The organism is Maribacter sp. 4U21 (genome assembly GCF_002742365.1).
Classification (GTDB): domain Bacteria; phylum Bacteroidota; class Bacteroidia; order Flavobacteriales; family Flavobacteriaceae; genus Maribacter.
The window spans coordinates 1-57,671 of sequence record NZ_MDGN01000034.1 but is presented as its reverse complement, the minus strand read 5'-3'; the positions used below and the strand labels follow the sequence as shown (position 1 = coordinate 57,671).

Below are 57,671 nucleotides of genomic sequence, written 5' to 3'. Positions count from 1 at the left end.
AACATTTCTTGATGGTGAGCAGGGTATTCTGAGATATAGAGGGTATGCCATAGAAGAACTTGCTGAGAAAGCAGATTTTCTTGAGGTGGCCTACCTATTAATTTTTGGAGAATTACCTAACAAAGAGCAGTTAGAAGCTTTTCACATAGACATAAAGAATGAGTCTCACGTAGATGAAGAAATGAAAAAGATTTTGGACGCTTTTCCAAAATCAGCTCACCCAATGGGCGTTCTTTCTTCCTTGACAAGTGCACTAATCGCTTTTAATCCAATTTCGGTAAATGTAACTTCAAAAGACGAAATGTACGGTGCTATTGTAAGGATACTGGCCAAATTTCCGGTTCTGGTAGCATGGACACTTCGTAAGAAAAAAGGATTACCATTGGATTATGGTGATGACACCTTGGGTTATGTAGAGAACATTCATAAAATGATGTTCAAAAAACCTTCTCAGGAGTATAAGAGAAATAAAATCGTAATCGATGCGCTTGATCAATTATTAATATTACATGCCGATCACGAACAGAACTGTTCTACATCTACCGTGCGTATTGTTGGGTCTTCGCATGCAGGCTTGTTTGCTTCCTTATCCGCAGGTATTTCCGCCTTATGGGGCCCATTGCACGGTGGTGCTAACCAAGCGGTTCTGGAGATGTTGGAAGCTATTGAGGCAGATGGCGGCGATACTAGAAAGTATATGGCCAAGGCGAAGGACAAGAGTGATCCTTTCAGACTAATGGGCTTTGGACATAGGGTATATAAAAACTTTGACCCAAGGGCTAAGATCATCAAAAAAGCAGCTGAAGAAGTGCTTAACGACTTAGGTATTGATGATCCAATTCTTGAGATAGCCAAAGGACTTGCGAAAGAAGCCTTGGAAGATCCGTATTTCGTTGACAGAAAATTGTATCCTAACGTAGATTTCTATTCAGGAATTATCTATAGGGCCTTGGGTATCCCAACAGAAATGTTCACCGTAATGTTCGCTTTGGGAAGATTACCAGGTTGGATAGCGCAATGGAGAGAAATGAGGTTACGTAATGAACCTATCGGCAGACCAAGACAAATTTATATCGGAGAAACCGAGCGTCCGTTCGTTGAACTTGATGCCAGGTAGATTGCTACCTTTTAATAAAAACAATGAAAGCTCTTTTATTTATAAAGGAGCTTTTTTTTGGTTTAAAATCGAAATTAATTTTATTCTAAACTTATCATGCTCAGATTAAATATCAACGACGAGATTTCACCTTTGAAGGCCGTTGTTTTGGGAACTGCTAAAAGTAGTGGACCAACACCAAAACCCGAAGAGGCCTACGACCCCAAGTCTTTGGAACATATACTTGCTGGGACTTATCCCAAAGAAGCCGATATGATACAAGAAATGGAAGCGTTTGCCGCAGTATTTGAAAAATATGGTGTAAAAGTGTACAGACCTGAAGTTTTAGAGCAGTGTAATCAAATCTTTTCAAGGGATATCGCCTTTGTTATCGAGGATAAACTTGTAGTAGCCAATATTTTACCGGAAAGAGAAAAAGAAGTAGAGGCTATTCTACACGTACTAGATAAGATAGATGAAGGTCATATTCTGCATCCACCGGAAGAGGTACATGTAGAGGGCGGAGATGTCATGCCCTGGAAGGATTATATTTTTGTAGGTGCCTATACAGCAGATGACTACGCTGAATGGATAACGGCCAGAACCAACTCACATGCAGTAGACTACTTGAGAAATCAGTTTCCCAGAAAAACCGTAAAATCGTTCGAGCTTAGAAAGTCCAGTAACGCAAGGGAAAATGCATTACATTTAGATTGTTGTTTTCAACCACTGGGAAAAGGAAAAGCTATCTTGCATAAAAACGGTTTCTTGGTTGAAGAAGAATACCAATGGTTGGTGGATTTCTTCGGTAGGGAAAACATCTTTGAAATAACTGCTGACGAAATGTACCACATGTTCAGTAATGTGTTTTCAATCTCTCCAGACACCGTGGTCTCGGAAAAAGGCTTTACCAGATTAAATAATTGGCTAAGAAGTGAAGGTTTTACCGTTGAGGAAATACCGTATGCCGAAATAGCAAAACAAGAAGGACTATTAAGATGTAGTACATTACCCTTAATAAGGGAGTAATTAAAATGAATATGCAGATTACCAATACTATTTTAATGATACGCCCGGTTGCCTTTAGAATGAACGAGCAAACCGCGGTGAATAATTATTTTCAAGAAGATCTTAATTTAAAGAACCACACGATAAACGAGCGAGCCCAAAAGGAGTTCGATGATTTTGTAACCGTCTTACGAAAAAATGGGGTTAACGTTATCGTGGTAGATGATAAAGAGGAAAATGACACTCCGGATTCTATTTTCCCTAACAACTGGGTCTCTTTTCACGCTAGTGGCACCGTTGCCGTGTATCCCATGTTTGCAGAAAACCGCAGAAAGGAAAGAAGAGAAGATATTTTTGATATTTTAGAAGAGGCCGGTTTTCATATTAATAATATTGTTGATTATACCTCAGCAGAAGAAGAAGGTGTTTTCTTGGAGGGCACGGGAAGCATCTTAAAGGATAGGGTGCATCAAAAGGCCTATTGTGCACTTTCAGAAAGGGCGGACGAGCATCTCTTTATTGAGTTCTGTGAAGATTTTGATTGTTTTCCGGTCATTTTTACGGCCAATCAGTCTGTGGATGGTAAACGTATGCCAATATATCACACCAATGTTATGATGGCCATGGCAGAGACTTTTGCCGTCATTTGCTTGGATACCATAGACGACAAAAAAGAACGTAAAAATGTGGTAGCGCATTTAAAGAAGGACAACAAGGAAATTATACGAATTACAGAAGAACAAATGCACCATTTTGCTGGAAATATGTTGCAGGTCATTGGTGCGGACGAAAAACGTTTTATGGTAATGAGTTCCGCTGCCTATAATACTTTGGAGCAAGAACAGCTCAAGGCCATTACAAAACATTGTGAGATAATACATAGTTCTCTGGATACCATAGAAACCTGTGGAGGTGGAAGTGCACGTTGTATGATGGCAGAGGTTTTTTTGCCCAGGGCATAGTATAATAACAAGTGAAGGAGTTTATTAAACGGTTTTTTTCATGCGTTCTTGTTGAAGATTGCTTAACTTTTAAGAAAATTAATCTTTAAATATAGAATCCTGCGTCCCCATGAAAACCCAAAGAATACTCATCCTTGGATTTATTTTATTGGTAGGTATACTTTTGGCTTCCAACGGGGGTCCATCCACTTCTGTATATGAAATAACCACAGCTGAAAAAACGAAAGACGAAGCGGACACCTCTTTTGATACCATGATGCGCGTTCTAACGCATCAGCGGTGTGTCAATTGCCATCCTAATGATAATATACCCAAACAGGGAGATGATAGTCACCCTCACTATTTCGGAATTAGAAGGGGAATGGATAAGGAAAGCTCCGCTGCTACCCAATGTATTACTTGCCATCAATCCGAAAATAATTCATACTCGGGAGTGCCCGGTGCGCCGGAATGGGCCCTGGCACCGGCTTCCATGTATTGGGAGGGGTTGAGTAAAATTGAAATTGCCGAGTCCATGATGGACCCCGAAAGAAATGGAGGTAGGACGCCAGAAGAAACTATGCATCATTTAACGGAACACGAACTTGTCCTGTGGGCTTGGGCACCTGGGGTAAATGCTAACGGCGTGCCTAGAGAAGTACCGCCCGTTCCCAAAGAAGAATATATAGCCGCGGTTAAAAAGTGGTTTAAGGAAGGACATAGTATTCCATCTAAATAAAAGTGATTATGAAAATATCCTTGACGGTAAATGGCAATTCTCATACGATTGATATTGTTGATACCGATACTCCTTTATTATGGGTCATTCGAGACATCTTAAATCTGAAAGGCACTAAATTCGGTTGCGGTAAAGCGGCTTGTGGTGCATGTACCTTACATGTTGAAGGGGAGGCGGTGCGTTCCTGTTCTTATGCTGTCAAATTTGCCGACGGAAAAGAGATTACTACTATAGAAGGATTAGGAACAAAGGCCAACCCTCACCCAGTACAGCGCGCTTGGATTGAGGAGGTCGTGCCACAGTGTGGCTATTGTCAGCCTGGTTTTATGATGGCCACTGCGGCCTTGTTGAAGAAAAATCCAAATCCTACCGATAAGGATATCGATGTTAATATCATTAATGTTTGCCGATGTGCTACCTATTACCGTATGAGGAAAGCGATACATAGGGCAGCTGAGCTTAGTGCATCTCCCGAGGAATCAGAAAACTTAAACGCATAGCTTATGGCAGGTAAGAAAAAATTATCAAGACGAGCTTTTCTGGTGAGAGGAGGTCTGGGCACAGTGGGCGTTTTAGCAGTAGGGACGTACTTGTTCAGAAACCCGATACGTAGGGAAATAGCGGGGATGGTGAATACGGCCGATGCTCCCTATCAAGGAAATACGGAAACTCCGATTATTTGGTTTGAGATAACCAAGGATAACAACGTTGTACTTCATAGTCCTAAAGTTGAAATGGGGCAAGGAACTTTTACAGGGTTAGCGCAAATAGCTGCGGATGAACTTGGAGTTGCTATGGAGCAAATGCAAGTAGTACATGCAGATTCCGCTTCGGGCAATATTGATGCTTTCGCTACAGGCGGCAGCACTTCAATTTCGTCGTTATGGATGCCGCTGCGTGAATTGGCGGCTACCATGCGCGTTATGATTGTAGAGGAGGCTGCGAAAAAAATGCAAGTTGATGTCTCAACCGTTTCTATTGATAAGGGGATGATTACAGCTGCGGATAAGACCATGTCTTATGCACAGGCTGTTAAAGGGGTCAGTGAATGGCAAATCCCCGAAACCCCAACATTAAAACCGGTATCGGATTACAAATTTGTGGGCAAACCTATTGCCCGTGTAGATTTAGAGGATAAGGTTTTTGGGTCGCCCATTTTTGGGATGGATGCTACGATGCCAGATATGCTTTACGGAGCTGTAGTGCGTCCTTCTAGGATAGGTTCGGTGTATTTGGGAGCTGATACTTCCAAAGCCGAAGCCATGCCTGGAGTGGTGAAAATAGTAAAGCAGGCCGATTTCGTAGGAGTAGTAGCCAATTCCTTAATTGAGGCTGAAAATGCCAAGACTGCAATACAAGCGGAATGGAAAAGTAACCAAACGCTTCAAACCGCAGATATAAAAGCAATGGTTACCGTTGGAAAGGGAAAACCTTTCGTCATCCAAAAAGAGGGGAATGCTCAAGCTGTTTTAGAAGAGGGAGAAAATATTATCGTTGCCGATTACTGGAGCCCAATCGGTGCGCATGCCCAATTAGAACCTAACGGGGCACTAGCCTTTGTTACCGAGGATAGTGCAACTATCATGATGTCTACCCAGGTCGTTAATTTTACCCGGAAAGAAATCGCGGATCGTTTGGGTTTTGAAGTGGAGCAAGTAAATATTGTGCCTACTTTCCTAGGAGGTGGTTTTGGAAGAAGGCTTCACACTCCAAATGGCATACAGGCAGCCGTTTTGTCCAAGGCTGTGGGCAGACCCGTTAAATGTTTCTTTACCCGAAAGGAAGAATTTCAAAACGATACGTTTAGGCCGCCCACCCACCATATCATGAAAGCGAAGTTATTACCGGACGGACTGGTTGAAGCTCTAGAGCACAATGTGTCTAGTGGCGACGTAGCCTTTGGGTCCCCAATAGTCCCTAGTATAGCTGAACCTGTACTTGGTGCCGATTTAGGAGCTTGGCGGGGTGGATTGATACAGTATGGGGCCATACCAAATTATCGGGCTATTTCTTGGCGTGTTAAACTGCCTTTTGCTACTAGTTGGTGGCGTAGTTTAGGATTGCTGGCAAATACATTTGCAATAGAAAGTTTTATGGATGAACTGGCTATCAAGGCAGGCAGAAATCCTGCCGAATTCCGTTTGGAGCAGATACAGAACGATGAACGAGGAGACCGTCTGAAATCCGTTATTGAAGCCGTTGTAGAAAATGCTGGCTATACTGATGATGTAATCGATGGCAAAGCTATGGGACTTGCTGTTTCAACCGACACCAACACGCCATGTGCACAAGTGGTAGAAGTGTCCATTTTGGAAAATGAAATTGAAGTTCATAAGGTTACCTGTGCCATGGACCCCGGACTTGTAGTGAATCCGGACCAAGTGCGAGCACAGTGCGAAGGAGCTATTATCATGGGTATGAGCGCAGCCCTATTTGAGAAAATGGAAGTTGAAGATGGTGCCTTGACACCTACCATTTACGGACCTTATGAAATGGCGCTAATGAAACATGCCCCTAAAGAGATTGAAGTTGTGCTGCTTCAAGGTACAGATACTCCCGGTGCGGTAGGAGAACCTCCTCTAGGGCCCATTGGTGCAGCGATTGCCAATGCGGTATTCCGACTTACGGGACAGCGGTTGAGAGAAATGCCACTAAAATTAGCATAGCTTTTCTTTGGGACGAACCTTGGTTTATTAAGATGTTTTAAAGCTGAAATTACTAATGTACCGGGTAACTCCGATAAACTAGTTTTCCCCTTTTTTGGTCTTCGCTAGGTTCCGTATCATACCTCCAAAGATAAAATAGTGGAGCGGTACTATACTGTACCAATATAACCTACCTCGTAAACCTCGCGGTCTAAAGGTTGCCGTTTGATGTAAAACGTTGTTTTCATCAATTTTGAATTCTAACCATGCTTCTCCCGGCAGTTTCATTTCGGCGAAGAGTAAGAGTCGTTTACCTTTTTTATCGGCTAAAAGCACTCTCCAAAAGTCCAGTGCATCACCCGCAAAGATTTTATCAGGATGGGTTCTACCTCTTCTAAGACCAACACCACCTATCAATTTATCTAAAAATCCTCGGATTTTCCATAACCAATTACCATAATACCATCCATTGGTGCCACCAATTTTCCAAATGTTTTTCAAGACTTGTTTGGGGTTGTTTATCTTCACGGTCTGTACATCCTTAAGTACCCCAAATTTGGGTACCTGAATATACTTTTCAAGATTTTTATTAAAACGGCCACTTATCAGACTATCTTTCCAACTACTGACTACTAGATTCTGTTCTATTTTCACAAATGCCATGTCTATGGCCTCACGGTAGGTATGTGGGGTAATCCCTAAAAGATTGGCTAAGCGATTGTCTTTGGCAACCACCTCAATTTTCATGCTATCCACTAAGTTCAAGGCCAAGGTATAAGAAGTAGAAGTCACGAAATATAACCAATAGGAAGAAAGCTTCGGTGTCATGACCGGGACGGTATAAATCCAATTTTTAAACCCTCTAGCATTGGCATATTGATGCAACATTTCTTTATAAGTAAGAATATCAGGGCCGGCAATATCAAAAGAATCGTTGTAAGTTTCTGTATTCCCCAATACTCCCGTTAAAAAGCTAATGACATCTCTTATGGCTATAGGTTGTGTTTTGGTCAATACCCACTTTGGGGTAATCATAAAGGGTAATTTTTCGCATAGATCACGAATAATCTCGAAAGAAGAACTTCCGGAACCTACTATGATGCCCGCCCTTAAAACCGTGAGACTAAAATTGCCTTGGTAAAGTATTTCCTCTACATTTTTGCGTGACCTTAAATGCTTGGAAAGATTGGCATCATTTACAATTCCACTGAGATAGATGACTTGTTTTATACTGGTTTCTCGGACATAGGTATTAAAGTTTTCAGCGGTCTTGGCCTCCATTTCATCAAAATCCGTTGTTGAGGTGCTCATGGAATGAATTAAAAAGTACGCCGCATCCAAATCCGTAGGAAGTAGTCTAGGTTGTACTTCTTTTAAAAAATCGATCTCGACTATTTCTATTTGACCCCGAGTTTCAGCATCTACGGACAAGCGTTCTGCATCCCTTACGGCACAGACCACCTCATGCCCTTGTTTTAGTAGTTGGGGAAGTAGTCGCATGCCTATATAGCCATTGGCTCCTGTCAAAAGTATTTTCATTACTTGGGGATTTTAAACATTTTATAAATCATCAACAGAAGTCGGGGCATTGTCCGCCTTATAACCCAAAAGCTTCTTAAAGAACTTTTGTACCGCTTTGGTGTCGCTTTCCACTTTAATAAAATAGTTGTCACGATATATGGAATAAACCGATGCTTGACCCTTGTAAATGGTAAGCTTATAGTAAGGTATGACCAATGCAAAAGTTTCCAATAAAGACCTGAACCGCACTATAATTCCTTTTGGTCGTATTTCAATATTACAAGTATCTCTATTGTTGTCCAAAATCAGGAGGTTTCTAATTTCGACACTTGTTTCTGTAATAATTAGTTTTGGAGAACCAATGCCACCCATTGTAAAGCGCTCTTTTAAGGTAAAAGGTTTACCTACGGCTTCATCAATTTTTTTGGTTATCGCTTTATTATTGTAAGATACGTTTACTAACATTTTGCATTTTTCCTTAAAGTTAATAAAAGGGAAATCGATACCTAAGGGAATAGCGCAATAAGTGCAAAAATGATTAGTTTTGCAGCCTTAATTACCTGTTTTATGACTATTCAAGAAGTACTTAGTGCCAACGTAAAGAAAGGGATATCCGAGCTTTATGAAATAACGTTGCCCTCGGTAGAATTTCAGCCTACACGTAAAGACTTTGAGGGTGATATTACCATCGTGGTTTTTCCCATGTTAAGGCATATCAAAGGAAATCCTGTTCAAATAGGGGAGCAGATAGGTGCTTTTTTGAAAGAAAATGTGACCGCTGTTTCAGATTATAACGTCATTAAGGGTTTTTTGAATATTGTTATTTCCGATTCGTTTTACGTATCCTACTTTGATACCATTAGAGCGGAAAGAGATTTTGGTCTGGTTACGGCGTCGGACGATGCGGTCATGGTCGAGTATTCTTCTCCCAATACCAACAAACCTTTACATTTGGGACATATCCGAAATAATTTATTAGGGTATTCAGTGGCCGAAATTTTGAAGGCTTCAGGTAAAAAAGTATACAAGACACAAATTATAAATGACCGAGGAATTCATATTTGTAAGAGTATGCTAGCATGGCAACGGTTCGGTAATGGAGAAACACCGGAGACCACAGGCATCAAGGGTGATAAGCTAGTTGGTAATTATTATGTTGCTTTTGATAAAGCGTATAAGGAGGAGATAGCGACTATGGTTGCCGAGGGAATTGATAAAAAGGTGGCCGAAAAAGAGGCTCCCATACTTCTTTCGGCGCAGGAAATGCTATTAAAATGGGAAGCTGGTGATGAGGAGGTCGTGTCCCTATGGAAGACAATGAACGGTTGGGTCTATAAAGGATTTGATATTACCTATAAAAACCTGGGCGTAGATTTTGATACGCTTTATTATGAGAGTGATACCTATTTACTGGGTAAGGATGTTGTAGCGGATGGACTCGACAAAGGAGTTTTCTTTAAAAAAGAGGACGGTAGTGTTTGGATTGACCTTACGGATGAAGGTCTGGACGAAAAAATTGTACTGCGTTCGGATGGTACGGCCGTTTATATGACTCAAGATATTGGTACCGCCATACAAAGAGTAAAGGACCATCCGGATATCAATGGCATGGTATATACGGTCGGGAACGAGCAGGATTACCATTTTAAAGTACTGTTTCTAATCTTAAAGAAGCTTGGGTTCTCATGGTCTGAGAAGTTACATCATTTAAGTTATGGAATGGTGGATTTGCCTAGCGGTAAGATGAAGAGTAGGGAAGGTACCGTAGTTGACGCAGATGACCTTATGGAGGACATGACCAAAACTGCAGGGGCTATCTCAAAGGAACTGGGTAAGCTAGAGGATTACTCCGAAAAAGAGAAAGAGGAGCTGTATAAAATGATTGGTCTAGGCGCCTTGAAATATTATATTTTAAAGGTAGATCCTAAAAAGCGCATTTTGTTCGACCCGGAAGAGTCGGTAGATTTTCAAGGAAACACAGGACCTTTTATTCAGTATACCTATGCCAGAATCCAATCCATACTAAGAAAAGCCAATGAGACAGGTGTAGACCTAACAATGGTACCTGATGCCGCACTGATCTTGCATCCAAAGGAAAAGGAATTGATCAAACAATTACAGCAGTTCCCTGATACCATTCAATTAGCGGCAGAGAATTACAGTCCGGCCTTAGTGGCCAATTACACCTATGATTTGGTCAAGGAATTCAATTCCTTTTACCAACAGGTTTCCATTTTAGGTGAAACAGATTCCGCGAAAAAAGTGCTTCGGGTTCAACTTTCCCATAAGGTCGGGGAAACGATAAAAACGGCATTTAGCTTATTGGGGATAGCAGTTCCTGATAGAATGTAAAATAAAACGCCACTCTAAAGAAGAGTGGCGTTTCACTAACCAACCATAAAATGAACGCAGGTACGTCCATACTCTTATGAAGCTTACGCCTCCAAAGTCTTTTCGCTTTGTGATACCGCTAAACCATATATAACTAGACCAAAGCCGATTTTATTTATTGCGTCTCCAATGTTATATACTACATTCAGATCTAGACCTCCAAAAAGCCCTTCATACCAACCTGGAGTTCCTGCCATATAGCCTATTGGATAAATTGCCCAGCCCACAAGTACAAACCAACATAAAGTTTTGTGAGCCTTCAATACGGATCCACCAGCTTCCACTGCCAATTTTTTCGCCTTTCCTAACCAGATATCGTATACAATTACAAAATAGGCTATTCCAGAAATTAAGCCCCATAACCAAGCTTGGTCCCTGTATACGGCTTCTCCTAAATATCCGGTGACCAACATAATAACCGATAATGCGATTAGTCTCCACATTAAGGAAGTTTTTGCGCCTGCCACTCGTAGAATAAGGAAAAATTCAACACACATTAACGGTACCGTTAAAATCCAGTCTACATATCTAAAAAAGGTTGGGGATTCTGCGAAACCAGACCAGTAATCCCTCATATACCAATAGTGAACGGCTGCAATAAAGGTAATTAAACCAGAAACCAATATTGAAGTACGCCATTTCCTATCAAAACTGTTCATTGAAAGAAAGAAGAAAGCAGAAGCGGCCATCATGGCCATGCAGCCCACGAAGAATGTGAACCCAACATAATCATCTGTAGCCAGTTTGGCCACTAGAGAAAAAGAACTCATTAAATTTTCCATAATTTTTAATTTTTTTTATTTTGTTTAGGTAAATTTATAAAAAGTTAAACACTTATTGTTTAATTAAAATGTTAAATGTTTAAACAAAAGTTTAAATAATTATGATATATGAAAAAAGAGAGCACTGAAAATATCAATTTGAGCAGTTTTATAATAGTAGCTACTTTTTTCGCTCTTTGGGTGGCCGTATTTTTTGAACCTGCTATAGAGGATGTTTTAGCTTATTTTTTGATTTTAACTTTTGGTATCCTTCATGGAGCCAATGATATAAAGTTGCTTCAAAAAACGAACGTGGCCATCAATACCAAAATCGGTTTTGTGACCACTTTGGTTTATTATATACTTTTTGTAGGCACAAGTATTTTGTTCTTCTTTTACCTTCCTTCTATTGCTTTGTTACTTTTCATTATTTTTAGCGGATACCATTTTGGAGAGCAGCATTGGGTTTCAAAAATAACCGGACAATCTTTTTTCAATTCGGTGCTATTTCTGGTGTATGGTCTGTTCGTCCTGTTCTTGATTTTTAATGCGCACGCTATCGAGGTTTCCGCAATTATCACTGAGATTTCTGGAAGGAACATACCTCTGGGTTACTATGGTTATGCACTAAAGTTTTTTGGAACGGTAACCATATTAATTGTTGCTTTTGGTTACTTTAGAAAAACGTTGTTGTTCAATTTTCCTAAGCAGGCTTTTTACTTATTGGTCTTGTACATCGTATTTCATACGGCTTCTCTCTTATGGGCATTTGCTATATATTTTATTTTATGGCACTCCATACCATCTATGGTTGATCAAATCAAATACTTATATGGTAATTTGAGATTGACCAACGTTAGACGTTATGTGCTGTCATCGTTACCTTACTGGACGATATCAGTCCTTGGAATAGGTATTATACTCTTTCTGTTTAGGGCAGAGGTGAATACGTCCTTGGCTCTATTTTTCTCTTTTTTGGCAGCTATTACTTTTCCTCACGTGTTGGTTATAACAAGACTGAATAGAAAGTAATGTTCAGGTTCAGCTAGAAATACACCCTAAAACTGGCATTTGGGGTTACCCCTAAAGAAACCCGCTGAATTTGCTCTATCTCATTAGCATCGCTCAAGCGATAGTAGGTGTTCAATGTATTTCTTCTATTGGTAAGGTTTAGAATAGATGCGCCAAATGAGGCTTTAATTCGCTTATTTAAATTAAAATCATAAATAGCGGAGGCATCCATCCTAAAATATTCGGATATACGACTACTATTGGGCTCCCTGTAATTAATCTCATTGGGAAAAACAGTCGTATCGATAGGATTGTCTTCGTCCGGTTCCGTAAAAGGTCGCCCGGAGCGGTAGTTCAATCCAAAGCCTATCTTAAGATTGCCGTAGGTGTAATTTCCGGCAAGGGTTATGGCGTGTCTTATGTCTAAATTGTTGGGGAAACTTGGTGGTTCCAAAGTTTCAAAAGTATAGTTGTTCAAGTTATAGGTATAACTTAACCATGCGCTATAATAATTGTTTTTTTTATTGATCAGTACCTCAACACCCTTATTGGTATATGCGCCTATTTCACCGTTGAACTGACCCTGATTCTGAAATCCTTGTGTATTTACGTTGATTCCTTGTACTTCTTTAAAAAAACCTTCTATACCAAAGTAAAAGCTATTCTCGTCATAGTTAATACCAAGCGAGGCCTGTTTGCTTGTAGTGACCGGTAATGTAGATTCATCTGCTAAAACCCAACGGCGTTTTTCTATGCCTAAGAAATTCTGTTCTAAATCTATGATTTGGTTGGTGCTCTGACTCTTAAATTCGCCTAACAACTCCGTCTTAAAATGAGGTGCCAATTCATAACTTATATTTAACCTAGGCTCCAAACGAAGCTTTTGAAACGTATTTACGTTTTCTATATAATTTAGCCTAGCACCCGCCCTAGCTACCAGTTTTTGGTTCGCAGAATTGTAGTTCATTTCAGAGTAAAGCGAGTGCGTGTAAACCACTCCTTTAATATCACTTATGAATGTTGGTTCGTTTAATTCGGTTGTATTTTGAATACCTGTTTCAACTACTTGATAGCCGTTTGTCCATTGCAGACTTTCATTAAACTTGTACTTTGTGCTTAGTTTGGCACTCTTTTCTACTACACGATTATTCTGAACGAGACGCTGTCTGGCCTCGTTAGAAATACTCAGGGCATTTAGACGGTATCTAGTGTAATAAAGATTTAGGTTTGATGAAAACCTATCCGTCCAGTCGCTCTCTAGCGTTCCTCCAAAAGAGAGATTGGTCTGATCTAAATTACTTTCTATAGAACGGTTACAGGTTTCATTGCTCTCTAAGTAATCCAATCTATTATCAATACTTATTAGACTTAGACGCACTCTTTGGTATGGATTAATATCGTAGAGCACTTTTCCTGTAAAATCATAAAAGTAGAAATCACTATCGGTCTCTATTTCACTGTCTTGGAATGCTTTTTCCGAAAAGTTATTGTATGTTGGTGTATTCAAAAAGTCCGTGTAGGAACGTCTGCCAGAAAACTGGACGGCTAAATTTTCCTTAATCGGAATTTGGGCATAGGCATCTCCACTGATCAAATTAAAACCGGCTCCTCCAAAAATGGTAGTTTCAATCTTGTTTTTTGTTCTCATGTCCAAAACGCCGCTGACTCCATCACCGTATGTTGCACTAGTTCCATTTTTTATTACCGATATTTTATCGGTCAGATAGGGGTTAAACGCTGATATTAATCCAAAAAAGTGACCGGATTGATACATTTTTATCCCATCCCACAGAATAAGGTTTTGGTCATTTGTACCTCCTCTGATATTAATGTCGGATACCGTTTCGTCAACACTTCTAATACCGGGAAGTGCCTGTATAGTTTGGAGAATATCAGGTACAATAAGTCCAGGTAAGATTCCAAATTCTTCAGTGTTCAGTTGCACGCTTCCATCTTTTAGTTTGGCCAAACCGTCCGTTAGGAATTTATAGACGATAACCTCGTCCAATTCTTGATAATTCTGCGCAAGAGCTAATATTTTGCATGGTTGGGCTTGCACAAGTTCCTCTGCCGTAATAAATAAGGTTTTAAACCCCAGATGCTTCACTTGTATTATGGACTTCCTAGGAATATTCGTAAAAGAGAAGGAACCTTCTGAATTGGTCACTGTAGCAACGGTACTCCCTAAGACCTGTACAGAAGCTCCGGGAATGGTATTACTTTCATAGTTGTCCAGCACCTGAGCACAAATATCTACGGTGGTGCTTTTGGAAATGGAATAGTATCTACTATTTAGTTTTTCAATCTTTAATTGGGTTTGCTTTCTAATGTCATTTAATATGACCTCTAGGTTGGAATCGTTCGGAAAGGAAACACTTATTTCTTTTAAGTCCTCGTCTACGTAAGAAAACTTAATGCCATAGGTAGACTCTAATTCCTGTATTAGCGTGGTGACCGCAATTTTAGAACTGGCCGTATCTTGGGCTTTACTATTGCCCCAGAAGAGTAATAATAGAAGAGAGAGTAAATAGGATGTGAGCGTATTAAGGTGCGCTTTCCCCATAGAACAGCACTTTATTCCCCTCTAATTTAAACTTTATCTGAAGAGGAACACTGATACTTCTAAGGGCAAGCTCCTTATCCGTATTACTAAAGGTTCCGGTGAACAGCTGTGCTGTATCTATATTTTTTGTTTCAATGGTGGTATTGTGCTGACGTTCAAATTCATTAAAAACATATGAAAGCGGAATACTTTTAAAAGTACTTTCATTGTTTAACCAAGAAGGTGTAGTATTTACAGCAACTTTGGACTGGGTAATTTTCCCGTTTACGGATAGGAAGGAGTTGCCTGCAGGTAATATTATTTCTTTACCGTTATAAGTAACGCTTACTATGCCCTCGTAACAGGTGGCCTCAAAGAAGCCCTTTCTGTTTTCAACATTAAATTGAGTTCCGAGAACGCTAACCGCTCCTTGGTCTGTGCTTACCGTGAATTTTTTTCCTTTGGCCACTTTAAAAAATGCCTCTCCCTTTAAGGAGATATTTCTTTCTTCATCCCAGTTCTTTTCACTATATGATAAGTGCGAATCTGAATTTAGGATAACCTCAGAGCTATCGGGAAGCATAATTTCTTTACTTTCCGCATATTGGGTAGTTATAGTCCCGTCCAAAGTATTCAGATAAAAGTAAGAACCTGCTAATAGCACAGCAACTGCGGCCGCAATGCGTAAAAAGCTTTTGAAAGGAGTTATGCTAACCACCTTAGGCCGCTTTTGAGCACGACGCTCTCCAAGTTGGGCCCAAGCTTCCTCTACATTATAATCAGGTGCCTCTATCCTTTCAGAGGAATCCATAATTTTCTTGTAAGTAGCATACGCTTCAGATTGCTTAAACTCTTTGAATTCTGCATCTGTAAGCTCATTATTCAGCCATTTTGCTAAGTAATTTTCTTGCATTAATTCTAGCTTTATACTTTAATAACAACTTAATTTTAAAAAACCCTACTTTCTTTTGGAAAAATTATTTTTATCAACCATCAACCATCAACCATCAACCATCAACCATCAACCATCAACCATCAACCATCAACCATCAACCATCAACCATCAACCATCAACCCTTGTCCTGAGCGTAGTCGAAGGAATCAACCATCAAATCCCATCAATCTTTTCTCGTAAACTTTTTAAGGCCAGGTGCATTCTTTTTTCGATTGCTTTGACACTTACTCCTTCTAGCTCCGCAATTTGGGCGTATTTCATTCCATCAATTCTATTCAATAAAAAAGTGGAACGTTGATTTTCCGGTAGACTGTTTAACGCCATTTCCAGTTTTTCTTCAAACTCGCGCTCCTCTAATAAAAATTCTGGGGTCTCGTTTGTGGTTTTTAGGGTTTTATTCGCATACTTTAAACGAACTTTTTCTGCCTTGATAACATTCAAGTATAGATTGTTCGCTACAGTGTATAGATATGATTTTGCTTTTTGCGGAGGAACCTTAGTGCAATTTTCCCATAGTTTTACAAAGGCTTCCTGAACCGCATCGTGGGCTTTTTCTTCATTTCCGTACTTATAAAAAATATGATTGAAAATAGTTTTGGCGTTTTCTTGGAATATAGTGCTGTATATTCTCTCTTCGCATACGTCCTTGTTGAGGTCTACTTCCAAAAGTTGGGTTTTTTTCAAAGATATTTGAAAAAAATTAAAAAAACGGGTAGGGTTTTTTTAGAGTAGGTTGTTTTAGGGTGGTACGAACTAATAATACCAAATCGTTATGAAAAAGTTTTTGAATTATGCAGCGTATATAAGCTTATTTGTCGTTGCACTGAATTTTACGTCTTGCCAAGATGAATTTGAAGAGATAAACACAGGAGAGGAGCCACAAGCCATAATGGCAAATTCCTCAACAGCTACCCTCGTGAAGAACACATCCACTAATGACGGCTCTTTTGATAATATAGTAGACGGAGCCAGTTGTTTTGATATTAAGTTTCCCTATACCGTCACGGTAAACGGAATTGAACTGACCATAGATACTAGGGAAGACCTTCATATAATAGAGGAAATTTTTGACGCTATCGATAATGATGAAGACTTTTTAGAAATTCTCTTCCCCATTACGATTACTACCGGAGATTTCACGGAAATTACTATAAACGGTATTGAAGACCTGAGGGAACTTGCTGCGCAGTGTAAGGAAGGTGGAGAGGATGATGATATTGAATGTATAGACTTTGTTTACCCAATGACCTTGTTCACTTTCGATATTAATCTGCAGCAAACGGGAAGTGTCTTAGTGGAGAGTGATAGGGATTTAAGAAGGTTCTTTGGAGGTCTTGACGACAATGACCTTGTAAGTTTTGACTTTCCTATTTCTTTGAAATTGTATGATGGTACTACGTTAGAGGTCAATAGCAATGAAGAACTGGTTAGGGCCATAGAGAATGCGAAAGATGCTTGTGACGAAGATGATGATGATGATTACAATGATGATGATTTTGATGAAGAGCGTTTGGATTTCTGCTTAACGGAGTGTCCATGGTATGTTAAGGAGATAAGACGTAACGATGTAAAGCAAACTGCGCAGTATATAGACTATATCTTCGATTTTATGGAAGATGGTACCGTAAATGTAAAGGATAGGGCAGGTATGAATGTTACAGGTACTTGGGAGTCTAGAGTAGGTGATAACGGAGCCGTCCTAGTGATGGAATTTGAAACCTTGGTAGATTTTACCTTAGAGTGGCAAGTTTACGAAATAGATGACCATAGAATAAAGCTCTTTAACGGCGAAAGCAATAGAATCGTAATGAAGCAAATTTGCGAGGAAGATGTAGTGCCTGCAAATCCGGATACATTGCGAGAAATCCTTAGGGAGTGCGAATGGATCATCAAAAAGGTGAAGAACCAAGGTGAGGAAATTGATAGGCTATTAGGTTATGAGTTTAAGTTCATGTCGGAAGGGGTGCTAACCCTTAGTAACGGAATGAATACTTCCGAAGGTACGTGGGAAATAGGTTTTAACGAAGAGCAAAAATTAGTTATGGCCATTACCATGGGAGATGAACCTGGAGTTAGCTTTGAATGGCCCGTCCGCGATTTAGCGAACAAGAGACTAAAGTTTGAAGTTGAAGAAATAGGTTATGAATTAGTACTCGAACGTAATTGCGATGATAACGAGGATGACCGCATTGTTCCCCAAATAAGGGAGGTTTTGATCAATGGTGATTGGAGCGTAACTACTTATATAGAAGGGGATATTAATAAAACCGAGATTTATGGAGGTTATAGCATTCAATTGATGGAGGACCACCAAATTTCTATCAAAGAGGGTGGAGAAGCTTTTGGCGAGGGACTATGGAGAGTATTCAGGAATAGTGAAGAACGATTAAAAGTGTATTTGAATTTTGGAGCTAACATGCCTTTTGACGAATTAACCGATGATTGGTTATTTGTCTCAATGACCAGCGTTAGCCTTGAACTAATACGCTTAAACGAAGATGGTACAACAGACATCTTGATTATGGAAAGATAAGAACATCCAAAAATACACCGCCAGCAGTAAAGAGTTGGGCCTCGTTGGTGGTGTTGATGGAGGTTTATAAAAACTGGGAATTTTCATGAAAATGTAACACCTTTTTTGCCCCACATCCCAGAGAAAGAGCACCCTTATAGCGGGTGCTCTTTTGTTTTTCAGATTTTAGCCTACTTCTTAGAGACTTACAACTGATATTCTTAAATTTGTTCTCCTTGTAAAATCTCAAAAAAAGATGTTTGATAATTTAAGCGAAAAGCTAGATAAAGCCCTTCATGTACTCAAAGGACATGGGCAGATTACGGAGATTAACGTAGCAGAGACCACTAAAGAAGTACGACGCGCTTTATTGGATGCCGATGTTAATTTTAAAATAGCCAAGGAATTTACCAACAGGGTTAAGGAGAAGGCACTTGGTCAAAATGTCCTAACGACCTTACAGCCGGGCCAGTTAATGGTTAAAATCGTAAAGGACGAACTGACCCAACTCATGGGTGGGGATTCTGAAGGGATTAATCTATCAGGAAACCCTTCGGTGATTTTAATGTCCGGACTCCAGGGTTCTGGTAAAACCACATTTTCCGGAAAACTCGCCAACTTCCTTAAAACTAAGAAATCTAAAAATCCATTATTGGTTGCCTGTGACGTTTATCGTCCTGCGGCAATAGACCAGTTGCACGTAGTCGGGGAGCAGATAGGGGTTGCCGTGTATTCGGACCGCGATAACAACGATCCTGTGGCAATTGCAAAGGCCGGGATAGCAAAAGCCAAATCAGACGGACATAATGTGGTCATCGTGGATACAGCAGGTCGTTTAGCTGTTGATGAAAAGATGATGGATGAGATTTCCAATATCCATAAGGCCATTAGTCCTCAAGAAACACTGTTTGTCGTAGATTCTATGACAGGTCAAGATGCCGTAAATACGGCCAAGGCCTTCAACGATATTCTGAATTTTGATGGTGTTATCCTGACCAAGTTAGATGGTGATACGAGAGGTGGAGCGGCTATTTCCATTAAATCCGTTGTAGATAAACCCATTAAATTCATTGGTACAGGAGAAAAGATGGAGGCGATTGACGTGTTCTATCCCTCACGTATGGCCGACCGTATTCTGGGTATGGGAGACGTAATTTCTTTGGTGGAAAGAGCGCAGGAACAATTTGATGAAGAAGAAGCGCGTAAGATTCAAAAGAAGATCGCCAAAAATAAATTTGGTTTTGATGACTTCTTAAGTCAAATACAGCAAATTAAGAAAATGGGGAATATGAAGGACCTTATGGGTATGATACCCGGTGCCGGAAAGGCCCTAAAAGGTCTGGATATTGATGATGATGCTTTTAAACATATTGAAGCAATAATACATTCCATGACCCCGGATGAGCGGTCCACACCTTCTAAGTTAGATGCAAGCCGTAAAAAACGCATAGCCAAGGGAAGTGGTAGAGATGTAAAGGAAGTGAATCAGTTGCTTAAACAATTTGATCAGATGAGTAAGATGATGAAAATGATGCAAGGCGGTGGCGGCAAGAAGATGATGCAGATGATGCAGAATATGCGTTGATTTGTTAATAGTTAGGAAAAACTTTAAAAAATAAAATGGAAATTCTTGACGGTAAAAAAGTATCTAACGATATTAAATCAGAAATTGCTGCCGAAGTCGCAAAAATGAAAGAACGGGGAGAGAAAGTACCCCATTTGGCAGCCATCATCGTGGGTAATGATGGTGCTAGCCTTACTTACGTGGGCAGTAAAGTGCGTTCTTGTGAGCGTGTAGGCTTTGAATCTACTTTAGTCAAAATGCCAAGTACTACCTCGGAACAGGAACTTCTGAAGAAAATTAACGAACTGAACGATGATGCCAATATTGATGGTTTTATCGTTCAACTTCCCTTACCGGAACAGATAGATACCCAAAAGGTGATTATGGCCGTTCACCCAGATAAGGATGTAGATGGTTTTCATCCTACGAACTTTGGTAAAATGGCTTTGGATATGAGTACGTTCATTCCTGCAACACCTTTCGGTATTTTAGAACTATTGGAACGCTATAATGTAGATACCAAAGGAAAACATACGGTTGTTATTGGTAGAAGTCACATTGTAGGTAGGCCTATGAGTATTCTTATGGGGCGTAAGGGATGGCCAGGGAATTCTACAGTAACGCTTACACACAGCCACACCAAAAACATAACACAGATTATATCCCAAGCGGATATTGTTATTTCTGCACTAGGAGTCCCTAATTTCCTAAAAGCGGAAATGGTGAAGGATGATGCCGTTGTTATTGATGTGGGCATCACCAGAGTTCCGGATGATAGCAGGGAAAGAGGATACTATATAACAGGAGATGTAGATTTTGAAAATGTAAGTAAAAAAGCATCTTACATAACCCCGGTGCCCGGAGGTGTAGGACCTATGACGATTGCTATGCTCCTAAAAAACACCTTGCTTGCAAGAGAAAGACACAGAAATAGAGAATAAAGCCCGAAAGGGCTTTTTTCATACCCCTTTTTAACATTTAAAAGTGTAACGTACAGTTTATTATATAGTCTAACGCGTAACTAAAATCAAACAATACCTTATGAATGGAAAATCAAGAATTTTAAGCGTAACTGGTGTAGCTGCTCTTTTTCTAGCTATTGGCTGCAAATCAGAAGTAAAAGAGGCTCCCGAGAAGGAACTGACATCCGGTATTCTCAAGGAATATATGGACACCTCAGTTGAACCTGGCAACGACTTTACGGGCTATGTAAACGGCACCTGGGTAAAGAATACGGAAATCCCGGCAGACAAATCGTCCTATGGAGTAGGCTATATTGTCCATGAAGAGTCAGAAGAGAATGTAAAGAAGATTATTGAAGAATCTGCATCCGGCGATTTTGAAAAAGGTTCTGATGAACAAAAGGTAGGAGATTTATTTCAGTCCTACATGGATATGGAGAAAAGAAACGAACTTGGCGTTACTCCATTAAAAGCTGAATTCGATAAGGTAGATGCCATAGGTAATTATGACGAATTGGCCACCTATTTTGCATACGCCAATAAGTACGGTATAAATGCCCCTTTGAGTTTGTTTGTTTATCAAGACCTTAAGGACCCCACCATATATACGGTCTATACTTGGCAGGCAGGTCTAGGTCTGCCAGATCGCGAGTATTATCTAAAAGATGACGAACGCTCAAAGGAAATACAAACAAAATATGTTGAGCATATAGAAAAAATGTTCGATTTGGCTGGTCTTCCAAATGGTTCAAAGGCAGCAAAAACGGTCATGGACCTAGAGACCAGTATTGCTTCTAAACATCTTGAAAAGGAAAAAACGAGGGACTTAGTGGGATTATATAATATGTTTCCGGTAGATACTTTAGCTAATATTATGCCCAAGTTTAACTGGACAAACTATCTTACCGAAGCTGGTCTTGCAGACCAAAAGAAGTTAGGAGTTCTTATGTTGGATTACACAAAGGCGTTGGATAAAATCATTACTTCAACCAATTTGGAAACTTGGAAAACCTATTTAAAGTGGAGTGTTCTAGATGCGAACGCCTCTCGTTTAAACGAAGCGCTGGACAAACAGAACTGGGAGTTTTATAGCAAGGAGCTTCGGGGCACAAAGGAACAACGGCCTATGTGGAGACGTGGTGTATCTACGGTAAACGGCACTTTAGGGGAAGTTGTGGGTAAAGTGTACGTAAAAAGACATTTCCCGCCAGAGGCAAAAGAAGATATGGAAACTCTAGTGGAAAACTTGCTTAAGGCCTATGAGGTCAGTATTAAAGATTTGGATTGGATGAGCGAGGCTACCAAAAAAGAGGCCTTGGATAAATTGAGCAAGTTCACACCTAAGATTGGTTATCCCGATGAATGGAAATCTTACGATATCGATATCAATCCAGATGATCTGTTCGGAAATCTTAGACGTTCTAGCTTAATGGAATATAACAGGGAATTGGCTAAGTTAGGTCAACCCATTGATAAAGACGAATGGGGAATGACACCACAGACCGTCAATGCGTATTACAATCCTACCATGAACGAAATTGTCTTTCCAGCAGCTATTCTTCAACCTCCGTTTTTTGATTTAGATGCAGAGGATGCGGTTAATTATGGAGCTATCGGTGCTGTAATAGGTCATGAGATAGGTCACGGTTTTGATGATATGGGTAGCACTTTTGACGGCGATGGGGCTATGCGTAATTGGTGGACAGATGCCGATAAGGAAGAGTTCAAGAAGAGAACGGGTGCTCTGGTAGAACAGTATAACGGTTATGAGGTTTTGCCGGACCTTAATGTGAACGGTGAGTTTACACTTGGCGAAAATATTGGCGATTTAGGTGGCCTGAGCATAGCACTTAAAGCTTATAAGATGTCCTTAGGTGAGAATGAGGCACCGGTTATGGACGGTTTTACAGGAGAACAACGCGTATTTATCGGTTATGCTCAGGCGTGGAGGAATAAAGCAAGAGATGAGGCCATACGTGTGCAGATCAGTACCGACCCGCATTCCCCAGCTGCTCTAAGGGTTAATGGTATTGTAAGAAACGTACCGGAATTCTATACGGCCTTTGATATTAAGGAAACGGATTCTCTTTACTTAGCTCCGGAAGAACGCGTTAAAATTTGGTAGTCCGTAACTAATAAATGATAAGTTTAAGCCTTCAGTCTTTGGATTGGAGGCTTTTTAGTTAGCCAAGTCTGGAGTGGTTATTCCTGTGGCCGTAGAATCTACAGGTTTCAGGATGTCTATATCATTACTGTCATCGTAATCACAACTTAAAAGCACAAACGCACAAAGCAAACTCAGGACAAATACTGTTTTTTTCATGTGGTGTTTTTTAGATTTAAATAGATAGACCTATTTACTTAAAACGCTTTAATCCTTAATTTCTTATTTGACGGTGAAAAAGAATACCGTACCTTTTAGGTAATGTTATCCAGTGTTGAACCAACGAAATTATTACCATGAAAAAATTATTGTTTAGTGTGCTAGCAGGATGTATTCTGTTAGTGAGTTGTGAAGAGAACAAAAAAGACCCTGCTATTTCCATTAATATTTCCTTTGATAATACAGCTAGTGAGACCCCTAAAGATGGTCGCCTGCTCTTAATGCTATCTAATAATGATGAGAAAGAGCCCCGTTTTCAAATTAATGATGGCCTAAATGGGCAATTGATTTTTGGGATGAACGTCGACGAGATGAAACCAGGGGATGTAATCACTTTTGATGAGACGGTTTTTGGTTATCCCTATTCAAGTCTAAGTGATGTGCCACCGGGAGAGTATAACGTACAGGCCCTGCTACATGTGTATGAAACCTTTAATTTGATTACCGGGCATACGGTCAAGCTTCCAATGGATAATGGTGAAGGTCAACAATGGAAGAGTTCGCCAGGGAATCTATACAGTAAACCCTTTAAGATACGAGTGGTGGATAAAGGCATTGAGAATGTTGCTGTGGTAATGGACCAGGTCATACCTCCAATTGAAGAGCCAGAGGATACGGAGTGGATAAAACACATTAAAATAAAATCCGAAAAACTTTCAGAATTCTGGGGAAGGGATATGTACTTGGGAGCCCATGTTCTTTTACCTAAGGGTTTTAACGAACACCCGGAGGCCGAGTATCCCTTGATGGTTTTTCACGGTCATTTTCCGGATGATTTTGGAGGTTTTAGAACAACGCCACCAGACCCTGAAATGAAGCCGGAGTATTCGGAGCGTTTTAATTTAGAGGGCTATAACGTTATACAGCAGCAGGAGGCCTATGATTTCTATAAGCGTTGGAACGAGCCAGATTTTCCAAGAATGATAATCATAGAAATACAGCATCCAACCCCATACTATGATGATTCCTATGCCGTTAATTCGGCAAGTCAGGGCCCCTATGGTGATGCCATTACCTACGAACTAATTCCACATATCGAAAAAGAGTTTCGTGGTTTGGGAGAAGGTTGGTCCCGCTTTCTTTATGGAGGCTCAACCGGTGGATGGGAAGCCCTGGCCGTACAGGTGAAATATCCAGAAGAATATAATGGATGCTTTGCTGCGTGTCCGGACCCAATAGATTTTAGAGCGTATTGCTTAACCAATATTTACGAAGATGACAACGCCTACTACTATGATAGTGCACATAAAAAATTAGCGGTTCCTGCGCATAGAGATTATTTGGGGAATATTCAATCAACTTTGATTCAAGGAAATCATCTAGAGCTGGTTCTGGGAGACAAGTCGCGTTCAGGGCAACAATGGGATATTTGGGAAGCCACCTATTCTCCTCAGGGAGATGACGGTTACCCGGTTCGTATTTGGGATAAGATGAGCGGTGATATTGATCATACCGTGGCGGAGTATTGGAAAGAAAATTACGACCTAAGACATATTCTGGAAAGGGATTGGGATAAACTTGGAGATGATCTTAAAGGTAAAATACATATTTATTGTGGAGATATGGATAATTATTATCTCAACAATGCCGTCTATCTCATGGAAGATTTTTTAGAAAATACATCAGAACCTTATTATGACGGGGAAGTACTTTATGGCGATAGGGCAGAACACTGCTGGAACGGTGACCCGGAAGAACCTAATGCAATAAGTAGGCTACGCTATAACAGCATGTATGTTCCTAAAATTATGAAACGTATTGCGGAGAGTGCACCGAAAGGAGCGGATTTGACTAGCTGGAGATATAAATAAAGGTCCTTAGTTTTGACAGTGTATAATCATTTATTTTTTAGATCATGGTAACAAATTTTGTTTCCTTAACTAAGGGTAATGAGTGAAAAAGAGATTCATGATTTTTTTGATAGAATAGATACGTTAGCAGCTAATACCAAACCTATGTTTGGAAAAATGAACGTGAATCAAATGATTTGTCACTGTACGGACCAAATTCGTTTGGCCTTGAATACCATACGTGCAGAGGAGTACGGTGGTTTAACGTCTAAGGAGGTCATGGTGCTGTCTAGTGCCGGAAAAACCGTTCCGGTGGCTAAAGGATTGGGACAGGTAGAGGGAGGCGGAACGCAACCGACTCATTTTAGAAACGACGTTGTTTTATTAAAACAACATATTTTGGAATTTTCTCAATTGGATAATGATTTTGTCTGTGGGCCACATCCTTATTTTGGTCAACTGAACAAAGCGAAATGGACCCGTATAACAGAGTATCACCTTAATTACCACTTAAGCCAGTTCAACGTATAAGATTGTACAAGCAGAAAGGTAATCGATAAAAAAGAATTAGAACATATGAAATACAGAAGATTTGGAAGAACGGATTGGCAAGTGAGCGAAGTAGGTTATGGTATGTGGGGAATGGCAGGGTGGACAGCTTCGGACGATGAGCAATCGGCAAAATCGCTGGATTTGGCCGTTGAAAACGGAGTTAACTTTTTTGATACCGCTTGGGGTTACGGTGAGGGACATAGTGAAGAATTACTAGGCGAGTTGGTCAAAAGACATCCCTCTAAAAAATTATATACCGCCAGTAAAATTCCTCCTAAAAATTTTCAATGGCCTGCAAAGCCGGAATATCGTTTCGAGGACTCTTACCCTGTGGAACATATCATGGATTTCACGCATAAAACCTTGAGCAATTTAGGAATGGAACAGTTGAATTTAATTCAGTTCCATACTTGGGACGATGGTTGGAGCGATAGGGAGGAATGGCAGCGCGCTATTGAGGATTTAAAGACTTCGGGAAAAATAGGAGCAATGGGTATTAGCATGAACCGCTGGGAGCCCGAAAATGGAATTAAAGCACTGAAAACAGGAAAATTGGATGCCGTTCAGGTTATCTACAATATTTTTGACCAAGCTCCTGTAGATAAATTATTCCCATTATGTAAAGAATTAGATTTAGGAATTATTGCACGGGTACCTTTTGATGAGGGTACTTTAACGGGAAACATTACAAAGGAGACCACTTTCCCAGAGGGCGACTGGCGAGGAACTTATTTTGTGCCCGAAAACTTAAATTCTTCCGTGGAGCATGCAGATGCGCTAAGACCACTAATTCCCGAAGGAATGACCATGGCCGAAATGGCACTCCGCTTTATTCTAATGAACGATGCTGTGAGTACAACCATTCCAGGAATGCGAAAACAACGCAATGTTTTGGCCAATACGGCTACAAGCGATGGGCAAGGGTTGTCACGAGAATTGTATAAAGAACTCCAGAAACATAGATGGGATAGGGAGCCTACGGAGTGGTCGCAATAATTAGGTGTTAAACGTATTTTTTAGTTAGGCTCGTTTACTTGGCAAATAGTTGTCCCATATCTTTGAAGGCTTTGAACTCCAATGCGTTACCGGCCGGGTCTAAGAAAAACATGGTGGCTTGTTCACCAACCAAACCTTGGAACCGCACATAGGGTTCAATCACGAATTTTACACCTTTGTTTTTTAACTCTTCTGAGAAAGACTCAAAAGTTTCCCAAGGTAGTACAACGCCATAATGTGGAACGGGAACATCATGACCATCTACAGGGTTATGATGTTGGTCCGTAGATTGAGCTTTAGGTTTATAGTGTATGACCAATTGATGTCCAAAAAGATTGAAATCTACCCAATGGTCGCTACTTCTTCCTTCTTCACAGTTCAATATTTCTCTGTAGAACGTTCTACATTCTGCCAAGTTGTGTACCGGGATGGCAATGTGAAAAGGAGTTACGGTGTTGTTCATGACAAGATGCGTATTTTATCGGTACATTAAAAGTAAGAGATTGTGCAGAACCTCACAATTACTTATTTAAAAATTCAACAATCTTTTCATTGACCTCGTCTTGATGCATGGAATGCCCTAACCCTTCAGTGCTAATGAATTCACTGTTTTCCCAACTGGCGTGGACTTGTTCAGAAGCATGGTAAGGCGCAATGACATCTAGTTTGTCATGGAATAAAAGACCTTTCTTAGTATTCGTCCGTGCAAAGCGAGAGGTCGAAAATTCTCGTATGGTAAAACCAAACCTATCTCTAATGTATTTTGCTAGTGCATTGTATACCCGCGTATTTAAACGTAGTAGACGTTGATAATGGCTCATGATTTCATGAAATTCCGAAGGAGAGCCAATGGTAACCATTTTCTTTACGTTGGCGTTGCTGTATTGGTATTCATTGTACAGCAAGGTCATTCCACCCACGGAATGGCCTACGAGATGTTTGGGATCGAACTTTGTGACAAGTTCTTGAAGTACCTGGGAATATAAAGGAACATAAAGGTATTTTCCTGAAGAATAGCCATGTGCAGGAGCATCAAATGCAATAATATTGTAACCTGCATTGGAAAGTTTTTCAATTAGTTTGTGCCATCTCCAAGTATTGCTTTCCCAGCCATGAACTAGCATTACGGTATCTCCGCTACCTTTCCATTCATAAAGTTGAATTTTATGGTCGGCTACAGTGATAAGCTCTTTTTTTTTAGGATCTAAATAGGTTTTCTGATGTGGAAGTATACGCCCCTTTCTTACTGTGCAAAATATATAGAAAGCCTTTTCTGCCGCTTTGGTTGGGTTAATCAAGGCCAATACATTAAGGGATATGCCGTAAAGTTTTGGAAGGAATTTGGCCAAGTGTTTTTTCATAAGGTTACTTTTTGTAACTTGGTTATTTATTGTAATCAAAAATACGTAAATGATTTGTAATCCCCACTGGTTACATAATTCTAATCTGGTATCGTAATGGAAACTATAATTGAAAATCAACAAGTTAGAACGGCAAAAAAATTAAAAAAAATGTTCGGTCATATCGATTATAGAAATCCGCCAGAATTATGTCCTGTACGCGATGTGTTGGCTTTGGCTTCTGATAAATGGAGTATTCTTATCATTCTATATTTAGGCTACTTTCCCGTGTTGCGTTTTAATAAGCTGAAAAAATATGTCTACGGTATTTCCAATAGGGTTTTGAGCGAACGCCTTAAGATGTTGGAGAACGATGGTTATTTGGTGCGTAAAATGTATCCCGAGGTTCCGATACGAGTGGAGTATAGCCTAAGCGACTTTGGCAAAAAATATGTAGAAAAATTAATTCAGTTAACGGAATGGATGCAGCTCAACAGTCCCAAAGTACTTCAGAATAAAGAAAAATTTCAAATAAAATAAAAATAGGTTTCAATTGCTGATAATTTCTTTTAAGAGACTATCAACCCTTGTCCTTAGCATAGTCGAAGGAATCAACCTTGTCCTGGGCGTAGTCGAAGGAATCAACCTTGTCCTGGGCGTAGTCGAAGGAGTCAACGATTAATCCCAACCAATCATCATATACTTTATTTTGGCCGTATCAGGAATTTGTACCGCTTCAATATCCGTATTGGCTTTGTAGCGTAAACTAGCTGGAAGTTCCGTTTTATCAATGGTGAAATAGATGTCATTATTCTTCAATAGAATTACCACGTTGTTCAGGGAGGTGATAATCTTTTTAATCTGATAGTGATCTTTAATATCCTTGAAGGTACTATTGATATTTATCCCATCATCGGTAATATACCTAGGGTCGTTAACCTTTACGTTTTGTACGGTTGGTATGCTGTCTGAATTAGGTGTTAAGGTTAAAAGGTGCGCACCGCCTTTTTCAAAAACCTTAATTTTACTGGCCCCACTTCCAAAATTTAATTTTACCGTATCCATAACTAGGGAATCTTCGGCATAGATGAGTTCTAAATCCCTGGCCAAAGTATTTTTATTCAGTTTTCCAACTTGGTCAGAAGAAACTATAAAGTTGAGGTCCTTTTCCTCTTTGCACTGCGTTAACAGCGCGCAAGAAAGAAGAATGATAATTGTTTTGATTGATTTCATGTACTACTATAATAATTTAAAATTAGCTGTGCTTATCATTTGGTTACTATTGCCTTTTTTCTGAAAAGGCGTAGCGAAAAATTTTTAACGCATTACTTTTTTCAATACTCCTAAAACACCCCTTATGAAGGTGGCACTCGTTAATACTTTGATTACGGGGTTTTGTCTAGTGCTTCTTCTTGTAGTGCTGCTTCTGGTCTTTGGCTTTGCCTTTTCCTTTGCGGCAAGAACTTCTGCTTTTTCAATTTTTTCATTTAAAATTTCATAGGCACTTTCCCTATCGATGACCTCTCCATATTTTTTCACGAGGCTAGACTTTTTAATGACATCCTTAAGTTCTTTTTCCGTAAGAATATCCATGCGGCTCATGGGAGCTCTTAATAAGGTTGCAGCTAATGGGGTTGGCCTACCTTTCTCATCTAGTGCAGAAATCAATGCTTCTCCAATACCAAGAGAGGTAAGGACTTCTTTGGTATTGTAATATTCCGAGATAGGATAATTTTCAGCCGTCAATTTAATAGCTTTTCTATCTCTTGCCGTAAACGCCCTCAAGGCATGTTGCACTTTAAGGCCTAACTGTGCTAATACTTCGTTGGGAACGTCCGTTGGGTTTTGGGTAACAAAATAAAGGCCAATACCTTTAGAACGAATAAGCTTAACAATACTCTCTATCTGGTCCAATAGCGCTTTCGAAGCTTCCTTAAAAATAAGGTGGGCCTCATCTATAAAAAGAATCAGTTCCGGTCTATCGCTATCACCTTGTTCAGGAAAATTAGCATAGATTTCTGCCAAAAGACTAAGCATAAATGTCGAAAAAAGTTTTGGTCGGTCCTGAATATCCGTTAGTCTAAGAATATTAATGTAGCCTCTTCCATTTTCGTCTATTCGGGTAAGATCGTCGACCTCAAATGACTTCTCGCCAAAGAACAGGTCTGCACCCTGTTGCTCTAGCTCAATTATTTTTCTAAGTATGGTACCTGTAGAACTGGTAGAAATTCGGCCATAGTCCTTTGTGAATTCCGATTTTCCGGCACCTGTGGCGTATTGTAAGACTTTTTTGAAGTCCTTTAAATCTAATAAGGGTAGCTTGTTGTCATCACAATATTTGAATACCACGGCAACAATTCCTTCCTGGGTTTCGGTAAGATCAAGAATTCTGGAAAGTAATGTGGGGCCAAATTCCGATACCGTAGCTCTCATTTTAACCCCGTCCTGCTCGGAGAGGGATAGTATTTCCACAGGAAAACTTTTCGCTTCAAAAGGAATTCCGATTTTGGTATGGCGTTCATCAATTTTTGGATGACCTGGGCTGGGTTGTGCCAAGCCACTTAAATCTCCTTTTAAATCCATTAGCAACACAGGGATTCCCTTGTCGGACAAATTCTCTGCCAACACTTGAAGTGTTTTTGTCTTCCCTGTTCCGGTCGCTCCTGCAATAAGACCATGTCGGTTTAGCGTTTTCAGTGGTATTTTGACCAGTGCATCTGTAATGGTATCTTCGCCAAGCATAGCGGCACCCATGGTAATGAAATCACCTTTGGTGGTATAGCCTTTTTCAATATGTGCAAAGAAATCTTCTTTGGAACCCATGATATTTATTTTTGATAAAAATAGCTGATTTCTGAGCAATACAAAAGCAGAAGTGCTCGGGGGTTATGAAATGTAATTAACACTACGTAAATTTTGATTTACGTTTTGTAGGGGGACATAAAACCTTCTCACTTAAAACTTCAGGGTTATAATTTTAAAAAGTGTTATTCCTATCTTTGCACGATGGATAAACAGGAGGTGTTAAAATTAGTGGAAAAGGGTTGGATGTTGCCTTTAATGGAGGAATTTTATACCATACAAGGAGAAGGTTTTCATAAAGGCACGGCTGCTTACTTTATACGTGTAGGAGGCTGTGACGTAGGGTGCCATTGGTGCGATGTTAAAGAAAGTTGGAACGCGGACACGCACCCTCCGACCCATATTGATTTTATCGTAGCCAACGCCGCAAAAAACTCGGACACTATCGTCGTCACCGGAGGGGAACCACTGACTTGGGATATGGGACCTTTGACCTCCGCTCTTAAGAACAAAAATCTAAAAACACATATAGAGACGTCTGGGGCTTATCCGTTAACAGGTTTGTGGGATTGGATATGTTTATCGCCAAAAAAGAATAAGTTGCCCAAAGGAGGTATATACGATGAAGCGCACGAATTAAAAATAATCATCTACAACAAGCACGATTTTATTTTTGCAGAGGAACAGGCTGCCCTGACTAATACCAATTGTATCCTTTATTTACAGCCGGAATGGAGCGTAAAAGATAAGGTAACCCCTTTAATCGTTGATTATGTGATGAAAAACCCTAAATGGAAGGTTTCGTTACAGACCCACAAGTATTTGAATATACCTTAAAGTCAGTAGTCAGTAGTCAGTAGTCAGTAGTCAGTAGTCAGTAGTCAGTAGTCGGTAGTCGGTAGTCAGTAGTGAGTAGTCAGTAGTGAGTAGTGAGTAGTCAGTATTTAGGAGTTGGTAGTCTGTAGTATGCAGTTGTCTGTTAGGAATTAGCAGTAGATACACAGTTTAGAGAAAATAAGATTGGGATAATTCATCATCTTTTTCGAGTTTCTACAATCTACACTTGTCCTGAGCGTAGTCGAAGGGATTACCCCTAGTTTAAGGCATTAAATAGAAGAATCAACGTCCTCCATTGGCTTGTATATCTAGAATACACTCGGCATCTAGTCCAGGGGCGGCAGAACTTTTACCGGAGTTGGATTGTAATAGATTCAGAACACTTTGTCCGGAAAGGATGCAACCCGCTTTGACACCATCTTCATAACTGCTTGTAGAGGCTAATAAGTTAGACTTACCAGAAGAACCCCCAAATTGTAACTCGGCTCTCATTAAACAACCTGGCACATTACAATGATTTAAAGCATCTGGATCTTCGTGATCATTAATGGCGCGAGTGCCCAAATTTACTAGCCCGAACAGATGTCCGAACTCATGATTTAAAGTGGCCGACTCAACATCTGCGTTGGAGATAAATGAACTCTGCGCAGCTAAACGTCTTACCGTGACTTCATGGATGATCATGGAGGTATTTCTATAGACGGCTCCAAGGGTAACACGCCCACCGTCCTCTTCGTCCCCGACAGATGGGGCATCGGCAAAGTAAATGTAAATGCCCAAGGTTCTCCCACTATTGTATACCGTTCTGTTCTCACCCTCTAGTTCGGCAATTTCTTGCAAGGTAAGACTGTCTTCTTCTGGAGAATCTAGTTGTGTAAAAATCACCTCAATGTCCTCTTTAAAGGTATGCTGCCTAAGAAAATCGGTAAATTCTGTCATGGCAGCAGCCGTTGGTCTAAACCCGGTTACATGCGCAATTTCAATTTTGATCTTGTCAAAAGAGGCGTTGGAGAGAATGTCATTGGCAGAGTCTCCCGTGCCTTGAAGGTTAGCTGTTTTATCAATTTCTTGTTCCGGTTCTGGGGAATCATCACTATTCTGGCTACAGGAAAAAAACAACAGAAACAAAATAGAGAGAAAAATACTTTGGAGCTTATTCATAATCTTTTTTATAAGGGCTTAACGCAAAAAACGTGCCTGCTATTATTTTTTAATAGCTAATCTAGCTAAATAGTCGTAATGTTCGCCTTCACTTACAAGTTCACAGGATAAATTGTTGCAAACAGCTGCGCGTTGCAGCGTATTAAAATCTAAATATAGCCAATTAAACGGTTCGCTTTTTTGTTGTTTGTATTCCATTTGAAATTGTACTTCTCCGTAATAGGATACGTTTTCGGGAATCCAATAACCGCCGTCCTCATCAGTTTCGTACATGTAAATAATATCACTCGAATCCAGTATAATTTGTCCCCCAGGTTTCAAAAGCGATTTCAGTTTGCTCAGAAATACATTTAGTCCACTAAGCGCTCCACAAATCCCAATTCCGTTCATTAATAGGAGTAAAGTGTCAAAGGATGCTCCTTCAAAATTTAATAGACTCCCGAGATGGGTATGCGCTAAACCTCTGTTTTTACATACTGTTATAGCTCCGGGCGATTGGTCTAAACACGTAATATTATATCCCTTATTTTGTAGGTATAACCCATGACTTCCCGCTCCACAACCAATATCCAAAATAGTACCTTTGCAAAGGGATAATGCTTTCTGTTCAAGTAGCGGCATGGCATCAAAATCTCTAAACAGATAGGGCAGAGGCATTACATCTTCTTCCCCCAGGGAGGAATAGGTTTTAATATCTTCCGTGTAGTTTCCGTTTTGATAATCTAGAAGGGCGGTGCCAAAAATATCTTTCTTCAAATACGCTATTTTAAAAGTCAAAAATCACTTTTTTTAGAAGGACTTTGCTAGTTTTACGACATTATTATTCATTTTATGGAGCAGGTTCTAAGGGATTTACCGAAAAAGGCAAAGGACAAACATACTGAAAACAAGAAGTTTTTTGCAAAACTTAAAAAAAGACCTCCCAAAAACTTGGATTACCTCATGCAGGAATTACATGAGAAAGAATTTGAACGAACAGACTGTCTTACCTGCGCCAATTGTTGTAAGACTACCGGACCACTTTTTACCAATGCCGATGTAGCCCGAATAGCCAAACATTTTAGAATGAAACCCCAAAGATTCATTGAACAATATTTGCGGGTAGACGAGGAAAATGATTATGTATTACAACAGGTGCCTTGCACTTTTCTTGGAGCGGATAATTTTTGTTCTATTTATGAAGTAAGACCTAAGGCCTGTCGAGAATTTCCCCATACGGACAGGAAAAAGTTTCAACAAATAAGTCATCTTACGCTTAAAAATGTAGCTATTTGTCCCGCTGCGTTCAATATCGTGGAAGAGATGAAAAAGCTAACGGCTTTTTAGTAGTAATATGAAACAACCAAGCTTACACTAGTTTTGCGTGCTAGTACCCTTTTAGGTATATTTAGAACATGGAACAACTGCTCGCTTACTTTGAAAATATTCCCCCGTTGCACCGAAGTCTGATCTTGGTGGGCGGTATCACTTTTTTTTGGATTTTGGAAGGAATCGTGCCTCTATTTAGTGTCAGGTACAAAAAATGGAAGCATGCACTGCCTAATCTGTTCTTTACGCTGACCACTATTATCGTAAATTTCCCCTTGGCCTTTTTGTTGTTAAAGACATCTGATTGGACCATTCAAAATAATTTTGGGATTATCAATTGGCTGCCGGAAATGCCGCTATGGTTGTACGTGCTGTTGGGCATTATGTTATTGGATTTAATTGGCGCCTACACGGCGCATTTGGTAGAGCATAAGGTAAAACCCCTATGGATGGTTCATTTGGTGCACCATTCGGACCACAATGTGGACACTACTACGGCAAACAGACATCACCCGTTAGAAAGTTTAATTAGATACCTGTTTACCCTGATCGGAGTCTTAATCGTTGGAGCTCCCGTGGGGATAATCATGCTGTACCAAAGTGTATCTGTAATACTCTCCCAATTTAATCATGCGAATATCAGCTTGCCTAGAGGGATGGACAAGGCTTTGAGCTGGATTATTGTTTCACCGGATATGCACAAAGTTCACCATCATTTCGTATTGCCCTATACCGATAGCAATTACGGAAATATATTTTCTATTTGGGACCGTATGTTCGGCACCTATATGGAACTGGAACCTGAAAAGATTACCTACGGGGTGGATACTTTCCCCGATGAGAAGGAAAACTCAAGCATAAAAGGTCTTCTAAAACAACCCTTTCATAAATACAGAAAGCCTACACAAGTTCAAACTGATTAAGGGCCACATTCTCCTATTTCAACTAAGGGTAATTGAAGGTGTTGTTAGGGCAATAGCAAGCGCAGACCTAGCTTTAAAGGGATTCAAAAATTCAAAGGTTCAAAATCAAGCTAGCTAATCATAAATAAGATATTGTTTTCTGATTTTATCGAACTTTTCCAAATCTGACTGCCAAGTTAACTTGATTGCCGCTTCTGAAAGTCCTTCCTCAATTTGCTTTTGTAGTTTGGTGGTTCCAGCGTGTTTTGTAAATCCATCGGTAAGAAAGAATTTCGATTTGTCAGTACAGTTCTTATAAGCTTCTAGTATCCATTTCAAAGTGAATTGGTTCATCCTCGGTGTTTTCGATAAATCCAGACCGTAGCAGGTTTTACCTTCCTCTTTGGGATATTTAGAACCAAAATTAGGTTTTGGAACATAACTGAAGTCATACTTGGTAGTATCCAAAAAGGAAGCGCCATAACGCTGAAATTGGAATTCCGTACCGCGACCCGCATTAATATTGGTGCCTTCAAAAAGCCCGAGACTCGGATATAAGGTAATTGCAGTATCGTTAGGTAAGTTCGGAGAGGGGCGTATGACCAAATGGTATTCCATTTCTCGCGACCAGTTTTCCAAAGGGATAACCTTTAAATTCGCCTTTTTTCCGTTTGCCAACCATCCTTCCTCGTTAATCATCTCTCCATATTCGCCAATGGTCATTCCGTACACAAGAGGTATTGTAGTCATGCCCAAAAAATTGGTGTTTTCGGCCTCCATGGTAGGTCCGCCAATATAATGGGCATTCGGGTTTGGCCGGTCTAAGATGATAACCGGAACTCCTGCTTCGGCACAGGCCTCCATGACCAATTGCAAGGTGGCGATATAGGTGTAGAAACGAACGCCCACATCCTGAATATCAAAAAGCACCAGATCGATGTCTTTTAATTGTGCTTGCGTGGGCTTTCTGTGCTTTCCATGGAGGGATTTAATGGGCAGGCCCGTCTGGGTATCCGTTCCGTCCTTGACGTTTTCGCCAGCATCTGCCTTTCCACGAAAACCATGTTCGGGGGCAAATACTTTTTTAATATCCATTTGTAGATGCAAAAGGGAATCTACTAAATGCGTATACCCTTTTTCGTTGAATATAACACTGGTCTGATTAGCTACTACGGCTATCTTTTTACCTCGTAATAAAGGAAGGTAGATTTCGGTTCTATTGGCTGCGACTTTAATTTTTTCTGGAGGCGTTTCTGCTGGGATTTCTACCGTATGTTCCGTTTTGGCAGTGGTGTTCTTTGATGGGTTTCCGCAGGAAGCACATATTAAAAACGATAATAAAACTGTACTTTTGAAATTGGATAAAAATAACATCATTTGAACCTAGAATATTTTATCGCCAAAAGGCTTATTACGGGTAAGGAGCATAAAATTAGTATTTCCGCACCAATAATAAAAATAGCTATTGCAGCTATCGTCCTCGGTATCATTATGATGTTGATCGCCATTGCTACAGGTGTTGGCCTAAAGCATAAAATCAGGGAAAAAGTAACCGCTTTTAATGGACACGTCCAAATATCGAACTATGACAACAACAGCTCGGAAGTATCGGTAACCCCCATATCAAAAAATCAAGATTTTTATCCGGAATTTACCTCTGTTAACGGTATTGAACATATACAAGCAGTTGCCACAAAAGGAGGGATCATCCGTACTGCGGATACTTTTGAGGGAATCATCGCCAAGGGTGTGGGAGCAGATTTTAATTGGAGCGCGTTAGAGGAGTTTTTGGTCGAAGGAGCGTTGCCCGACTATACCGGTGATATTAGTGATGAAGTGCTTATTTCTCGTATTTCCGCTAGTCGCTTGGGTCTTAAAAACGGAGATTCCTTTTTTACCTTTTTTCTTAGGGACGACGATACCAATAAAATTCCCAACCAACGTAAGTTTACTATTAAAGGGATCTATGACAGCGGTTTTGAAGAAATTGATAGCAGATTCATTTTTATCGATATTCGTCATATTCAGCGCATGAATAAATGGGGTGCTGATGAAATTGGGAATTTTGAGGTTTTTTTGGAAAGTTTTGATGATATCGATAGCAAAAGTGCGGAAATCTACGGCAAAACAGTATCCAGTTTAGATACCCGAACCTTAAAGGATAAGTATTATAAGATTTTTGAATGGATCGGTCTGTTCGATTTTAATATTGCTTTGATCATCGGTATTATGATTATTGTAGGAGGTATAAACATGATTACGGCACTCTTGGTCCTTATTTTAGAAAGAACCCCCATGATAGGTATCCTTAAAGCATTAGGTACTACCAATTGGAGTATTCGAAAAGTGTTCTTGTACAACGCAACTTATTTGATCGGGGTGGGATTATTTTGGGGAAATCTTATCGGTTTAGGAATTATAACGTTACAGGATAAACTAAAGCTTTTTAAATTTCCGAATCCTAAAGAGTATTATATAGAATATATACCAGTGCATATAGATGTGATGACGGTCGTTTTATTGAATGTGGGTGTTTTAATATTATGCTTGCTGATGTTGTTGATACCGTCTTACATCATCACAAAAATTACCCCGGTAAAAGCGATACGATTTGAATAATGTGATCGTAGCGAAGAAGTTGAAAATATGAAAATGGAATACGCAGAGAATATATTGGAAACCATTGGAAATACGCCACTGGTAAAACTAAATAGATTAACGGCAGAACTTCCCTGTTTGGTTCTTGCTAAATATGAAACCTTTAACCCAGGGAATTCGGTAAAGGACCGTATGGCCTTACAGATGGTCTTGGATGCGGAAGCTGCTGGGGTTTTGAAACCTGGGGGAACCATCATAGAAGGTACTTCTGGTAACACGGGAATGGGTCTGGCCTTGGCGGCGACTATTCGTGGTTACAAGATGATTTGTGTCATCAGTGATAAACAGTCCAAGGAGAAGATGGATATCCTTCGAGCGGTCGGTAGCGAAGTTTATGTTTGTCCTACTGATGTTGCTCCGGAAGACCCTAGGAGTTATTATAGTACGGCCAAAAGACTGGCAAAGGAGATACCGAACTCTTGGTACGTGAATCAATATGACAATCCGTCTAACTGCAAAGCGCATTTTCTTAGTACCGGTCCCGAAATTTGGGAACAGACGGCGGGGAAGGTCACTCATTTTGTCGTGGGAGTAGGCACGGGCGGTACCATTTCCGGTGTGGGGTCCTATTTAAAAATGAAGAACCCCAATGTAAAAGTATGGGGAATAGATACCTACGGTTCTGTCTTTAAAAAATATCATGAGACCGGTATTTTTGATGAGAAAGAAATCTATCCCTATATCACGGAAGGTATTGGGGAGGATATTTTACCGCTAAATGTCAATTTTGGGGTGATCGATGGTTTTACCAAGGTAACGGATAAAGATGCGGCCGTATATACCCAACGTTTGGCAAAAGAGGAGGCCATGTTCCTAGGGAATTCCGCTGGTGCCGCAATTAAAGGTCTGCTGCAATTAAAAGAGCATTTTACAAAAGATGATGTCGTGGTGGTACTGTTCCACGATCATGGGAGTCGCTATGTAGGGAAAATGTTTAATGACGAATGGATGAAAGAAAAAGGTTTCCTAGAGTAGGCTGTTTTTTCAGTACCATAGAAATAAAAGTTCCATTATGAAGAAGGTTCCATCTTTAACATTAACAGAATACTATCGTTTATTGTTTGCTTGCCTTATTTTATTTTTGTCGGGTTGCAGTTCAGACATTTCTGTGCCGAGGGAAGAGGAGGAGGACATTGAAGACCCTGCTTACGTTTCCAAGTTAAAAGAAAGATGGGGACAACTCCGAGGAGGGCCACTATCCAATAGTGTCATTTTTGGAAGAATAGATATATACACAGCTACTTTGAACCAATCTGGTGCCGCTGAAGCTAATTTTAATCTCTGGCCTGTTCTTGGAACGGACGTATGGCCTACCAACTTTGTTGATAATACCTATGCGGAAGAGCTCGATTATCTAACCGATTGAATAAACGACGGCCTAAGCTGGATGGATACTCAGATAGACGCGCTCTGAGCGAAAATTTAATGAATAGTAGACGATGACAGAACTTAATTTAGGAAATCAATCCGTACAAATCGATAAAGGGGAACTGGTGGGATACGTGGTTACTGGCCACCAATTCATACATCAAAAAGGGAGTCCGGGGTGGCGTAATGCCGATACGGAAATGTTTCCCATTATTGGACCAACTAACGAGGCTAATTTTAGGGTAGCGACTCCAAAAGGTGATGCGATACAGGACCAACACGGCCTACTAAGGGAAATGGTGTACGAAGAAAAACATCAAGCGACAACAAAGGCCGTATTCGAGAAAAGGTACAAAGCTCATACACCGGTCAAAAATTCTAAATTTCCAGTAAAATCCACGGAAGCACAATTAAAATGGCCTTACGATTTTCGATTTCAGAAGTCTTTTGAACTGAAAGAAGACGGGTTAGAAGTGGTCTTTACCATTACTGGCGAAGTAGGAATGCCATTTATGTTGGGATATCACCCCGCCTTTAACCTTACAACATCTAATCCTGTGATTACGACTTCAGAAAGGACTGTTACGTTAGATGAGGTCATGGCCGTTGGGAGCAGGGCTTTTCAGGTGGCAGATTGTGAAAAAATTCTATTGAAGGACGAAAAGTCCCTAGAGATTACAACAGAAGGGTTTGGAAATTTTATGCTGTGGACAGAGGTTTCCAATATGGTCTGTATAGAGCCCATTAGCTTTTACCCCTATGCCGTACCCCAAAACCAACTGCATTTGGGTTTTGAAGAATTGTCTGCAGAGCCCAAAAACTTTAAAGTACTGCTGAAACCCTTATAGCATAATCCTCTTACCATTTACCTAAGAAATGAAAAAGATAATAGTCATACTTACCATTGTTTTAAGCCAAGCTATGTGTGCACAAGAAAAACCGGACCCTGAAACGTTTTACGCGACCATTCCGGAAGCACCGGAAGAATTTACGCCCGGCACGGTAGTGTCCCGGATGATAGATGGTCTCGGCTTTAGGTATTATTGGGCCACTGAAGGTTTAAGAGAGGTAGACCTAGCGTATAGACCAACGGCAGAATCGAGAACTTTGGCGCAAACCATGGACCATTTATACGGATTGTCCAGAACAATAGTGAATTCGGCAAAACAGCAACCTACGGATTACACACAAAAGCAATCAGAATTAAGTTTTAGTGCTAAAAGAAACGCGACCTTGGAAAATTTTAGAATAGCGAGTTCCTTGTTTCTGAAGTCGGCGGATTTATCGCAACATAAGCTCATATTCATCCGCTCCCAAGGGAGTTCGGAATTTCCATTTTGGAACCATATCAACGGACCAATAGAAGATGCCGTTTGGCACGCTGGCCAGGTGGTGGTGCTGCGCAGGGCATCAGGGAACCCGATCAATCCTAAAGTGAACGTATTTTTAGGAAAACTCAATGAGTAGCGCAGTATTTTATACCACATAATATTCGCGAAAAGGCGCTTAAGCTAACCAATCGCGTTTGTACTGTCAAGATTGATTAACTTTACAACGTGCAACGTATCTTTCCTATTTTAACGTGGTTGTCTACCTATAAGAGGGCCTATTTCCTAAAGGATTTAATTGCAGGCTTAACGGTAGGTATAGTGCTAGTGCCTCAAGGTATGGCCTATGCGATGATTGCAGGGCTACCACCCGTTTACGGTTTATACGCTTCACTTTTTCCGGTTATTACCTATGCATTTTTAGGAACCTCTAGAAAAATCGCAGTCGGTCCCGTAGCTATGGATTCCTTACTTGTCGCTGCCGGACTTGGAACATTGGCCATATCGGGAGTGGAAAACTATATTGCCATGGTCGTGGTCTTGGCCTTGATGGTAGGTGCCATTCAGTTTTTGTTGGGACTGTTCCGAATGGGTTTTTTGGTGAATTTTCTATCAAAACCTGTGATTAGCGGCTTTACCTCCGCGGCGGCAGTGATCATAATCCTTAGTCAATTAAAACACTTGTTAGGCACGGAAATAGCGGGTAGTAACAAGTTTCATCAACTCCTTCAAAATGCAATTCAAAAATTTGGGGATACCAATCCTTACGATTTAGGTATTGGACTATTAGGTATCGTATTGATTATTGTGTTCAAAAAATGGAATAAAAACATACCTATTATCTTGATTATTGTAGTACTTGGTATCCTAGGGGTATATCTGTTGGATTTGAAAATGTACGGGATAGAACTGGTGGGCGACGTGCCGCAAGGTTTACCTTCGTTTACAGTTCCGGATGTAAAGCTGGAATATGTACAAAGCTTATGGCCAATTGCCATAGCCCTAGCTTTGGTGGGTTATCTAGAGGCCATTTCTATCGGCAAGGCATTAGAGGAAAAAGGCGGGGAAGAGACTATCGTGGCAAATCAAGAATTAATTGCTCTGGGAACATCTAACATGATTGGTTCTCTTTTTCAAGCGTATCCCGTGACGGCCAGTTTTTCCCGCTCTGCTATTAATTATGAAACGGGTGCAAAAACACTATTGTCCTCTTTGTTCAGTGTTGCGCTAGTGGTGATTACCTTACTGTTTTTAACCCCGGTTTTTCAGTATTTACCCAACGCCATCTTAGCCAGTATTATCATGGTTTCGGTATTTGGTCTTATAGACGTAAAATATGCGAAAAGTCTTTGGACCAATAGAAGGGATGAGTTTATCATACTGATCATCACTTTTTTAAGTACACTTTTCATTGGTATCACCGTGGGTATCCTAATCGGTGTGCTCTGTTCATTGTTATTAATGGTATATCGCACTTCGAACCCGCATTTTGCCGTGCTAGGAAATATTAGAAATTCGGATTATTACAAGAATATCAGGCGTTTTGGAGATGAGGTTCAGGTAAGGGATGATTTATTGATCGTGCGTTTTGATGCGCAATTATATTTTGGTAACGCCGCTTATTTTAAAAAGGAACTCTTACGGCACGTAGCGGCAAAGGGAAATTCCTTAAAGGCTGTTATTTTAAATGCCGAAGCCATAAACTACATTGACGCTACGGGAGCGGATATGTTAACAAAGCTCATACATGAAATACATGCTATGGGATTACAGTTTTACATAGCAGGGGCCATAGGTCCTACTCGGGATGTCATTTTTAGTTCGGGAATCATCAATGAATTGCACAAGGAATATCTTTTTGTAAAGACCAAGGAAGCAGTGTCATTCTACGATGATCCTAACAAGGTTTCTATCGTAGGGTGCCGAGTGGCCTATGAGAACAGTAGAAGGAATTGACAATTGTCATAAAACAATAAGGGGTAATTCCTTTATTTTTGTAATGGTCAGTGCGTCATTTTTTAATCGTATAATTGATTTTAGGCGTTTGCGCCACGATGATATCAAAAGAAAAGCAATATGAAAATAGAACAGATTTATACCGGATGTTTGGCACAGGGTGCTTACTATATTGAAAGTGAAGGTGAGGTTGCCATTATTGATCCCTTGCGTGAAGTAACACCTTATATAGAGAGGGCCAGTAAAGCCAATGCTACCATAAAATATATATTCGAGACGCATTTCCATGCCGATTTTGTCAGTGGTCATGTAACCCTTTCCAAGGAGACCGGTGCTCCCATAATTTACGGTCCTACGGCGAACCCATCGTTCGATGCCATTATCGCCAAGGATGGTCAGGAGTTTCATTTGGGGAAGCTTACCATAAAGGCACTTCATACGCCAGGACATACCATGGAGAGTACTACCTATCTTTTGAAAGATGAAAATGGTAAAGACCATGCTATCTTTTCTGGTGATACTTTATTTCTGGGTGATGTAGGTAGACCGGATTTAGCACAAAAAGCAGCTCACCTTACACAGGAACAGTTGGCAGAAACCCTATACGATAGCTTACGGAACAAGATAATGCCCTTGGCGGACGATGTTATTGTATACCCTGCCCATGGAGCGGGATCGGCCTGTGGTAAAAATATGATGAAAGAGACCGTGGACACCTTGGGTAACCAGAAAAAGATGAACTATGCCCTACGGGCGGATATGACCAAGCAGGAGTTTGTTAAGGAAGTAACGGACGGACTTTTGCCTCCTCCCAAATATTTTCCGCTTAACGTAAAGATGAATAAAGAAGGGTATGAAGATATTTCCGAGGTCTTAGATAGGGGAATGAGGGCGTTGACGCCAGAAGCGTTCGAGTTCGCCGCAAATGAAACTGAGGCTTTGGTGCTCGATGTTAGGACGCAGGCCGCATTTGTTGAACAACACATCCCCAGGTCTATATTCATTGGCCTAAACGGGGATTTTGCTCCGTGGGTCGGTGCTTTGATAGCAGACACCAAACAACCTTTACTATTGGTTGTGCCCCAAGGAAAAGAAGAGGAGGCGGTCACGCGATTATCAAGAGTCGGTTTTGATGGTACGATCGGTTACCTAGAAGGCGGATTAGATGCATGGGTAGCTGCCGGAAAAGAGACAGACAAGATAACATCGGTACCGGCTTCGGAGGTGAAAGCAAGATTGGCTACGGAAGAAGTTCCCGTATATGATGTTAGAAAAGAAGGAGAATTTCTTTCCGAACATCTGGAAACGGCAAAACATACTCCTCTGAGTAATTTGAACAGCTATCTTGCCGATTTTCCGAAGAAAGAACCGTTCTTCTTACATTGTGCCGGAGGTTACCGTTCGGTAATCGCGGCCTCAATTTTAAAGAGTAGGGGTATTCACAACCTAATAGACGTGGCAGGTGGTTTTGGAGCATTGAAAAAAGAAGGCCTAAAGATGACGGATTATGTTTGCCCTAGTTCCTTATAGCCCCTAAGGTTTTGTTATCGGGTTATAAAAATTGAATATACACATTTGTTTAGCCTAGAATATTCATTATTTTAGGCTTTTCTTTGACAAGTCATTAAATGTTAATAAAAACTTAATGATTCGTTAAATTTTTGAAATTATTATTAATACCTTTAAGTAGGATTTGTATTATAGTAATGATTAAAAATTTTATTGAGAGAATAGGAGCAATGAATTGTGTATTGCTTTTGGTAGTCCTATCCATAATTGTAGTATCCGAGGTTTTGTTTCTCAGTGGAAAAAAGTTAGAAGCCATTTTCATAGCTTTCTGGGCACCTACGATCCTTGGTTTTATGAATTACTTGAAATATAAGAAGTAGTGGATTTTGTTTTGTTGTATTCGATTTTTGTGGGAATCATATTTATGGTATGGTTTTTCTTTGTGGTTCGTATGTATAAAAAAATGGACGACTAACGCTACCACGCGCCTAATTTTTCTTGACTAACTTCAATAATCCTATCCGAATTTTTACGCGCAAAGGACTCCACTAAGCGTTGTGTTTCCAATGTATTTTTTTGTGGGATAATGTAAAAGTCCAAATCAGTTGGCTCTTTTACTTGTATATCGCTAGGTACAAATCCATATCCTGCATACATACCGTTCACAACCGAAACAAAAGCCATTTCTTCCTCGGTTCTACCCTTCAGTTTTAAAAAATAATCGCTGCTGCTGTTCTTTAGTGTTAAAATGGCCTGCAGCACCCTATTATTATACGCTTCCAAATGCGCTAGGTCGGTACATATGCCCATACACTGCTTTATCTTGTAATGCGAGCATGAGGTGATGTTTTCCTGCAAATGGCAATACTTTGGACATAGACCGTTGGCTTCACAGAAAGCTTCCATAAAAATGCGGCATTCTGTGGGACTATAAAAAATGGCCAGCGGACTAGGAACCATTTTTATTTTATTGAAGGCTAGATGAAGTATTCCATTCCGGTCTTCATAAGAGAAGATGCCATATTGCTGAATGTTTCTTTTCTGGGCCCTATTGTATTTGGGATAATGCTTTTTTATTTCACTGGATTCTAATAGAAGAGCAATCAATTCGCTTCCGGTTTCTTCAAAATCAAGGAATGCGGTCTCCCCGCAAAGCGCAATTTCTTTAGTGGTCTTATCATAAAAATGACTCAGAACCCTTTTCTTGATATGTATCGCCTTTCCTACGTAGATTATCTTTCCTTTGGCATCCTTAAAGTAGTATACTCCAGGTGTGGCGGGTAATTTTTCAAATTCTTTTTTTGGTAGGGCAGGAGGGAAGGTTGCTTCTTGGGAGCGCGCATTAAGAAAGGTTTTAAAGACAGGTTCCGCATCAGGAGTCCGTAGTAATTTATGAAAAAGCAATACTGTTGCATGAGCGTCACCGCGAGCTCTATGGCGGTCCGTTAGCGGGATACCTACAGCAGAGCATAACTTGCCTAAACTATAGGAATTATACCCGGGCAATAGTTTTCTGGATAAACGTACGGTGCATAATTTTTTTCTAGAAAATTCCAGACCAATTCCTTTGAACTCATTTTTGATGACGTTGTAGTCAAAATTTACACTGTGTGCAACGAAAATAGTATCCGAGGTTATCTGAAGTATCTTAGGTGCAATTTCTTCTAACTTGGGCGCATCCCTTACCATGGCATTATCAATACCCGTAAGACCGGTAATGAAATAAGGAATTTCGCATTCGGGATTTACAAGGGAAGTAAATTCATCCACTATCTCATGTCCATCAAATTTAAAAATGGATATCTCGGTGATGCGATTGCCTTTAATTCCGTTTCCGGTGGTTTCTATATCTACTATGCTATACAATGAGAGTGCTTTACTTTTCTTGTGTTCGGTATGAATTTATTCAATAATTACAATCTAAATTTTATCACGTTTAGGTCGAAATTAATATTGGCTTTTTTCTTATACCTCGGTGTTTTACCCCGAGGCCCTTTGCTACTTGTAAGCCTTCTTTTCCAAACGGACTACAACGGACTTACTTATTGGAGTATTGCTACTACGCGCAAAGTGATTATGGGGAATGACCATATTCGTTTCTGGAAAATATGCCGCTAAATTTCCTTTGGGTATATTGTAGGGAATCAATAAAAATTGCGCTGCCCTTCTTTCAATAGTATCATAATTACTAATCAAATCAACAACATCTAGTTTTTTAAAACCACGGTTTACCATATCGGTTTCGTTCATAAAAAGTACCCTGCGTTCATTGTATATACCGCGATACCGGTCGTTTAGACCATAAATTGTGGTGTTGAATTGGTCATGGGACCTAAATGTCATCAGTAGAAATTCATCCGGTTCTATTTTGTGGTCAGCAATTGCACAGGTGCTAAATTGCGCTTTGCCATGGGGTAGTTTGCTAAAATCGAGCTCCTTCACATTGTTCGGCAAGTAAAAACCACTGCCTTCGGATTTTTCGGTGACATTGTTAAAGCCTTTGATGGTCTGTGAGATTTTATCCCTGATGAGATCATAATCGGTTCCAAAATCCTGCCATGGAACGCTGTGATTTTTGCCAAGTACGGCGTGAGCAATTTCACTAATTATTTCGGGTTCGCTTTTAAGGTTGTTCGATTTTGGGGTCAACATACCCTTGGTACGGTGCACCTTACCCATGCTATTTTCAACGGTTAAAAAACGAGGGCTACCATTTTTACTATCCTTTTCGGAACGTCCTAATGTGGGTAGAATTAAAGCTTTTCTGCCGGTAATGAGATGGCTGCGGTTTAGTTTGGTACTTATCTGTACGGTTAACGAGCAGTTTTGAAGTGCCTCAGCGGTGTATTTGGTATCCGAAACGGCAGAAACGAAGTTGCCGCCCAAGGCCATAAATACCTTTGCTTTTCCATTATGCATTGCTTCAACGGCATGAACGGTATCTAGACCCTCATCATTAGGCGGAGTAAAACCGAATACCTTTTTGATGGAAGTGTTAAGCTCTGGAGAAACGTAGTGCATAATTCCTACGGTACGGTCTCCTTGCACATTGCTATGTCCACGCACGGGGCAAGTACCGGAACCAGTTTTTCCTAAACTACCTTTAAGTAGTAACAGGTTTACGCACTCTTTTATGTTGTCCACGCCATTTTTATGTTGGGTGAGTCCCATGGCCCAACAGATAATTATCCTATTTTTTTTAGCTAATAGGGAGACGACCTTATCGACTTCCTCTTCCGGGACTCCACATATTTCAAGAAGTTCATTGTTGGAGTAAGAACTTAAACCCTCTAAAAAGGATGCATATCCATGGCTATAAGCTTCTATAAATTCATGGTCGAATACGGTTTTGTTTTTAGCATCCAGAGCTGCCAGTTTTTTCATGATGAGCTTCAGTAAGGCAACATCTTGATTTATCTTCACTTGAAGATGAATGTCCGTAACGGATATGCCTTTAACTAGACCCGTTAATTTTTGAGGATTTTTAAAACGGATAAGACCAGCTTCCGCAAGGGGATTGATACTAATGATTTTTCCGCCATTATGCTTACATTTTTCGAGTGCGGATAACATCCTAGGGTGATTTGTTCCCGGATTCTGTCCCATAACGATAACTACCTCTGCTTGGTCAAAATCTTCTAAGGTTACGGAGCCTTTACCGATACCTAAGGTTTCAGATAGGGCCACGCCGCTACTTTCATGGCACATGTTAGAGCAGTCTGGCATATTGTTGGTACCAAACGCCCTAGAAAACAGTCCGTATAGGAAGGCCGCTTCGTTACTGGACCGTCCTGAAGTATAAAAAATGGCCTCGTTGGGCGAAGTGAGGTTTTTTAGTTCCTTGGCTATAAGTGCATAAGCGTCCTCCCAGGTTATGGGCTCATAATGTAGACTATCTTCTTTAAGGACCATTGGTGTTGTAAGACGCCCACTTTTACCAATTTTAAAATCGGACCACTGTGAAATTTCATTGACACTGTATTTTTTGAAGAAGGCCTCATCAACCTTTTCATATGTCGCTTCTTCGGCTAAGGCCTTAGCACCATTTTCGCAATACTCCGCTATTTTGGAAGGTTTCTCCGGGTCTGGCCACGCACAACCTGCACAGTCGAATCCTTCTTTTTGGTTCATCCGTGCCAATGTTGAAAGGGCTTCTAAAGCTCCCATTTCATTAAAGGTATGTTGCAAGGCTACCTTTACGCCAAGGGCACCTGCAGCATAGTCCATGGGTGCTTTTAATTGAATTCCTGTAAAGTCTATTTTTCCGGTCAAGGAAACATCTCGGTGGATTGTTTTCGGCATCAAAAAGTACTTAATGGAGTATTTTACCCTAAGATATTACAAAAGACTTGGATTAAAAATTGTTTTAAATAATTACAGGTTCCCGATAAAGAGCACCTACAGCGCAAGACTTCAACTATGTAGGTCTTCGGTTAACTTTTTAGAATCGAATCTTAGTTTCGTTCCGATTAAGGTGTGGTAAGAGTAGCTGTATTATCTGTTTTAGATTCAGTCTCCTTAAGTGCAACGTCATCCTTCGCCTGTAAAGTACTGTCAAGTGACACTTTAGATTCTTCTAAGACAACATAGTCGGAGACCAAGTCATAATTTTTGCTACAAGAAATACATAGGGAGGAGAATAAAATTACTAAGACAAAAATGATTGGGAATCTTGAAAGGGAAACTTGCATTAGACTAGGGTAATTATAGGGTTCTTTTTCTAGAATTCTAAAGTATTGACGAAATTTGTTTTCGCGATAAAATGTGTGCTTTTTTCGATGAAATGCACGGAAAAAGTTATTATCATAGATTGTTGATAACATTTCTGACGAGCCCCTTGTAATTTTTAAAAGGCAAATTAAACCCTTCATTTACAGTACATTTCTAGTTTCCCCCGATTTCAAAACGCAACTTCAATGAAGGGTTGTCTCCCGTATTTATTTATTCAGCAGCTTGTTGATTAAGGTATTGCCGTATTTCTGTCTTTTTTTATGAAGTTTTAGAATAAGAGCAAGTTCACTTTCCGTAAGTTCGTAGGCAGTTTTCAAGGATTTAATTTTTCTTTCTCCCAATTCCCGTAAATAATCTAATTCTACCTTTTTTCGTTTGTCATAAAATAATATTCAAAGCTTTTGGAAGCCTCTTCCCTAAGCGGGTTGATTTTTCCTAACTTAAAATTAGGAAGCTTGATAGGTCTCTACAATACCTAGTTCTGGGTATATTTTGAAATGGTTACTGGTTTAGATGTACTTTTTATATCTTTTAAGAAAATACCGCTTATCGGGTATTCTAAATAGGGAATACTTTTAAGAGCTTTGAATTATAACCAAAAATACCATTCAAATGAAAAATTTTAAGGAAGTTGCACTTACAAGCGTATTATTATTTTTAACACCAGTTTTGTTATTGGCTCAAGAAAAAACCCTTCCAATAGGCGCACAGCAAAAAGTAGTTATAAATAAAATTGAGAATAATCCTGCACAGGCTTACAGTTCTACGATAGATTTAAACGATGATCGTTTACAATTAATTATGGCGGGCCAGAGTTACCAGACCAACTATGGAATCTATGCGTCTATTCAGGTAGGCGAATCTACTATGGGACCGGCCTATAAAACTTTGAAAAAGGTAAATTTTGAAATAGTAAATTATAAACCAACTTATTTTATTGGAATAGACTCTATAATTGTCTCCGCCACTAGGGCTTTGGACGGGCTTACATTTAAAATTTATACTCGTGCGCTCAGTGATGAAAATACCTATTCTCTGAATGAAGATGCATTAAGTAACATTCATTTCGAAAAGGGCAGTTACCTACATTCTGAGAGAGTACTGAACCCAATGTTTCCACAGTTTGACTCCATGGGTAAACCTATCTTAATGAGTGATGGGCGGATAGCATGTAAGCCCGATAATGGAAGGGCCTTCGATTTTGAATTTTTCTATAAGGATGCATATTTAGTTGTTAGAAGGGAAGATTATGATCAAAGGACTGAAGAGGTACAAATGTATAAAAATGAGGAGGCCTTTGCTATGCCCGGAAGAAGATGTAAAGAGAGTTTTAATAAAGTTGTTTTTTAAATGTGTAAATGGGCTAATTTTTTCTTTTTCTTACTTATAAATGGCATAAGCATACATGCTTCTGATATAGAAGTGTTTTTTGATTTAACTAAAAATCAAGATTTTGTAGAAGCTCAAAAAATAGCTTCTCAGATAAATGATGAAAACCTAAGTGAGTCACTCTATAATTTAGCCCTTTTGTTATCCACTAAATCATCGGATATTAATAAAATCCCTACGCTTAGAGAGGATGATAGTGACTATTTAAGGTTTGTGAAGAACCTTATTTTAGGTTACAAGTATACCTATGGAACCAAGCAGAACAATCTTGAGGCGTTTAAACGGTTCTCCTTAGCATTGAAATTAGGGTATGAGATAAACAATACAGTTCTGGAAAAGGCAGCGTTAATTGCTTTGTTAGATTTATTTCGTTCTGAAATATTCATAGGTAGTAAACAATTTGAACCCTATTTAGAACGATTTGTTGAATTGAGGTCAGACCGAACAGATGATGCTTTAATAGTGATTTACAGTTTGGTTTTTTCAAGCAAAGGTGATGATGATTTAGAAGGAGTGGACTCTCAATACTATAGCCAGATTGAAAGATTAGATTCAATTTTTAAGTTTTTCCCCAAATCACATTCACTATATTCAAAATATTATTATGAAAAGGGAATTTATTATAAGATCGAGAAGAATTTCGATAAGTCAAAGAACTTTTTTATCAAGTCGGATAGTCTAGCTTCTAGACATGACTGGCAAGAAGATTTTAGGGGAGATATTGCATGGCAGTTATCTGCCTTACATATGGAAAACGAACAACTATCTAAAGCTAAAAACTATCTTAAGATAGCTGGCCAAGCTTCAAAAAAATTACGCGACACTTTTTATAATTATAGGTTGGCTGCGGCCATATTCGAAAAAGAGGGTAACTATGACTCCTCTTATTATTACCTGCGAAAATCAGTGGATATTGAGTACGAGTTGGGTTATAAGAATAACACCTTGGAATCCTCAATATTAACCGTGCAAAACCAGACCGATAGATTAAAACTGGACAAGTTGCAATTAAAATCCAGTAATACAAGAAATAGAAACTGGGCGATTCTTTTAGGACTTCTTCTAGTAACCGGTTCCGTAATTGGCGTGTTGGTCAATAAAAATAGCAAACGCAAACAACTGTTGGCAGAGCAACAAAAAACTTTAGAAGAGCAAAAGGTTTCTAATATACTAAAGGAGCAAGAACTGATTGCTATAGATGCCATGGTTTTGGGTCAGGAGAAAGAAAGGCGGCGTGTTGCCGATGAATTGCATGATGATCTGGGTAGCCTTATGGCGGCAATGAAACTACAGTTCAATTCCCTAGAGGCAAAGGAGAAGAAAGGAAACTTGGAAACCTTTTCTAAGACAGAGGAGTTAATAGACGAAGCCTATGGGAAAATACGGGCTATAGCTCATGCCAAAAATTCTGGTTTAATGGCGAAGCAAGGTTTGCTACAAGCAGTGAACCAGATGGCGGAGAAAATCTCTATTGTTAAAGGCTTGGAGATATCGGTGTCGGATCATGGCTTGAACACACGCCTGGAAAACAGCATGGAACTTACATTATTCCGTATCATACAAGAACTATTGACCAACGTAATTAAACACGCAGAGGCTACGGAAGTTAACATTCATATCACTAATCACGGCGATACCCTAAATGTTTTGGTAGAGGATAACGGAAAAGGATTTAAAACTCATCAAATTACGAATACGGCAAATGGAATGGGTCTAAAAAGTATTGATAAACGAATTTCCCATTTACAAGGAAGTTTGGATATAGAATCGGAACTCACAAAAGGAACAGTAGTAATAATAGATATACCTATATGATACGAATAGCCATTGCAGAAGACCACCAATCTTTAATAGATGGGATGAAGCTACTTCTAAAACATGAGGAGAACATAAGTATTGTGGGCACCGCAAACGACGGAGCGGACTTGGTAAAACTAGTTCGTTTAAAACGCCCCGACGTTGTTATAACCGATATACGTATGCCAAAAATGGATGGAATTCAAGCAACGCAGATTATCAAAAAGGAATTTCCGGAAATAAAAGTGCTGGCTTTTACAATGTTTGATCAAGATGAAGCCGTAAATCAAATGATAAATGCAGGAGCTACAGGTTATATTCTTAAGAACACGCCATTAAAGGAAGTTTTAGAAGCTATCGTCAGTTTGGCTGATGGGAAGGCATACTACGATGCAAATATTACAGTATCTAATTTTGATGAATCAAAAAAGAAATCAGAAAAAGGAATGCTGACACGCAGGCAAAAAGAAATTTTGAAGTTAATAGCGCAAGGCAAAACCTCAAGGGAAATTGGTGATGAACTTTTTATAGGGTTACATACGGTAGACACACACCGAAAGAACATGACACGAATACTAGGTCTTAAAGGAAAAGGTGAACTTCTTAGGTATGCGTTGGAAAAGAAATACGATTTTTAGCTAAATTACCGCTCACTAATTTTTTAAATTTTTGAAATGATTGTTAAAAATCTTCTATTTTCAACAGGGTTGGTCGTATTAGGATTTTATAACGCCGAAGCACAAATTGTAGCTTCTGATTATTATAGCATTTCTAATAAAACTATACTCAAGTCTAAATTTCAGAATACTAGCTCAAGTCTAAATTTTGTGCGTGAAGATTTCGATAACCAAGATTCATATTCCTTCGGTTTTAGTAAGATGGTTACTAATTTAATCCCTTTACTGGTAGATGGTGCCTCTAAACTATTTTACAATCCAGATAATTTTAATAAGGAATATGCTGCTACCTGCTCCCTCTTTGATTCCTCAGGGCGTTTCAATTCTTTAGATCCTAAGAGCAAACTTGTTTTTTTGCATACCGGAGTGGATAAAAAGAAGGAAAAACAAATTCTTAACAGTTTTGAGTTTGCAATCGGTGCCGTAGAAAACGCTGAGGACTATTATTATATAGGATTACAATCCTATGTTTTAAATTATTCAATGGCGAAATTAAGTTCTCCAAAGAATAGAATTAATTATATTTTAGACCTTAGTTTTTATTATTTTGATGGAGATGACAAGGCCCAAGAATTTTATTTAAACCCAATTCTTCTAGATGGCAGGAGCGTTCCTTTTAGTGAAGAAATTAAGCAAATTCAATATCAGGTAATTCCTAAGATGAAGATTTTACAAACTGTTCAACTACACATAAGGGAAGTTAACGCTAGTAAACAAAATTGGGAGAAGTATTTAGAACTATACCAAAGTAACCAAGGGGCTATTTCTAATTTTTTAATAAGAGCGGTAAACAGGAAATAAGCGTCCTGTTTTTAGTTAGGTTTAAGCTATGTAAATTGATTACAGTAGGGCAGAATTAAGAATGTCTTTCTATTATTTATCTAAATGAACTGTGGGCTGCTATCTTGATGAGAAAAGTTAAGATATAGGTGCCAGATGAACCGATGGCTTCCGTCCTGCAAATACAACTGTTAAGGCTAAATGTAGCCTTGATGACTAAAAACAAAAATCCCAAACAAGCACGCTTGATGGGATTTTATGTTTTAAGCCAATTCACAGTTGTGAGTGATCGTGGAGCCGGAGGGATTCGAACCCTCGTCCAAACAAGCAACGCCAGTGCTTTCTACATGTTTAGTTTCCGATTAATTTTCGACGCAGGCCTGACCGGAAACGGCCTAACAAACGCTTAGCTTCTTAAGTTTTAGTGTTATTGCCAAAGCGAACAACAACCTTATGTTGACTTTTCTGGTGCTCCTAAATGGGTCGCCATCAACAAGGGCTACCCAGGAACATCTCGCTTCCCTACCTTGTAGGGACGAGGCAAATCCTACTATAATTCAGATTATGCGGCAAGAGCGTAATTGTTTTCGCCAATTAAAAGTGTGAAATATGAGATTAACGAGCTGTATCCCAGCGCTCGACATGCTTACAATGCCATTGGTCTCGCTGTCAAAACCAGTCGGCCCCTTCAATGAGATCGGTAAACTATGCTTACCGTCATCGAATTGAACCCTGAGCGTAGCCGAAGGGTATCCTCGACCGGATAAACGTTCAGAAATTCAATTCTTCCCAATGATTTTTTTCAAAGAACATTTCGTACCCGAAGCTATATCGGATACATAAGTAGTATTGTTGTCTAACGTCTACTTTGGCGTTACCCCTTTTTTCAAAAAGGGTCGGGCTTTTGGCTATACATGGTATTTGCCGCTATCCCTAACGCGGGTAGCAAAGCTAACAAAAACTTGCGAACTTTACGCTCATCCTAGCCGAAGTGCCTGCTATTTACTACATTTAGGTCAAAATTCAAACCAAAAGAGCATACATGAAGTTCGGAATCATAAGAGAACGTAAGAATCCCCCGGATCGCAGGGTAGTACTATCGCCAGAGGCCTGTCAAAAAGTCCTGTCCACCTATAAAGATGCTCGTATTATCGTGGAGCCTTCACCTATTCGTACCTTCAAGGATAGCGATTATGAAAAAGTGGGAATTACCGTAGCTCCAGAAATGGAAACCTGTGACGTTCTAATTGGGGTAAAAGAAGTCCCTATCAAAAATTTGATTCCCAACAAACAATATTTTTTCTTTTCACATACCATAAAGAAGCAACCCTATAACCGGGACTTGCTTCAGGCTATTTTACAGAAAAATATAGAACTATATGACCATGAGGTCATCACCAACGAAAAAGAACAACGCCTAGTGGCTTTTGGAAGGTACGCGGGTATCGTAGGGGCCTATAACGGCTTTAGGGCTTACGGTCTTAAATATAATTTTTTTAAACTACCTAAGGCGGAGACCTTGACGGATCAGCAAGAATTGATTTCAGCATTGAAAAAAATAACACTCCCCAATATTAAAGTGCTTTTAACGGGTAGGGGAAGAGTAGGCAATGGTGCTAGGGAAATGCTAGATGGTATGGGTATGCGACGTGTTAACGTTTCCGAATATTTAGAGGAGGACTTTCGGGAGCCCGTGTATTGCCAAATAGATGCATCGGAATATAATAAGCGTAAGGATGGCGTGCGTGGCAATAAGACCGACTTTTTTGCAAATCCTCAAGAGTATAAATCCAACTTTTTTCGTTTTGCCAAGGTGACCGATTTCTACATCGCAGGTCATTTTTATGGAGAAGGAGCACCCTATTTGTTTACTCGGGAAGATGCCAAACACCCCGATTTTAAAATCAAAGTTGTCGCAGATGTGAGCTGTGATATCGATGGTCCCGTAGCTACTACCATAAGACCCTCTACCATAGCCGACCCTATTTACGGTTACGACCCTGTATCTGAATCCGAGACCATTTTTACCGATCCCAATGCCATTGCTGTTATGGCCGTCGATAATCTTCCTTGCGAATTGCCGCGAGATGCTAGCATAGGTTTTGGAGACGCATTTCTTAAGAACGTTATACCCGCCTTCTTTAATGGGGACAAAAATGGGGTATTACACAGGGCTCGTATGACCCAAAGTGGCAAATTAACGGAGCGTTACAGCTATTTGCAGGATTATGTAGATGGGAAGGAGTAGCCAAGCTTCTATAAGTGTTTTTGATTTAGGTACGTACTGTCAGTTCGAGTGAAGTCCTGAAAGAGACTTTGTATCGAGAACGCCTTGGAACACTTTTGCTTCTCTCCCGAAGCGTCGGGAACTAATTTTTTTCGTTCACTTGGACTCCGCTCAGTGACCGCCCAGAAAATTCACTCGATTTGACGTCTCGTTTTTCTTTTTGTCAGTTCGAGTGAAGTCCTGAAAGGGACTTTGTATCGAGAACGTTTTGGTACACGTTTGCTTTTCGATATTAATTTTCTTCGTTCACTTCGACTCCGCTCAGTGACCGCTCAGAAAATTCACTCGAAGTGACGTCTCGTTTTTCTTTTTGTCAGTTCGAGTGATTTGCTGACAAGCAAATAGTATCGAGAACGCTTTGGTACGCACATTGCTTCTCGATACATTTTGCAGCTCCCTGTCGAACGCTTCAAAACACTCGAAGTGACAATTGGATTTTCACACTTCCATTCAGTCAAAAACTTGTAAATTGAAGTTAGATAAATTTCACAAATGAACCCTGCCGAAGCTTACATTTTAAATCAAACAGAACCTTACCAAAGTATATTGCTATACCTACAATCTGCTATTGAGCGCACGATCCCGAATGCTCAGTTAAAGTTTAAATGGAACATTCCTTGTTTCTATTGCGAGGGTTCGCCCATTTGCTATCTCAATGCGGTGGTAAAAAAAGGTTATGTAGATGTAGGTTTTTGGAATTCGGCACATTTTACCAAGTACCTGGACCAATTGGTCTCCGATAACCGCAAAGTGGTTCGTTCTTTAAGATACCGTTCGCTAGAGGAAATAGATAATGAACTTTTAATTGCCGTCCTACAAGAAGCCTATAACCTAAGAATGAAAGCTTTTTATAAAAAAAAGTAAAAATTCTTCTCTAAAGGGTATTCATTACCCCTCTTATGGCCACTAAATCGGTTAATAATTTCTCTAGCAAACTTAAATCCAACATATTAGCGCCATCACTTTTAGCGTTTGCAGGGTCAAAATGGGTTTCAATAAAAAGTCCGTCTACACCAGCGGCAATACCTGCCCTTGCCATCGTTCCTATAAGCGCCGGTCTTCCGCCCGTTACTCCAGAGGATTGGTTGGGTTGCTGCAAGGAATGGGTTACGTCTAAAACTACAGGTGCATATTGCTTCATGGTCGGTACGCCCCTAAAATCTACCACCATATCTTGATACCCGAACATGGTGCCACGATCTGTTATAATAGCCTGTTGGTTGCCCGTTTCCGTTACTTTGGTTACGGCGTGTTTCATGCTTTCCGGACTCATGAACTGTCCTTTTTTTATATTTACGGTTTTTCCCGTTTTCGCTGCGGCCACCACTAAGTCCGTCTGTCGTGCCAAGAATGCAGGAATCTGCAGTATATCTATATATTCCGCCGCCATGGCCGCATCTTGTTCGGTATGGATATCGGTCACGGTCGGGACATAAAAGGTTTCGGAAACCTTGCGTAATATTTTAAGCGCTTTTTCATCACCGATACCCGTAAACGAGTCTAGCCTACTGCGATTGGCTTTTTTAAAACTACCCTTAAAAACATACGGAATATGTAGTTTATCAGTGATGGTAATCACATGCTCCGCAATGCGTAATGCCATATCCTCGCCCTCAATGGCGCAGGGTCCGCAGAGAAGAAAAAAATTCTTTGAATCGGTATGTTTAAGTTGGGGTATTAGGGACAGGTTCATTTTGGCTTTAATTTAATAGAACAAAGATACTATTTTAAGCTGCTTTCTGTTGTATAAAGGTACTATTGTGATAAACCCAAATCTACAAATGGTACCGAAACGCATACTGCTCAATTTACTACTGATCTTAAGTGCTGCTCAGGCAATGGCACAGTTTGGTAAAAACTGTGAGTTACGCCAGTTCAAGGTAAATCTTTTAAACCCGGGTTTGGAGTACGAAATGGCACTTGGCGTTAATACCACCCTAGACATTAAGGCCGGTCTGCAAGTAGCGTTGGACCCGCTGCTTCCGGATGTGTATAAAGAATTCGGTTTTAGAGGTCAGTAGATAAATTCATACTTTTGAATTCAATAAATATAGGGTTTATATGGATATTTTCAAGGGTCAAAACCTTCTAGAGTTCTCCGATCGCTTCAAAACGGATCTGGACTGCAAGGAGTATCTCGCCGGGATCAAATGGAAAGAGGGTTTCAAATGCGTCAAATGTAACCATGTCGCAGCGCAGGTAAGAAAAGACTTTTCGAGGACGTGCAACATCTGCGGCCATACCGATTCGGCCACTGCCAACACGCTTTTCCATAAGGTCAAGTTCGGTCTTCGAAAGGCCTTTTTCATCTGTTTCGAGATGTCGACCAGTACAAAGAGCCTGTCGGCCAGTTGCATGGGCGTGCGCTACGGTGTCACCGAAAAGACCGCCCGCCTGTTCATGCTCAAGGTAAGGGAGGCCATGGCGTCCAGCGGGAACCACCCGATGGACGGCACGGTGCACGTCGACGAG

At 40.1% G+C, this 57,671-nt stretch carries 50 protein-coding genes, 1 other RNA gene and 1 pseudogene (1 of these 52 running past the window's edge); 34 read left to right on the top strand and 18 right to left on the bottom strand.

The features are described 5' to 3' along the window. From BFP77_RS06135 to BFP77_RS06110, 6 genes are all read left to right on the top strand, one after another. Nucleotides 1–1,117: the 3' portion of a citrate synthase gene (locus BFP77_RS06135; RefSeq protein ID WP_099573162.1), read on the top strand. It extends 170 nt beyond the left edge of the window; the window shows 1,117 of its 1,287 coding nt (coding positions 171–1,287); its start codon lies off the left edge, out of view; it ends in the stop codon at nt 1,115–1,117. 96 nt (nt 1,118–1,213) lie between these two features. Further along, nucleotides 1,214–2,125, top strand: a complete 912-nt coding sequence (locus BFP77_RS06130) for a dimethylarginine dimethylaminohydrolase family protein (protein WP_099573161.1) — start codon at nt 1,214–1,216, stop codon at nt 2,123–2,125. An 11-nt stretch (nt 2,126–2,136) separates the two neighbouring features. Next, nucleotides 2,137–3,066, top strand: coding sequence for a citrulline utilization hydrolase CtlX (ctlX, locus tag BFP77_RS06125; RefSeq protein WP_099573272.1), 930 nt, complete (start codon nt 2,137–2,139; stop codon nt 3,064–3,066). A 109-nt stretch (nt 3,067–3,175) separates the two neighbouring features. Beyond that, on the top strand, nt 3,176–3,784 hold the full coding sequence (locus BFP77_RS06120; protein WP_099573160.1) for a hypothetical protein: 609 nt from the start codon (nt 3,176–3,178) through the stop codon (nt 3,782–3,784). Nucleotides 3,785–3,792: 8 nt separating this feature from the next. Next, on the top strand, nt 3,793–4,284 hold the full coding sequence (locus tag BFP77_RS06115; protein ID WP_099573271.1) for a (2Fe-2S)-binding protein: 492 nt from the start codon (nt 3,793–3,795) through the stop codon (nt 4,282–4,284). Between the two features lie 3 nt (nt 4,285–4,287). Then, nucleotides 4,288–6,450, top strand: coding sequence for a xanthine dehydrogenase family protein molybdopterin-binding subunit (locus tag BFP77_RS06110; RefSeq protein ID WP_099573159.1), 2,163 nt, complete (start codon nt 4,288–4,290; stop codon nt 6,448–6,450). Nucleotides 6,451–6,528: 78 nt separating this feature from the next. On the opposite strand, the gene BFP77_RS06105 is transcribed toward BFP77_RS06110, so the two are convergent. Then, a complete protein-coding gene (locus BFP77_RS06105) occupies nt 6,529–7,968 on the bottom strand; it encodes an SDR family oxidoreductase (protein WP_099573158.1) in 1,440 nt (479 codons plus the stop codon). A 21-nt stretch (nt 7,969–7,989) separates the two neighbouring features. After that, the gene (locus BFP77_RS06100; RefSeq protein ID WP_099573157.1) at nt 7,990–8,415 is read right to left on the bottom strand and encodes a hypothetical protein; all 426 of its coding nucleotides are present in this window, start codon (nt 8,413–8,415) and stop codon (nt 7,990–7,992) included. Between the two features lie 102 nt (nt 8,416–8,517). Here BFP77_RS06100 and argS point away from each other — a divergent pair, with 102 nt between their 5' ends. Continuing rightward, entirely contained in the window at nt 8,518–10,302 is a 1,785-nt protein-coding gene (gene argS / locus BFP77_RS06095) for an arginine--tRNA ligase (RefSeq protein ID WP_099573156.1), read from the top strand. 83 nt (nt 10,303–10,385) lie between these two features. Here argS and BFP77_RS06090 read toward each other — a convergent pair whose 3' ends face one another. Continuing rightward, nucleotides 10,386–11,123 carry a bacteriorhodopsin-like gene (locus tag BFP77_RS06090; RefSeq protein WP_099573155.1) on the bottom strand — a complete coding sequence of 246 codons (738 nt, stop codon included), beginning with the start codon at nt 11,121–11,123 and terminating at the stop codon, nt 10,386–10,388. Nucleotides 11,124–11,231: 108 nt separating this feature from the next. Here BFP77_RS06090 and BFP77_RS06085 point away from each other — a divergent pair, with 108 nt between their 5' ends. Beyond that, entirely contained in the window at nt 11,232–12,134 is a 903-nt protein-coding gene (locus BFP77_RS06085) for a Brp/Blh family beta-carotene 15,15'-dioxygenase (protein WP_099573154.1), read from the top strand. Nucleotides 12,135–12,147: 13 nt separating this feature from the next. Here the strand turns inward: BFP77_RS06085 and BFP77_RS06080 are convergent, their stop codons facing one another. The 3 genes from BFP77_RS06080 to BFP77_RS06065 all read right to left on the bottom strand — a co-directional run bounded on the left by BFP77_RS06080 (nt 12,148) and on the right by BFP77_RS06065 (nt 16,294). Next, on the bottom strand, nt 12,148–14,676 hold the full coding sequence (locus BFP77_RS06080) for a carboxypeptidase-like regulatory domain-containing protein (protein ID WP_099573153.1): 2,529 nt from the start codon (nt 14,674–14,676) through the stop codon (nt 12,148–12,150). Next, nucleotides 14,657–15,568 carry a FecR family protein gene (locus BFP77_RS06075; RefSeq protein ID WP_099573152.1) on the bottom strand — a complete coding sequence of 304 codons (912 nt, stop codon included), beginning with the start codon at nt 15,566–15,568 and terminating at the stop codon, nt 14,657–14,659. Before BFP77_RS06075 ends, BFP77_RS06080 begins: the two co-directional genes overlap by 20 nt. Nucleotides 15,569–15,763: 195 nt before the next feature. Next, entirely contained in the window at nt 15,764–16,294 is a 531-nt protein-coding gene (locus BFP77_RS06065; protein ID WP_257212887.1) for an RNA polymerase sigma factor, read from the bottom strand. 88 nt (nt 16,295–16,382) lie between these two features. On the opposite strand from BFP77_RS06065, the gene BFP77_RS06060 reads away from it, so the two are divergent. From BFP77_RS06060 to BFP77_RS06045, 4 genes are all read left to right on the top strand, one after another. Further along, on the top strand, nt 16,383–18,143 hold the full coding sequence (locus BFP77_RS06060; RefSeq protein ID WP_099573151.1) for a hypothetical protein: 1,761 nt from the start codon (nt 16,383–16,385) through the stop codon (nt 18,141–18,143). A 235-nt stretch (nt 18,144–18,378) separates the two neighbouring features. Further along, nucleotides 18,379–19,707: a signal recognition particle protein gene (gene ffh / locus BFP77_RS06055; protein WP_099573150.1), complete on the top strand. Its 1,329-nt coding sequence runs from the start codon at nt 18,379–18,381 to the stop codon at nt 19,705–19,707. A 35-nt stretch (nt 19,708–19,742) separates the two neighbouring features. Then, nucleotides 19,743–20,627: a bifunctional 5,10-methylenetetrahydrofolate dehydrogenase/5,10-methenyltetrahydrofolate cyclohydrolase gene (locus BFP77_RS06050; protein WP_099573149.1), complete on the top strand. Its 885-nt coding sequence runs from the start codon at nt 19,743–19,745 to the stop codon at nt 20,625–20,627. A 100-nt stretch (nt 20,628–20,727) separates the two neighbouring features. After that, nucleotides 20,728–22,773, top strand: coding sequence for a M13 family metallopeptidase (locus tag BFP77_RS06045; protein ID WP_099573148.1), 2,046 nt, complete (start codon nt 20,728–20,730; stop codon nt 22,771–22,773). A 54-nt stretch (nt 22,774–22,827) separates the two neighbouring features. Here BFP77_RS06045 and BFP77_RS16940 read toward each other — a convergent pair whose 3' ends face one another. Beyond that, complete coding sequence (locus BFP77_RS16940; RefSeq protein ID WP_180272318.1) at nt 22,828–22,971, bottom strand: hypothetical protein; 144 nt, start codon at nt 22,969–22,971, stop codon at nt 22,828–22,830. A 137-nt stretch (nt 22,972–23,108) separates the two neighbouring features. On the opposite strand from BFP77_RS16940, the gene BFP77_RS06040 reads away from it, so the two are divergent. The 3 genes from BFP77_RS06040 to BFP77_RS06030 all read left to right on the top strand — a co-directional run bounded on the left by BFP77_RS06040 (nt 23,109) and on the right by BFP77_RS06030 (nt 26,369). Next, nucleotides 23,109–24,842, top strand: a complete 1,734-nt coding sequence (locus BFP77_RS06040; protein ID WP_099573147.1) for an alpha/beta hydrolase-fold protein — start codon at nt 23,109–23,111, stop codon at nt 24,840–24,842. Nucleotides 24,843–24,920: 78 nt separating this feature from the next. Then, complete coding sequence (locus tag BFP77_RS06035; RefSeq protein ID WP_099573146.1) at nt 24,921–25,352, top strand: DUF1569 domain-containing protein; 432 nt, start codon at nt 24,921–24,923, stop codon at nt 25,350–25,352. Between the two features lie 45 nt (nt 25,353–25,397). Next, a complete protein-coding gene (locus BFP77_RS06030) occupies nt 25,398–26,369 on the top strand; it encodes an aldo/keto reductase (RefSeq protein ID WP_099573145.1) in 972 nt (323 codons plus the stop codon). 34 nt (nt 26,370–26,403) lie between these two features. Here the strand turns inward: BFP77_RS06030 and BFP77_RS06025 are convergent, their stop codons facing one another. Both BFP77_RS06025 and BFP77_RS06020 read right to left on the bottom strand, forming a co-directional pair. Beyond that, nucleotides 26,404–26,832, bottom strand: a complete 429-nt coding sequence (locus BFP77_RS06025; RefSeq protein ID WP_099573144.1) for a VOC family protein — start codon at nt 26,830–26,832, stop codon at nt 26,404–26,406. A gap of 58 nt (nt 26,833–26,890) precedes the next feature. Continuing rightward, nucleotides 26,891–27,730 (bottom strand): alpha/beta fold hydrolase, encoded by an 840-nt coding sequence (locus tag BFP77_RS06020; protein ID WP_099573269.1) that lies wholly within the window; start codon nt 27,728–27,730, stop codon nt 26,891–26,893. Nucleotides 27,731–27,826: 96 nt separating this feature from the next. On the opposite strand from BFP77_RS06020, the gene BFP77_RS06015 reads away from it, so the two are divergent. After that, nucleotides 27,827–28,249, top strand: a complete 423-nt coding sequence (locus BFP77_RS06015) for a winged helix-turn-helix transcriptional regulator (protein ID WP_099573143.1) — start codon at nt 27,827–27,829, stop codon at nt 28,247–28,249. Between the two features lie 138 nt (nt 28,250–28,387). Here the strand turns inward: BFP77_RS06015 and BFP77_RS06010 are convergent, their stop codons facing one another. Both BFP77_RS06010 and BFP77_RS06005 read right to left on the bottom strand, forming a co-directional pair. After that, on the bottom strand, nt 28,388–28,942 hold the full coding sequence (locus tag BFP77_RS06010) for a hypothetical protein (protein WP_099573142.1): 555 nt from the start codon (nt 28,940–28,942) through the stop codon (nt 28,388–28,390). Between the two features lie 84 nt (nt 28,943–29,026). Beyond that, nucleotides 29,027–30,532, bottom strand: coding sequence for a helicase HerA-like domain-containing protein (locus BFP77_RS06005; protein ID WP_099573141.1), 1,506 nt, complete (start codon nt 30,530–30,532; stop codon nt 29,027–29,029). Nucleotides 30,533–30,715: 183 nt separating this feature from the next. On the opposite strand from BFP77_RS06005, the gene BFP77_RS06000 reads away from it, so the two are divergent. Then, entirely contained in the window at nt 30,716–31,348 is a 633-nt protein-coding gene (locus tag BFP77_RS06000) for a 7-carboxy-7-deazaguanine synthase QueE (RefSeq protein ID WP_099573140.1), read from the top strand. Nucleotides 31,349–31,630: 282 nt separating this feature from the next. Here the strand turns inward: BFP77_RS06000 and BFP77_RS05995 are convergent, their stop codons facing one another. Beyond that, nucleotides 31,631–32,509 carry a hypothetical protein gene (locus BFP77_RS05995; RefSeq protein ID WP_099573139.1) on the bottom strand — a complete coding sequence of 293 codons (879 nt, stop codon included), beginning with the start codon at nt 32,507–32,509 and terminating at the stop codon, nt 31,631–31,633. Nucleotides 32,510–32,551: 42 nt separating this feature from the next. Beyond that, entirely contained in the window at nt 32,552–33,265 is a 714-nt protein-coding gene (locus tag BFP77_RS05990; protein ID WP_099573138.1) for a class I SAM-dependent methyltransferase, read from the bottom strand. A gap of 75 nt (nt 33,266–33,340) precedes the next feature. On the opposite strand from BFP77_RS05990, the gene BFP77_RS05985 reads away from it, so the two are divergent. Next, nucleotides 33,341–33,835, top strand: a complete 495-nt coding sequence (locus BFP77_RS05985) for a YkgJ family cysteine cluster protein (RefSeq protein WP_099573137.1) — start codon at nt 33,341–33,343, stop codon at nt 33,833–33,835. A gap of 68 nt (nt 33,836–33,903) precedes the next feature. Next, entirely contained in the window at nt 33,904–34,740 is an 837-nt protein-coding gene (locus tag BFP77_RS05980; RefSeq protein ID WP_099573136.1) for a sterol desaturase family protein, read from the top strand. Between the two features lie 114 nt (nt 34,741–34,854). On the opposite strand, the gene BFP77_RS05975 is transcribed toward BFP77_RS05980, so the two are convergent. Continuing rightward, nucleotides 34,855–36,093 carry an exo-beta-N-acetylmuramidase NamZ family protein gene (locus BFP77_RS05975; RefSeq protein WP_099573268.1) on the bottom strand — a complete coding sequence of 413 codons (1,239 nt, stop codon included), beginning with the start codon at nt 36,091–36,093 and terminating at the stop codon, nt 34,855–34,857. Between the two features lie 3 nt (nt 36,094–36,096). On the opposite strand from BFP77_RS05975, the gene BFP77_RS05970 reads away from it, so the two are divergent. From BFP77_RS05970 to BFP77_RS05940, 7 genes are all read left to right on the top strand, one after another. Next, nucleotides 36,097–37,338 carry an ABC transporter permease gene (locus tag BFP77_RS05970; protein WP_099573135.1) on the top strand — a complete coding sequence of 414 codons (1,242 nt, stop codon included), beginning with the start codon at nt 36,097–36,099 and terminating at the stop codon, nt 37,336–37,338. Nucleotides 37,339–37,371: 33 nt separating this feature from the next. Next, nucleotides 37,372–38,352: a PLP-dependent cysteine synthase family protein gene (locus tag BFP77_RS05965; protein ID WP_099573267.1), complete on the top strand. Its 981-nt coding sequence runs from the start codon at nt 37,372–37,374 to the stop codon at nt 38,350–38,352. Nucleotides 38,353–38,389: 37 nt separating this feature from the next. Continuing rightward, nucleotides 38,390–38,743: a hypothetical protein gene (locus tag BFP77_RS05960; protein ID WP_143751858.1), complete on the top strand. Its 354-nt coding sequence runs from the start codon at nt 38,390–38,392 to the stop codon at nt 38,741–38,743. Nucleotides 38,744–38,816: 73 nt separating this feature from the next. Next, nucleotides 38,817–39,593 (top strand): aldose epimerase family protein, encoded by a 777-nt coding sequence (locus BFP77_RS05955; RefSeq protein ID WP_099573133.1) that lies wholly within the window; start codon nt 38,817–38,819, stop codon nt 39,591–39,593. 28 nt (nt 39,594–39,621) lie between these two features. Then, the gene (locus BFP77_RS05950; protein ID WP_099573132.1) at nt 39,622–40,212 is read left to right on the top strand and encodes a DinB family protein; all 591 of its coding nucleotides are present in this window, start codon (nt 39,622–39,624) and stop codon (nt 40,210–40,212) included. Nucleotides 40,213–40,301: 89 nt separating this feature from the next. Beyond that, nucleotides 40,302–42,029, top strand: a complete 1,728-nt coding sequence (locus BFP77_RS05945; RefSeq protein WP_099573131.1) for a SulP family inorganic anion transporter — start codon at nt 40,302–40,304, stop codon at nt 42,027–42,029. A 120-nt stretch (nt 42,030–42,149) separates the two neighbouring features. After that, the gene (locus tag BFP77_RS05940; protein WP_099573130.1) at nt 42,150–43,559 is read left to right on the top strand and encodes an MBL fold metallo-hydrolase; all 1,410 of its coding nucleotides are present in this window, start codon (nt 42,150–42,152) and stop codon (nt 43,557–43,559) included. Nucleotides 43,560–44,015: 456 nt separating this feature from the next. Here the strand turns inward: BFP77_RS05940 and BFP77_RS05930 are convergent, their stop codons facing one another. Together BFP77_RS05930 and BFP77_RS05925 are read right to left on the bottom strand one after the other, a co-directional pair. After that, nucleotides 44,016–45,404, bottom strand: a complete 1,389-nt coding sequence (locus BFP77_RS05930; protein WP_099573128.1) for an exonuclease domain-containing protein — start codon at nt 45,402–45,404, stop codon at nt 44,016–44,018. Between the two features lie 132 nt (nt 45,405–45,536). Continuing rightward, nucleotides 45,537–47,840: an FdhF/YdeP family oxidoreductase gene (locus tag BFP77_RS05925; protein ID WP_099573127.1), complete on the bottom strand. Its 2,304-nt coding sequence runs from the start codon at nt 47,838–47,840 to the stop codon at nt 45,537–45,539. Between the two features lie 1,041 nt (nt 47,841–48,881). Between BFP77_RS05925 and BFP77_RS05915 the strand changes: the two genes are divergently transcribed. Genes BFP77_RS05915 through BFP77_RS05900 form a run of 4 tightly spaced genes read left to right on the top strand, consistent with a single transcriptional unit; the run spans nt 48,882 to nt 52,933 of the window. Beyond that, nucleotides 48,882–49,619 carry a hypothetical protein gene (locus BFP77_RS05915; protein ID WP_099573125.1) on the top strand — a complete coding sequence of 246 codons (738 nt, stop codon included), beginning with the start codon at nt 48,882–48,884 and terminating at the stop codon, nt 49,617–49,619. Then, a complete protein-coding gene (locus tag BFP77_RS05910; protein WP_099573124.1) occupies nt 49,620–51,473 on the top strand; it encodes a sensor histidine kinase in 1,854 nt (617 codons plus the stop codon). It abuts the gene before it with no gap. After that, a complete protein-coding gene (locus BFP77_RS05905) occupies nt 51,470–52,093 on the top strand; it encodes a response regulator (RefSeq protein WP_099573123.1) in 624 nt (207 codons plus the stop codon). Before BFP77_RS05910 ends, BFP77_RS05905 begins: the two co-directional genes overlap by 4 nt. Nucleotides 52,094–52,129: 36 nt before the next feature. Continuing rightward, nucleotides 52,130–52,933, top strand: coding sequence for a hypothetical protein (locus BFP77_RS05900; RefSeq protein ID WP_099573122.1), 804 nt, complete (start codon nt 52,130–52,132; stop codon nt 52,931–52,933). 268 nt (nt 52,934–53,201) lie between these two features. Here the strand turns inward: BFP77_RS05900 and ssrA are convergent. Beyond that, nucleotides 53,202–53,599: a transfer-messenger RNA gene (gene ssrA / locus BFP77_RS05895) on the bottom strand. 355 nt (nt 53,600–53,954) lie between these two features. Between ssrA and BFP77_RS05890 the strand changes: the two genes are divergently transcribed. Beyond that, complete coding sequence (locus BFP77_RS05890) at nt 53,955–55,160, top strand: NAD(P)-dependent oxidoreductase (RefSeq protein WP_099573121.1); 1,206 nt, start codon at nt 53,955–53,957, stop codon at nt 55,158–55,160. 531 nt (nt 55,161–55,691) lie between these two features. Continuing rightward, entirely contained in the window at nt 55,692–56,063 is a 372-nt protein-coding gene (locus tag BFP77_RS05885) for a DUF1801 domain-containing protein (RefSeq protein ID WP_099573120.1), read from the top strand. A 10-nt stretch (nt 56,064–56,073) separates the two neighbouring features. On the opposite strand, the gene kdsA is transcribed toward BFP77_RS05885, so the two are convergent. Then, a complete protein-coding gene (kdsA, locus tag BFP77_RS05880) occupies nt 56,074–56,892 on the bottom strand; it encodes a 3-deoxy-8-phosphooctulonate synthase (RefSeq protein WP_099573119.1) in 819 nt (272 codons plus the stop codon). An 88-nt stretch (nt 56,893–56,980) separates the two neighbouring features. Between kdsA and BFP77_RS05875 the strand changes: the two genes are divergently transcribed. Together BFP77_RS05875 and BFP77_RS05870 are read left to right on the top strand one after the other, a co-directional pair. Beyond that, nucleotides 56,981–57,220 carry a hypothetical protein gene (locus tag BFP77_RS05875; protein ID WP_143751857.1) on the top strand — a complete coding sequence of 80 codons (240 nt, stop codon included), beginning with the start codon at nt 56,981–56,983 and terminating at the stop codon, nt 57,218–57,220. A 40-nt stretch (nt 57,221–57,260) separates the two neighbouring features. Beyond that, a pseudogene (locus BFP77_RS05870) lies at nt 57,261–57,671 on the top strand (IS1595 family transposase); the annotation flags it as partial.

Coding starts and splice junctions, on each gene's coding strand:
- BFP77_RS06090 (WP_099573155.1), bottom strand. CDS start 11,123: ATGGAAAATTTAATGAGTTCTTTTTCTCTAGTGGCCAAACTGGCTACA.
- BFP77_RS05915 (WP_099573125.1), top strand. CDS start 48,882: ATGAAAAATTTTAAGGAAGTTGCACTTACAAGCGTATTATTATTTTTA.
- BFP77_RS06015 (WP_099573143.1), top strand. CDS start 27,827: ATGGAAACTATAATTGAAAATCAACAAGTTAGAACGGCAAAAAAATTA.
- BFP77_RS06020 (WP_099573269.1), bottom strand. CDS start 27,730: ATGAAAAAACACTTGGCCAAATTCCTTCCAAAACTTTACGGCATATCC.
- BFP77_RS06085 (WP_099573154.1), top strand. CDS start 11,232: ATGAAAAAAGAGAGCACTGAAAATATCAATTTGAGCAGTTTTATAATA.
- BFP77_RS05965 (WP_099573267.1), top strand. CDS start 37,372: ATGGAATACGCAGAGAATATATTGGAAACCATTGGAAATACGCCACTG.
- BFP77_RS05960 (WP_143751858.1), top strand. CDS start 38,390: ATGAAGAAGGTTCCATCTTTAACATTAACAGAATACTATCGTTTATTG.
- BFP77_RS05875 (WP_143751857.1), top strand. CDS start 56,981: ATGGTACCGAAACGCATACTGCTCAATTTACTACTGATCTTAAGTGCT.
- BFP77_RS05950 (WP_099573132.1), top strand. CDS start 39,622: ATGAAAAAGATAATAGTCATACTTACCATTGTTTTAAGCCAAGCTATG.
- BFP77_RS06050 (WP_099573149.1), top strand. CDS start 19,743: ATGGAAATTCTTGACGGTAAAAAAGTATCTAACGATATTAAATCAGAA.
- BFP77_RS05905 (WP_099573123.1), top strand. CDS start 51,470: ATGATACGAATAGCCATTGCAGAAGACCACCAATCTTTAATAGATGGG.
- BFP77_RS06005 (WP_099573141.1), bottom strand. CDS start 30,532: ATGGGTTCCAAAGAAGATTTCTTTGCACATATTGAAAAAGGCTATACC.
- BFP77_RS06045 (WP_099573148.1), top strand. CDS start 20,728: ATGAATGGAAAATCAAGAATTTTAAGCGTAACTGGTGTAGCTGCTCTT.
- BFP77_RS06075 (WP_099573152.1), bottom strand. CDS start 15,568: ATGCAAGAAAATTACTTAGCAAAATGGCTGAATAATGAGCTTACAGAT.
- BFP77_RS06105 (WP_099573158.1), bottom strand. CDS start 7,968: ATGAAAATACTTTTGACAGGAGCCAATGGCTATATAGGCATGCGACTA.
- ctlX (WP_099573272.1), top strand. CDS start 2,137: ATGCAGATTACCAATACTATTTTAATGATACGCCCGGTTGCCTTTAGA.
- BFP77_RS06060 (WP_099573151.1), top strand. CDS start 16,383: ATGAAAAAGTTTTTGAATTATGCAGCGTATATAAGCTTATTTGTCGTT.
- BFP77_RS05980 (WP_099573136.1), top strand. CDS start 33,904: ATGGAACAACTGCTCGCTTACTTTGAAAATATTCCCCCGTTGCACCGA.
- kdsA (WP_099573119.1), bottom strand. CDS start 56,892: ATGAACCTGTCCCTAATACCCCAACTTAAACATACCGATTCAAAGAAT.
- BFP77_RS06115 (WP_099573271.1), top strand. CDS start 3,793: ATGAAAATATCCTTGACGGTAAATGGCAATTCTCATACGATTGATATT.
- BFP77_RS06130 (WP_099573161.1), top strand. CDS start 1,214: ATGCTCAGATTAAATATCAACGACGAGATTTCACCTTTGAAGGCCGTT.
- BFP77_RS06030 (WP_099573145.1), top strand. CDS start 25,398: ATGAAATACAGAAGATTTGGAAGAACGGATTGGCAAGTGAGCGAAGTA.
- BFP77_RS05885 (WP_099573120.1), top strand. CDS start 55,692: ATGAACCCTGCCGAAGCTTACATTTTAAATCAAACAGAACCTTACCAA.
- argS (WP_099573156.1), top strand. CDS start 8,518: ATGACTATTCAAGAAGTACTTAGTGCCAACGTAAAGAAAGGGATATCC.
- BFP77_RS06040 (WP_099573147.1), top strand. CDS start 23,109: ATGAAAAAATTATTGTTTAGTGTGCTAGCAGGATGTATTCTGTTAGTG.
- ffh (WP_099573150.1), top strand. CDS start 18,379: ATGTTTGATAATTTAAGCGAAAAGCTAGATAAAGCCCTTCATGTACTC.
- BFP77_RS05940 (WP_099573130.1), top strand. CDS start 42,150: ATGAAAATAGAACAGATTTATACCGGATGTTTGGCACAGGGTGCTTAC.
- BFP77_RS06035 (WP_099573146.1), top strand. CDS start 24,921: ATGAGTGAAAAAGAGATTCATGATTTTTTTGATAGAATAGATACGTTA.
- BFP77_RS05900 (WP_099573122.1), top strand. CDS start 52,130: ATGATTGTTAAAAATCTTCTATTTTCAACAGGGTTGGTCGTATTAGGA.
- BFP77_RS06000 (WP_099573140.1), top strand. CDS start 30,716: ATGGATAAACAGGAGGTGTTAAAATTAGTGGAAAAGGGTTGGATGTTG.
- BFP77_RS05890 (WP_099573121.1), top strand. CDS start 53,955: ATGAAGTTCGGAATCATAAGAGAACGTAAGAATCCCCCGGATCGCAGG.
- BFP77_RS05975 (WP_099573268.1), bottom strand. CDS start 36,093: ATGTTATTTTTATCCAATTTCAAAAGTACAGTTTTATTATCGTTTTTA.
- BFP77_RS06080 (WP_099573153.1), bottom strand. CDS start 14,676: ATGGGGAAAGCGCACCTTAATACGCTCACATCCTATTTACTCTCTCTT.
- BFP77_RS05995 (WP_099573139.1), bottom strand. CDS start 32,509: ATGAATAAGCTCCAAAGTATTTTTCTCTCTATTTTGTTTCTGTTGTTT.
- BFP77_RS05955 (WP_099573133.1), top strand. CDS start 38,817: ATGACAGAACTTAATTTAGGAAATCAATCCGTACAAATCGATAAAGGG.
- BFP77_RS06110 (WP_099573159.1), top strand. CDS start 4,288: ATGGCAGGTAAGAAAAAATTATCAAGACGAGCTTTTCTGGTGAGAGGA.
- BFP77_RS06120 (WP_099573160.1), top strand. CDS start 3,176: ATGAAAACCCAAAGAATACTCATCCTTGGATTTATTTTATTGGTAGGT.
- BFP77_RS06025 (WP_099573144.1), bottom strand. CDS start 26,832: ATGAACAACACCGTAACTCCTTTTCACATTGCCATCCCGGTACACAAC.
- BFP77_RS05985 (WP_099573137.1), top strand. CDS start 33,341: ATGGAGCAGGTTCTAAGGGATTTACCGAAAAAGGCAAAGGACAAACAT.
- BFP77_RS16940 (WP_180272318.1), bottom strand. CDS start 22,971: ATGAAAAAAACAGTATTTGTCCTGAGTTTGCTTTGTGCGTTTGTGCTT.
- BFP77_RS06010 (WP_099573142.1), bottom strand. CDS start 28,942: ATGAAATCAATCAAAACAATTATCATTCTTCTTTCTTGCGCGCTGTTA.
- BFP77_RS05925 (WP_099573127.1), bottom strand. CDS start 47,840: ATGCCGAAAACAATCCACCGAGATGTTTCCTTGACCGGAAAAATAGAC.
- BFP77_RS05910 (WP_099573124.1), top strand. CDS start 49,620: ATGTGTAAATGGGCTAATTTTTTCTTTTTCTTACTTATAAATGGCATA.
- BFP77_RS06100 (WP_099573157.1), bottom strand. CDS start 8,415: ATGTTAGTAAACGTATCTTACAATAATAAAGCGATAACCAAAAAAATT.